The sequence below is a fragment of the Roseateles sp. P2_H4 genome (assembly GCF_056403315.1).
In genome coordinates this window covers 55,061-109,612 of the sequence record NZ_JBFUFR010000007.1, presented here as the reverse complement: position 1 = coordinate 109,612, position 54,552 = coordinate 55,061, and the positions used below count along the sequence as shown (strand labels likewise).

General features: G+C 69.4%; 53 protein-coding genes (2 of these 53 only partly in view). 28 read left to right on the top strand and 25 right to left on the bottom strand.

The features are described 5' to 3' along the window. The 5 genes in view from AC1DW3_RS07590 to pssA are tightly spaced (at most 37 nt apart) and all read left to right on the top strand, a layout consistent with a single transcriptional unit that may run on beyond the window. Window positions 1-131, top strand: partial view of a hypothetical protein gene (locus AC1DW3_RS07590; protein ID WP_477930135.1) — the 3' portion only. 622 nt of this gene lie to the left of the window's left edge; 131 of the gene's 753 nt are visible here — the last part of the coding sequence; its start codon lies off the left edge, out of view; the stop codon is at window positions 129-131. 37 nt (window positions 132-168) lie between these two features. Further along, on the top strand, window positions 169-453 hold the full coding sequence (locus AC1DW3_RS07585; RefSeq protein WP_477930134.1) for an HPr-rel-A system PqqD family peptide chaperone: 285 nt from the start codon (window positions 169-171) through the stop codon (window positions 451-453). Further along, window positions 450-1,406, top strand: coding sequence for an HprK-related kinase A (locus AC1DW3_RS07580; protein ID WP_477930132.1), 957 nt, complete (start codon window positions 450-452; stop codon window positions 1,404-1,406). The genes AC1DW3_RS07585 and AC1DW3_RS07580 overlap by 4 nt, the downstream gene beginning before the upstream one ends. After that, window positions 1,403-2,488, top strand: a complete 1,086-nt coding sequence (locus AC1DW3_RS07575) for a nucleotidyltransferase domain-containing protein (RefSeq protein ID WP_477930130.1) — start codon at window positions 1,403-1,405, stop codon at window positions 2,486-2,488. The genes AC1DW3_RS07580 and AC1DW3_RS07575 overlap by 4 nt, the downstream gene beginning before the upstream one ends. Before the next feature lie 23 nt (window positions 2,489-2,511). After that, complete coding sequence (gene pssA, locus AC1DW3_RS07570; protein ID WP_477930128.1) at window positions 2,512-3,129, top strand: CDP-diacylglycerol--serine O-phosphatidyltransferase; 618 nt, start codon at window positions 2,512-2,514, stop codon at window positions 3,127-3,129. 3 nt (window positions 3,130-3,132) lie between these two features. Here pssA and AC1DW3_RS07565 read toward each other — a convergent pair whose 3' ends face one another. After that, window positions 3,133-3,360: a hypothetical protein gene (locus AC1DW3_RS07565; RefSeq protein ID WP_477930126.1), complete on the bottom strand. Its 228-nt coding sequence runs from the start codon at window positions 3,358-3,360 to the stop codon at window positions 3,133-3,135. A gap of 296 nt (window positions 3,361-3,656) precedes the next feature. Here AC1DW3_RS07565 and AC1DW3_RS07560 point away from each other — a divergent pair, with 296 nt between their 5' ends. Beyond that, on the top strand, window positions 3,657-3,833 hold the full coding sequence (locus AC1DW3_RS07560; RefSeq protein WP_477930125.1) for a hypothetical protein: 177 nt from the start codon (window positions 3,657-3,659) through the stop codon (window positions 3,831-3,833). On the opposite strand, the gene AC1DW3_RS07555 is transcribed toward AC1DW3_RS07560, so the two are convergent. Further along, on the bottom strand, window positions 3,834-4,739 hold the full coding sequence (locus AC1DW3_RS07555; RefSeq protein WP_477930123.1) for a LysR family transcriptional regulator ArgP: 906 nt from the start codon (window positions 4,737-4,739) through the stop codon (window positions 3,834-3,836). A gap of 73 nt (window positions 4,740-4,812) precedes the next feature. Here AC1DW3_RS07555 and AC1DW3_RS07550 point away from each other — a divergent pair, with 73 nt between their 5' ends. Beyond that, the gene (locus tag AC1DW3_RS07550) at window positions 4,813-5,451 is read left to right on the top strand and encodes a LysE/ArgO family amino acid transporter (protein WP_477930121.1); all 639 of its coding nucleotides are present in this window, start codon (window positions 4,813-4,815) and stop codon (window positions 5,449-5,451) included. A gap of 18 nt (window positions 5,452-5,469) precedes the next feature. Continuing rightward, window positions 5,470-6,747 carry a D-amino acid dehydrogenase gene (locus AC1DW3_RS07545; RefSeq protein WP_477930119.1) on the top strand — a complete coding sequence of 426 codons (1,278 nt, stop codon included), beginning with the start codon at window positions 5,470-5,472 and terminating at the stop codon, window positions 6,745-6,747. On the opposite strand, the gene prsT is transcribed toward AC1DW3_RS07545, so the two are convergent. Then, a complete protein-coding gene (prsT, locus tag AC1DW3_RS07540) occupies window positions 6,744-9,530 on the bottom strand; it encodes an XrtA/PEP-CTERM system TPR-repeat protein PrsT (RefSeq protein ID WP_477930117.1) in 2,787 nt (928 codons plus the stop codon). The two genes, AC1DW3_RS07545 and prsT, sit on opposite strands and share 4 nt — an antisense overlap. A gap of 94 nt (window positions 9,531-9,624) precedes the next feature. On the opposite strand from prsT, the gene AC1DW3_RS07535 reads away from it, so the two are divergent. Continuing rightward, window positions 9,625-10,905: an Hsp70 family protein gene (locus tag AC1DW3_RS07535; RefSeq protein WP_477930115.1), complete on the top strand. Its 1,281-nt coding sequence runs from the start codon at window positions 9,625-9,627 to the stop codon at window positions 10,903-10,905. On the opposite strand, the gene AC1DW3_RS07530 is transcribed toward AC1DW3_RS07535, so the two are convergent. Then, window positions 10,826-11,494, bottom strand: a complete 669-nt coding sequence (locus AC1DW3_RS07530; RefSeq protein ID WP_477930114.1) for a YecA/YgfB family protein — start codon at window positions 11,492-11,494, stop codon at window positions 10,826-10,828. The two genes, AC1DW3_RS07535 and AC1DW3_RS07530, sit on opposite strands and share 80 nt — an antisense overlap. Window positions 11,495-11,705: 211 nt before the next feature. Here AC1DW3_RS07530 and AC1DW3_RS07525 point away from each other — a divergent pair, with 211 nt between their 5' ends. Further along, a complete protein-coding gene (locus tag AC1DW3_RS07525; RefSeq protein WP_477930113.1) occupies window positions 11,706-13,862 on the top strand; it encodes a putative bifunctional diguanylate cyclase/phosphodiesterase in 2,157 nt (718 codons plus the stop codon). On the opposite strand, the gene gshA is transcribed toward AC1DW3_RS07525, so the two are convergent. From gshA to AC1DW3_RS07480, 9 genes are all read right to left on the bottom strand, one after another. Then, on the bottom strand, window positions 13,859-15,352 hold the full coding sequence (gshA, locus tag AC1DW3_RS07520) for a glutamate--cysteine ligase (RefSeq protein WP_477930111.1): 1,494 nt from the start codon (window positions 15,350-15,352) through the stop codon (window positions 13,859-13,861). The genes AC1DW3_RS07525 and gshA overlap by 4 nt on opposite strands. Before the next feature lie 46 nt (window positions 15,353-15,398). After that, complete coding sequence (locus AC1DW3_RS07515) at window positions 15,399-17,066, bottom strand: SulP family inorganic anion transporter (protein WP_477930109.1); 1,668 nt, start codon at window positions 17,064-17,066, stop codon at window positions 15,399-15,401. 233 nt (window positions 17,067-17,299) lie between these two features. Beyond that, window positions 17,300-18,286, bottom strand: a complete 987-nt coding sequence (locus AC1DW3_RS07510) for a Bug family tripartite tricarboxylate transporter substrate binding protein (RefSeq protein ID WP_477930107.1) — start codon at window positions 18,284-18,286, stop codon at window positions 17,300-17,302. Between the two features lie 26 nt (window positions 18,287-18,312). Beyond that, window positions 18,313-19,320 carry a Bug family tripartite tricarboxylate transporter substrate binding protein gene (locus AC1DW3_RS07505; RefSeq protein WP_477930105.1) on the bottom strand — a complete coding sequence of 336 codons (1,008 nt, stop codon included), beginning with the start codon at window positions 19,318-19,320 and terminating at the stop codon, window positions 18,313-18,315. Between the two features lie 229 nt (window positions 19,321-19,549). Then, complete coding sequence (locus AC1DW3_RS07500) at window positions 19,550-21,580, bottom strand: GGDEF domain-containing protein (protein WP_477930103.1); 2,031 nt, start codon at window positions 21,578-21,580, stop codon at window positions 19,550-19,552. Between the two features lie 73 nt (window positions 21,581-21,653). Then, window positions 21,654-23,753 carry a GGDEF domain-containing protein gene (locus tag AC1DW3_RS07495; protein ID WP_477930101.1) on the bottom strand — a complete coding sequence of 700 codons (2,100 nt, stop codon included), beginning with the start codon at window positions 23,751-23,753 and terminating at the stop codon, window positions 21,654-21,656. Window positions 23,754-23,875: 122 nt separating this feature from the next. Then, complete coding sequence (locus tag AC1DW3_RS07490) at window positions 23,876-25,567, bottom strand: ABC transporter ATP-binding protein (protein WP_477930100.1); 1,692 nt, start codon at window positions 25,565-25,567, stop codon at window positions 23,876-23,878. Next, window positions 25,564-26,589: an ABC transporter permease gene (locus AC1DW3_RS07485; protein ID WP_477930098.1), complete on the bottom strand. Its 1,026-nt coding sequence runs from the start codon at window positions 26,587-26,589 to the stop codon at window positions 25,564-25,566. The genes AC1DW3_RS07490 and AC1DW3_RS07485 overlap by 4 nt, the downstream gene beginning before the upstream one ends. A 165-nt stretch (window positions 26,590-26,754) precedes the next feature. Then, complete coding sequence (locus AC1DW3_RS07480; protein WP_477930096.1) at window positions 26,755-27,693, bottom strand: ABC transporter permease; 939 nt, start codon at window positions 27,691-27,693, stop codon at window positions 26,755-26,757. 141 nt (window positions 27,694-27,834) lie between these two features. Here AC1DW3_RS07480 and AC1DW3_RS07475 point away from each other — a divergent pair, with 141 nt between their 5' ends. From AC1DW3_RS07475 to AC1DW3_RS07440, 8 genes are all read left to right on the top strand, one after another. Continuing rightward, the gene (locus AC1DW3_RS07475; protein ID WP_477930094.1) at window positions 27,835-29,643 is read left to right on the top strand and encodes an ABC transporter substrate-binding protein; all 1,809 of its coding nucleotides are present in this window, start codon (window positions 27,835-27,837) and stop codon (window positions 29,641-29,643) included. Between the two features lie 7 nt (window positions 29,644-29,650). Continuing rightward, window positions 29,651-31,447 (top strand): ABC transporter substrate-binding protein, encoded by a 1,797-nt coding sequence (locus AC1DW3_RS07470; protein ID WP_477930092.1) that lies wholly within the window; start codon window positions 29,651-29,653, stop codon window positions 31,445-31,447. Between the two features lie 104 nt (window positions 31,448-31,551). Continuing rightward, entirely contained in the window at window positions 31,552-31,881 is a 330-nt protein-coding gene (locus AC1DW3_RS07465) for a PspC domain-containing protein (RefSeq protein WP_477930090.1), read from the top strand. Window positions 31,882-31,972: 91 nt separating this feature from the next. Continuing rightward, a complete protein-coding gene (locus tag AC1DW3_RS07460; RefSeq protein WP_477930088.1) occupies window positions 31,973-33,586 on the top strand; it encodes a wax ester/triacylglycerol synthase family O-acyltransferase in 1,614 nt (537 codons plus the stop codon). A gap of 757 nt (window positions 33,587-34,343) precedes the next feature. Next, window positions 34,344-35,165, top strand: a complete 822-nt coding sequence (locus AC1DW3_RS07455; RefSeq protein ID WP_477930086.1) for an esterase/lipase family protein — start codon at window positions 34,344-34,346, stop codon at window positions 35,163-35,165. 18 nt (window positions 35,166-35,183) lie between these two features. Next, complete coding sequence (locus AC1DW3_RS07450; RefSeq protein WP_477930084.1) at window positions 35,184-35,684, top strand: hypothetical protein; 501 nt, start codon at window positions 35,184-35,186, stop codon at window positions 35,682-35,684. Between the two features lie 99 nt (window positions 35,685-35,783). Further along, complete coding sequence (locus tag AC1DW3_RS07445) at window positions 35,784-36,380, top strand: ATP-dependent Clp protease proteolytic subunit (RefSeq protein ID WP_477930082.1); 597 nt, start codon at window positions 35,784-35,786, stop codon at window positions 36,378-36,380. Beyond that, window positions 36,380-37,276, top strand: coding sequence for an alpha/beta fold hydrolase (locus tag AC1DW3_RS07440; protein ID WP_477930080.1), 897 nt, complete (start codon window positions 36,380-36,382; stop codon window positions 37,274-37,276). The genes AC1DW3_RS07445 and AC1DW3_RS07440 overlap by 1 nt, the downstream gene beginning before the upstream one ends. Before the next feature lie 11 nt (window positions 37,277-37,287). On the opposite strand, the gene AC1DW3_RS07435 is transcribed toward AC1DW3_RS07440, so the two are convergent. From AC1DW3_RS07435 to AC1DW3_RS07420, 4 genes are all read right to left on the bottom strand, one after another. Further along, entirely contained in the window at window positions 37,288-37,878 is a 591-nt protein-coding gene (locus AC1DW3_RS07435) for a hypothetical protein (RefSeq protein WP_477930079.1), read from the bottom strand. Window positions 37,879-37,946: 68 nt separating this feature from the next. After that, window positions 37,947-38,342: a DUF1801 domain-containing protein gene (locus tag AC1DW3_RS07430; RefSeq protein ID WP_477930077.1), complete on the bottom strand. Its 396-nt coding sequence runs from the start codon at window positions 38,340-38,342 to the stop codon at window positions 37,947-37,949. A gap of 3 nt (window positions 38,343-38,345) precedes the next feature. Further along, complete coding sequence (locus AC1DW3_RS07425; protein WP_477930075.1) at window positions 38,346-38,759, bottom strand: copper chaperone PCu(A)C; 414 nt, start codon at window positions 38,757-38,759, stop codon at window positions 38,346-38,348. Between the two features lie 42 nt (window positions 38,760-38,801). Next, on the bottom strand, window positions 38,802-40,892 hold the full coding sequence (locus AC1DW3_RS07420; RefSeq protein ID WP_477930073.1) for a TonB-dependent receptor plug domain-containing protein: 2,091 nt from the start codon (window positions 40,890-40,892) through the stop codon (window positions 38,802-38,804). A gap of 119 nt (window positions 40,893-41,011) precedes the next feature. On the opposite strand from AC1DW3_RS07420, the gene AC1DW3_RS07415 reads away from it, so the two are divergent. The 3 genes from AC1DW3_RS07415 to AC1DW3_RS07405 are packed head-to-tail and all read left to right on the top strand — an operon-like array spanning window position 41,012 to window position 43,742. Then, window positions 41,012-41,407 carry a GntR family transcriptional regulator gene (locus AC1DW3_RS07415; RefSeq protein WP_477930071.1) on the top strand — a complete coding sequence of 132 codons (396 nt, stop codon included), beginning with the start codon at window positions 41,012-41,014 and terminating at the stop codon, window positions 41,405-41,407. Continuing rightward, the gene (locus AC1DW3_RS07410; RefSeq protein WP_477930069.1) at window positions 41,404-42,291 is read left to right on the top strand and encodes an ABC transporter ATP-binding protein; all 888 of its coding nucleotides are present in this window, start codon (window positions 41,404-41,406) and stop codon (window positions 42,289-42,291) included. Before AC1DW3_RS07415 ends, AC1DW3_RS07410 begins: the two co-directional genes overlap by 4 nt. Beyond that, window positions 42,291-43,742 carry a hypothetical protein gene (locus AC1DW3_RS07405; protein WP_477930067.1) on the top strand — a complete coding sequence of 484 codons (1,452 nt, stop codon included), beginning with the start codon at window positions 42,291-42,293 and terminating at the stop codon, window positions 43,740-43,742. Before AC1DW3_RS07410 ends, AC1DW3_RS07405 begins: the two co-directional genes overlap by 1 nt. Before the next feature lie 219 nt (window positions 43,743-43,961). Here the strand turns inward: AC1DW3_RS07405 and AC1DW3_RS07400 are convergent, their stop codons facing one another. Both AC1DW3_RS07400 and AC1DW3_RS07395 read right to left on the bottom strand, forming a co-directional pair. Beyond that, a complete protein-coding gene (locus AC1DW3_RS07400) occupies window positions 43,962-44,405 on the bottom strand; it encodes an SRPBCC family protein (RefSeq protein ID WP_477930065.1) in 444 nt (147 codons plus the stop codon). 95 nt (window positions 44,406-44,500) lie between these two features. Next, window positions 44,501-44,977, bottom strand: a complete 477-nt coding sequence (locus AC1DW3_RS07395; protein ID WP_477930064.1) for a flavin reductase family protein — start codon at window positions 44,975-44,977, stop codon at window positions 44,501-44,503. A gap of 71 nt (window positions 44,978-45,048) precedes the next feature. Here AC1DW3_RS07395 and AC1DW3_RS07390 point away from each other — a divergent pair, with 71 nt between their 5' ends. Beyond that, window positions 45,049-46,026, top strand: a complete 978-nt coding sequence (locus tag AC1DW3_RS07390; RefSeq protein ID WP_477930063.1) for a M48 family metallopeptidase — start codon at window positions 45,049-45,051, stop codon at window positions 46,024-46,026. Window positions 46,027-46,029: 3 nt separating this feature from the next. Here AC1DW3_RS07390 and AC1DW3_RS07385 read toward each other — a convergent pair whose 3' ends face one another. The 4 genes from AC1DW3_RS07385 to AC1DW3_RS07370 all read right to left on the bottom strand — a co-directional run bounded on the left by AC1DW3_RS07385 (window position 46,030) and on the right by AC1DW3_RS07370 (window position 49,145). Beyond that, window positions 46,030-46,662: a Crp/Fnr family transcriptional regulator gene (locus tag AC1DW3_RS07385; protein WP_477930062.1), complete on the bottom strand. Its 633-nt coding sequence runs from the start codon at window positions 46,660-46,662 to the stop codon at window positions 46,030-46,032. A 107-nt stretch (window positions 46,663-46,769) separates the two neighbouring features. Beyond that, window positions 46,770-47,441, bottom strand: coding sequence for a helix-turn-helix transcriptional regulator (locus AC1DW3_RS07380; protein ID WP_477930060.1), 672 nt, complete (start codon window positions 47,439-47,441; stop codon window positions 46,770-46,772). A gap of 123 nt (window positions 47,442-47,564) precedes the next feature. Further along, on the bottom strand, window positions 47,565-48,209 hold the full coding sequence (locus tag AC1DW3_RS07375) for an MBL fold metallo-hydrolase (protein WP_477930058.1): 645 nt from the start codon (window positions 48,207-48,209) through the stop codon (window positions 47,565-47,567). Between the two features lie 81 nt (window positions 48,210-48,290). Next, window positions 48,291-49,145, bottom strand: coding sequence for a LysR family transcriptional regulator (locus AC1DW3_RS07370; RefSeq protein ID WP_477930056.1), 855 nt, complete (start codon window positions 49,143-49,145; stop codon window positions 48,291-48,293). A gap of 66 nt (window positions 49,146-49,211) precedes the next feature. On the opposite strand from AC1DW3_RS07370, the gene AC1DW3_RS07365 reads away from it, so the two are divergent. From AC1DW3_RS07365 to AC1DW3_RS07350, 4 genes are all read left to right on the top strand, one after another. Further along, on the top strand, window positions 49,212-50,420 hold the full coding sequence (locus AC1DW3_RS07365; protein ID WP_477930054.1) for a YbfB/YjiJ family MFS transporter: 1,209 nt from the start codon (window positions 49,212-49,214) through the stop codon (window positions 50,418-50,420). Further along, complete coding sequence (locus AC1DW3_RS07360; RefSeq protein ID WP_477930052.1) at window positions 50,410-51,006, top strand: carboxymuconolactone decarboxylase family protein; 597 nt, start codon at window positions 50,410-50,412, stop codon at window positions 51,004-51,006. The genes AC1DW3_RS07365 and AC1DW3_RS07360 overlap by 11 nt, the downstream gene beginning before the upstream one ends. A 36-nt stretch (window positions 51,007-51,042) precedes the next feature. Then, on the top strand, window positions 51,043-51,960 hold the full coding sequence (locus AC1DW3_RS07355) for an AraC family transcriptional regulator (protein WP_477930050.1): 918 nt from the start codon (window positions 51,043-51,045) through the stop codon (window positions 51,958-51,960). 80 nt (window positions 51,961-52,040) lie between these two features. Further along, entirely contained in the window at window positions 52,041-52,484 is a 444-nt protein-coding gene (locus tag AC1DW3_RS07350; RefSeq protein ID WP_477930048.1) for a VOC family protein, read from the top strand. A gap of 25 nt (window positions 52,485-52,509) precedes the next feature. On the opposite strand, the gene AC1DW3_RS07345 is transcribed toward AC1DW3_RS07350, so the two are convergent. Beyond that, window positions 52,510-52,719, bottom strand: a complete 210-nt coding sequence (locus AC1DW3_RS07345) for a hypothetical protein (protein WP_477930046.1) — start codon at window positions 52,717-52,719, stop codon at window positions 52,510-52,512. Between the two features lie 262 nt (window positions 52,720-52,981). On the opposite strand from AC1DW3_RS07345, the gene AC1DW3_RS07340 reads away from it, so the two are divergent. After that, a complete protein-coding gene (locus AC1DW3_RS07340; RefSeq protein WP_477930045.1) occupies window positions 52,982-53,317 on the top strand; it encodes a hypothetical protein in 336 nt (111 codons plus the stop codon). Window positions 53,318-53,338: 21 nt separating this feature from the next. Here the strand turns inward: AC1DW3_RS07340 and AC1DW3_RS07335 are convergent, their stop codons facing one another. After that, window positions 53,339-54,031, bottom strand: a complete 693-nt coding sequence (locus AC1DW3_RS07335; RefSeq protein ID WP_477930043.1) for a hypothetical protein — start codon at window positions 54,029-54,031, stop codon at window positions 53,339-53,341. A 116-nt stretch (window positions 54,032-54,147) separates the two neighbouring features. Between AC1DW3_RS07335 and AC1DW3_RS07330 the strand changes: the two genes are divergently transcribed. After that, window positions 54,148-54,552, top strand: partial view of an MOSC domain-containing protein gene (locus AC1DW3_RS07330; RefSeq protein ID WP_477930276.1) — the 5' portion only. The gene runs 96 nt beyond the window's last position; 405 of the gene's 501 nt are visible here — the first part of the coding sequence; its start codon is at window positions 54,148-54,150; its stop codon lies off the right edge, out of view.

The window sequence follows — 54,552 nt, the reverse complement described above, 5'->3', positions numbered from 1 at the left end:
CGACGAATGTGCTCGTCAAGCTCGGCAACACGACCTACATCGGCCCGACCGGTGCCCAGTGGGACCAGGCCGCCGTCATCAAGTACCTGAAGAAGAACTTCGTCGCCTGCGCCGACGACAACTGCGTCTGACCGGGGCGGCTCGCCCCCTCGCCTCCCTCCCGCCGCCGTGCCCGCGCGCTGGCAACTGATCCGCGCCGAGGCCCTGCGCGTGCGGGAATGGGATGATGCCGGCGTGATCTACGACGCCGTCAGCGGCAACACCCACCTCATCGACGCCCTCGGCCTGGAGCTGCTGGATCTGTTGCGCCAGCAGCCCTGGGGCCTGGACGAGCTGGCGGCCGAGCTGCGCGACTCCCTGCCCGATGACCTCGACGCCGACGCCGTGCCGAGACTGCTGAGCGCCAAGCTGGAGCAGCTCAGCCGGCTGGGCCTGGTCACGGCCGTCGCATGACCCTGGCGCCAGCGGGCCAGCGCCTGGCCACCCTGGCGACGCTTGGCGTAGGCGAACTGCGGCGGCGCCTGCGCGGGCCCGGCCTGACGGTGCATCTGCCGCCCTTCGTCGCCCGGCTGCAATCCGACGTGCCGCGCGTGGCCAGCGACCTGCTGCGCCTGTACGGCGAATTCCCGCTGGGCCGGCACGACGAGTTCGCCGACTTCCATCTGGCCGTCAACTTCGACCGCGGCTGGCATGCCTGGTGGCGCCGCCTTGCCGGCAAGCGCCAGGCGCGTTTCTCGACCGATGGCCTGGCTTCGTTCACGACGCTGCCGGCCACCCAGGCCTTCCACATGATCGAGTGGGGGCTGAACTGGGCGGTCACGGCCCATGCCCACCATTTCGTAGTCTATCACGCCGCCGTGCTGGAGCGCGACGGCCGCGCCCTGGTGCTGCCGGCACCGCCGGGCTCGGGCAAGAGCACCTTGACGGCGGCCCTGGCCCAACGCGGCTGGCGGCTGCTGTCCGACGAGCTGGCGCTGCTGGACCCGCGCGACGGCCGGATCTACGGCCTGGCGCGCCCGGTCAACCTGAAGAACCAGGCCATCGCGCTGATGCGGGCCTTTGCACCCGATGCGGTGCTGACCGAGCCCGTCCCCGACACGCTCAAGGGCACGCTGTCGCTGATGAAGGCGCCCGGCGATGCGATCGCGCGCATCCACGAAGGCGCGCGGCCGACCTGGGTCGTCGTGCCCAGCTTCGAACCCGGCGCCGCGGCCTGCCTGGAACCGCTGCCCAAGGCCCAGGCTCATCTGCTGCTGGCCGAGCAGGCCTTCAACTACGACATCCACGGTGTCGATGGTTTCGAGGCCACCGCCGACATGGTGGACGGCGCCGCTTGCTGGGCCTTCACCTATTCGCGGCTGGACGATGCCGTGGACGTTTTCGACCGCCTGGCGGGCGAGCCATGACGCGCCCCCTGCTTGTCGAGGTGCTGCTGGCGCCCGCCCAGGCCGCGCGGCTGAGCCCGGCCGACTGGGATCTGCTGATCCGCCAGGCCCGCCGCGCCAACCTGATCGCCCGCCTGGCCATGGGGCTGGAGCCCCAGCTGGACGCCCTGCCCGCCGGCCCGGTCCGGCACCTGCGCGCGGCCCTGCTGATCGCGCGCCGCCAGCGCCTGGCCACGCAATGGGAAGCCGAGTGCATCCGCGCCGCCCTGCTGCCGCTGGGCATCCAGCCCATCCTGCTGAAAGGCGCGGCCTATCTGCTGGCCGGCCTGCCGGCGGCGCGCGGCCGGCTGTTCGGCGACATCGACCTGCTCGTGCCCAAGGCGCAGATCGAGGCCGCCGAGGCTGGCCTGGTGGCGGCCGGCTGGGCCTTCGACGCAGAACTCAGCGACTACGACAGCCGCTACTACCGCCAGTGGATGCACGAGATCCCGCCGCTGCGCCACGCGCAGCGCGACACGGCCCTGGACCTGCACCACAGCATCCTGCCGCCGACGGCACGCGTGAAGGTCAACACGGCCGCGCTGTTCGAGGGCAGCCGCGAACTGCCCGAGCTGCCGGGCCTGCATGTGCTGGCGCCCGTGACCATGTTCCTGCACAGCGCCGCCCACCTCTTCCATGAAGGCGAACTGGACAACGGCCTGCGCGACCTCTTCGACCTGGACACCCTGCTGCGCGACTTCGGCGCCCAGGCCGGCTTCTGGGCCGAGTTGCTGCCGCGGGCCCAGGTGCTGGGCCTGACCGGCCCGCTGTTTCATGCCTTGCGCTACACCACCCGCCTGCTCGGCACGCCGGTGCCGGCCGAGGTGATGCGCCAGGTCGCCGAGGCTGCCAGCCCGCGTCGCCAGGCCCTGCTGGACGCCTGCTACGAGCGCGCGCTGATGCCGGTGCATGCGAGTTGCGACGGCCCGCTGACCGCCGCCGCCCGGCTGGCCCTGTACGTGCGGTCGCATTGGGTGCGCATGCCCGCCGGCCTGCTGGCGCGCCATCTCGCCCGCAAAGCCTGGTTGCGCCTGCAACCTCCCAGTGAGGCGCAGTCCGCGTGACAGCGCCGACAATACGGCCAGCCATGGACAAGCCCAAGCCCTTTTCGATGATCCGCGAGTTCCATCTCGCCGATTGGTTCACCCTCGGCAATGCCTGCGCCGGCATGGGCGCCCTGTTCGCCGTGATGAGCTTTCTGCAGAGCGGAGAGTCCCGCCATCTGCAATACGCCTGTGCGCTGATTCCGCTGGCCCTGGCCTTCGACGTGCTGGACGGCCGCATCGCGCGTTGGCGCCAGAAGAGCTCGGCCCTGGGCCGCGAACTGGATTCCCTGGCCGACATCATTTCCTTCGGCGTCGCGCCGGCGGCCATCGCCTATGGCTGCGGCATGCAGGGGCTGTACGACCGCGTCGTGCTGGTGTTCTTCGTCGCCTGCGGCGTCAGCCGGCTGGCGCGCTACAACGTGACGGCGGAGAAGCTCAGCGCCGGCTCGGACAAGGTCGCGTATTTCGAGGGGACGCCGATCCCGACATCCATGCTGCTCGTCGCCGTGCTGTGGGTGGCAGCGGCTCAGGGTGCCGTCGGTGACGCACTCTGGGGCGGTGTCTGGTGGGTGGCGGGCTTCAGGCTGCACCCGCTGGTGCTGCTGTTCGCGCTGTCCGGCTCGTTGATGGTGAGCCGGATCAGGATTCCCAAGCTTTAGGCTTTAGGCGGCCGTCCGGCGCGTCAGCCAGCTCAACGGCGATTCCTGGTGGCCGCGAGGCGACGACTGGGATTCGAGGAAATCGCTGGGCGCCTGGCTGCGGTATTCGCTGACGCCGACGCCATCGAGGCAGGCGTCCAGTCCGAAAGCGGTGCCGAGGTCAGCGGGATCCGGTTCGCTGCGCGCAGCGACGTCACGGCGGAAGAAACGCAGCGCTGGAACGAATCGCATGGCAGACCTCACTCGCTTGACGGGCCGACAACAACATCAGCACCGTGAACCCAGTGTGCGGGATTCGTGTGACAACCGAACCCCTCATCTGTGAGTAAATATTGCCTCTACTGGCATTACCGCACGGCCGCAACAGCTGTTTTTCCCAGTAGCGATGGGCCTTTTGGGCCGGCGCCCCCAATCCGAGGGGGTCGTTGCGCTTTTGCAATTCTTTTCTGCGCCTCCCTAGAGCTCAGGATAGGTTCGCAAGGTTCGGCGCTTAAGCTGCCCCACCTCCAAGCCCCCCGGCTTCTTGCATGAGTTCAGAACTGTTGAAATGGGTCGCCAGCGCCCTGATTGCGGCTGTGCTTTTCAGCACGCTCTGGATGGCGCATGCCGTCCACCCCGAGCAGGGAGGTGCCAGCCTGATGCTGGCGCAGGCCGCGGCACCGGCCGCAGCGGCCGCCTCCGCACCGGTCACGGCCACCCGCTGATCAGCCCAGGGCGAGCCTGGCGCCATCGGCCAGGGCCTGGCCGATCTGGTCGAGCAGCGCGCCCCGCCCCTGCAACTGCCACTGGTGCCAGTACAGCGCCACGTCGACGCCGATCTCCGGCCTCAGCACCACCAACTGCCCCGCCTCGACGAGGGGCCGCACCTGGATCTCGGGCGCCACGCCCACGCCCCAGCCCATGACGGCGGCACGTACATAGGCCTCGCTGGACGGCACAAAGCGCTCCCGAAGCCGCGGTGAGCGCACGCCGAAGGCCTGCGACACCCATTGCACCTGGGTGTCGTCCTTGCGGTTGAAGACCAGGAAGGGCGTGTCGGCGAAATTGCCGGCGTGCAGGCCTTCCGGCAATTGCGCGGACAGGAACCCCGGGCTGGCCACCGCCACATAGCGCATGACCCCCAGGGCCTGCACGCGGCAGCCCTGCAGCGCTTCCGCCACCGTGGACATGCAGCCCAGCACGGCGCCCTGGCGCAGGCTGTCATGGGTGAAGTCCTGGTCATCGACCACCAACTCCAGCCCATAGCCCTCGCGCAGACCCCGCTGCACCAGCGCGTCCAGCGCCGGCGGCACCCAGGTCGCCAGGCTGTCGGCGTTGACGGCGATGGCCAGGCGCGATTGCGGTGCCACGCGCTCGCCCAGTTCCCGCGCCACATCGACGCGCAAGGCCTGCAACTGGCGGGCAAAGCGCAGCAGCACCTTGCCGGCCTCGGTCAGGCGCAGCGGGCGCGAACGCACCACCAGAGGCTGGCCGACCTGGGCCTCCAGCGAGCGCAGCCGCTGCGACACGGCGCTCTGCGTGATCGACAGGCGCTGGGCGGCGCGCTCGAAACCCTGCTCGTCCGCGAGGGCGGCCAGGCAGTCCAGCGCGGCGGGATCGAACTCATTCATAAGAACTTCTAATGTATGGCGAAGAATATGAATGACGCTTCTTGAATTGCGCGGCGATGCAGAGAATCCGCCGATGCCCGCTTCCGCCCTGGCCTCTGCAACCGCGCCCGCCGTCTTCGTGCAGGGCTGGGCCATGGGCGCCGGCCTCATCCTGGCCATAGGCGCGCAGAATGCGCTGGTGCTGCGCCAAGGGCTCAAGCGGGAACATGTCGGCGCCGTCGTCGCGGTCTGCACGCTGTCGGACTGGCTGCTGATCGCCCTCGGCGTCTTCGGCCTCGGCGCGCTGATCCAGGGCCAGCCCCTGCTGCTGGAAATCTTCCGCTTCGGCGGCGCGGCCTTCCTGCTCGGCTATGCGGTGCTGGCGGCGCGGCGCGCCTGGCGGCCGGCAGCGGCACTGGACGCCGCGACCTCCGCCTCCAGCCTGGGCGCGACTTTGTCGGCCGCCTTCGCCTTCACCTATCTGAACCCCCACGTCTACCTGGACACCGTCGTGCTGCTCGGCGGCCTGGGCGCGCGCCAGCCGGCCGAGTTGCGCGCGGCCTTCGCCGCAGGCGCCGGGCTCGCCTCGGCGATGTGGTTCGGCCTGTTGGGCTTTGGGGCCGCCGCCGCCGCGCCGCGGTTGCGCAGCGCCCACACCTGGCGCGTCATCGATGCCCTCGTCGCTGTGCTGATGGCGGCCCTGGGTTTACAACTCCTCCTGCAACCCCTCTAAGAACTCCAAAGGACAGCCATGAAGATCGTCGTTCTCGGCGCCGGCATCATCGGCATCGCCACCGCCTGGTACCTGCTCGACGAGGGGCATGAGGTCATCGTCGTCGACCGCCAGCCGGACGCCGCGCTGGAGACCAGCTTCGCCAACGGCGCGCAGATCTCGGTCAGCTTCTGCGAGCCCTGGGCCAATGCCGGCGCACCCTTCAAGGTCGCCAAATGGCTGCTGCGCGACGACTCGCCGCTGCTGTTCCGCCCCAGCCTGGATCCCAACCAGTGGCGCTGGGGCCTGGCCTTCCTGATGCAGTGCACGACTGCGGCCTTCGAGCGCAATGTCGAGGAGCTGGTGCAGCTGGGCCGCTACTCGCACGCCTCGCTGAAGGAGCTCGTCGCGCGCACCGGCATCGAGTACTGCCGCCTGGAGCGCGGCATCCTGCACTTCTTCTCCAGCCAGGCCGACTTCGACAACGGCGCCGCGGGCGCCGAGATCATGCGCCGCCATGGCGTGGACCGCCGTGTGCTCGGTCGCGAGGAGGTGCTGAAGGTCGAACCCGCGCTTGCATCGTTCGGCAGCCGCATCTTCGGCGGCACCTTCACGCCCAGCGACGAGAGCGGCGACGCCATGGTCTTCACGCAGAAGCTGGCCCGGCTGTGTGCCGAGCGCGGTGCGCAGTTCCTGTACGAGCACGACATCCTCGGCCTGCAGCGCGCTGGCGACGGCATCGAGGCCGTGCAGATCGCCCACACACGCAGCGGCGAGCGCAGGGAGTTGCGCGCCGACGCCTTCGTCGCGGCCATGGGCTCCTACACGCCCGCGCTGGTGAAGCCGCTCGGCGAGCACCTCAACATCTACCCGGCCAAGGGCTATTCGGCCACGCTGCGCCTGAAGAAGCCCGAGGCGGCCAGCGTCGTCAGCCTGCTGGACGACACCCGCAAGATCGCCATCTCGCGGCTGGGCGACCACATCCGCATCGCCGGCACCGCCGAGCTGTCGGGCTTCGACCTCAACCTCGATTCACCGACGGCCAAGGTGCGCTGCGCGGCCCTGGTCCGGCGCTACGAGGAGCTCTTCCCCGGCGTGGCCGACCTCAGCGAGCCCAACTACTGGACCGGCCTGCGCCCCAGCACGCCGACCAACATCCCCTACATCGGCCGCAGCAGGAAGGCGCGCAATCTGTGGATCAACGCCGGTCACGGCACCCTGGGCTGGACGCATGGTGCCGGCTCGGGCCATGCGATGGCCGAACTGATCGCCGGCCGCCGGCCGGACATGCAGTTCGGCTTCTACGGCGCCGTTTAAAGCGACTTCAGCAGCGCTTCGACCTGAGGCTGCTGCGGGAACTTCTTGCCCATCTTGGCCAGGCCCTCGAGTTCGGCGCGGGCGCCGGTCTTGTCGCCGGACTGGATCAGGATCTGCGCCAGATTGAGTTTGTAGCTCGGCTGATCCGGCAGGTCGCTGATGAGCTGGCGCTGCGTGCTGATCGCCTTGCTGAAGTCCTTCTCGTTGGCCAGCACGGTGGCATAGGTGTCGCGCAGGGCCGCGTAGTCGGGGTTGAGCTTGAGGCCGCGCTCGGCCAGCGCGCGCGCCTCCGGCTTGCCGATCTTGCTGCGCAGCCAGGCCACGTTGTTGATGACGGGCAGCGCATCCGGGTTGCGCTTGAGCAGGGCCTCGTAGCGCGTCAGCGCCGGCTCCAGCTCGCCACGGGCCAGCAGCACGTCGGCCGTGGCGGCGGGGAAGCTCTGGTCCAGCGGATGGGCGGCAATCCACTGGGTTTCGAAGGCGATGGCCTCGTCGCGCTTCTTGGCCACCATCAGCACGGCGAACAGGCGCGGCGCGGCGTCGCCCGGGTCGCGCAGGGCGACGGCCTTGCGCAGCGCGGCGATGGCGACGTCGAAATGCTGGCGACTGGTCTCGATGTCGGCATCGGCGATCAGCGAATAGGCCTCCTGCGGGTACTTCTTCTGGCGCTCGCGCAAGGCCGCCAAGGCCTCGTCGGTGCGGCCCTGGCGGGCGGCGAGCTGGATCATCAGGCGCTGCGCCGGCACGGAACCCGGCTCGGCTTCCAGGGCGCGCTTCACCTCACGCTCGGCGCCGGCGAGGTCCTGCTCCATGTAGCGCAACTGGGCCTGACCCAGCCAGCCCTGGGCACGCGTCGGCGCCATCACGCTCAGGCGCGCATAGGTCTTGGCGGCCTGGGCCTTGTCGCCCGAGGCGAGCTGGGTGCGCGCCAGGCGTTCCAGCAGATCGGGGTTGAGCGGCAGGGCTGCCGACGCCTCCTGGGCGGCCTGGGCGGCCTTGGCGACGTCGTTCAGGCGCAGGTACTGGTCGATCAAGGCCGTGCGCAGGCCGGCCTCGGTCGGCTCCTCGCGCACGCCGGCGGCCAGCACCTCGGTGACCTTGTCGGCCGGCGCACGCGTCTGCACCAGCAGGTCGGCCAGCGCCAGGCGGGCCTGGGGCGATCGGGGCTGGGTCGTGACAAAGCCCTCCAGGCGCTTGACCGCGGCCTCGCCCCGGCTGGCCTGCATGTCCAGCGCGACCAGGCCCAGCACGGCCGGCAGATAGCTGGCGTCGGCCTTCAGGGCCGCTTCGAAGGAGGCCTGGGCCGCCGGCAGGTCCTTGCGGACGAGGTGGATGCGGCCGCGCAGGCCGTCCGGCACGGGGCTGCCCTTCATCTTGGGCGCGAGCTTGTCGATGGCCGCCAGGGCCGCCGGCAGTTCATTGCGCCGCAGCAGCGCGTTGACCAGCATCAGGTCATAGCTGCTGCCGCTGTCCTTGGCGGCGATGTCACGCAGCTGGGAGATGGCCGCATCGGCCTTGGCACGGCTGGCGCCACCGGGGGCCGCGCTGTCGCGCACGATGGCCGACAGGGCCAGCGCCGCGCCGGTCTTGGCGTCATCGGGGCGCAACTTGGCGGCCGCGGCGAAGGCCTGGTCGGCGGCTTCGAAATTGCCCTGCATCAGCTGGGCCTTGCCGGCCAGCAACAGCGTGTCGGCATCGGCCTTGGCGGCTTCCAGCACCGGCCTCAGCGTTTCCAGCGTCTTGGCCGGCGCACGCCGCTGCAATTGCAGGCCGGCGAACTGGCGGCGCAAGGCGAGGTCTTCCGGCGCCAGCTTGAGGGCCTGGTTGAGCAGGTTCTCCGCCTCGGCCAACTCGCCCAGCTGCTGGTGGGCGCCCGAGGCCAGGCGCAGCAGCGGCAGGTAGTTGGGCATCAGCTTGAGCAGGGGCACGGCCAGCTCTTTGGCCTTGGCGGCGTCGCCCTTGGCCAGGGCGAGCTGGCCCTGCATGAAGCGCCCCTGGGGCTTCTTGGCGAGAGCCGGCGGCATCTCCTCGACGAGCTTGGTCGCCGCGTCGATCTGCTGGCGGCCGAAGGCCAGGCGCAGCAGCAGGGAGCGCACATCGTAGGAATTCGGGTCCAGCACCAGCACTTCGCGCAGCAGCGGCTCGGCGTCGTCCACCTTGCCGCGCGACAGCAGCACCTCGGCCTTGAGCTGCAGGGCCTTGACGGCCTTGGGGTTCTTCAGGATCAGCTGGTCGAGGGCGGCAATCGCCTCGTCCGGGAAACCCGATGCCAGCTTGGTGCGCGCACCGACGACGACGGCGTCCTCGGACTCGGGCTGCAGCGCCAGCGCCCGCCCGGCCGCCGCCTTCGCCTCGGGCACATTGCCCTGGGCCAGGAAGGCCAGCGCCAGGCTCTGCTGCACCGTCGACATGGCCGCCGGGTCGGAAAAGCTCTGGTCTGAGAATTCGCCGATCAACTTGCGCGACTGGCCCGACTGCAGCAGGGTCTGGGCCAGCAGCGGCGCCAGTTCGTCGCGCGGCGCGCCCAGCTCCCAGGCACGGCGCAACTCGATCTCGGCGCCCGCCACGTCGCCCGCTTCCAGCAGCGCCTTGCCCAGCAGATGCCGGCCGGTGGCGTTGTCCGGGTTCTGCTGCAGCAGATTCTTCAGCTCGATGACGGCGCCACCCGCATCCTTCTGCTCCATGCGCTTTTGCGCGGCAGCGAGCAGGTCCTGCTCCGAACGTTGGCCGCAGGCGGCCAGCGCGGCGACCAGCAGCAGGGGTGCGAAATGACGCGTCTTCATCGAATCTCCCAAATCAGGCGCGCGATTGTGTTCCTAGAATCCGCCCCCCTTGTCAGTGATGCCCCCAGGGCCAGATCCGCTCCGGCGTGACGTCATGAACATCTCTTCCAGTTTCTGTGCCATCGACTTCGGCACGTCCAACTCGGCCGTCGCCGTGCCCAACGCCGTCTCCGGCATGCGCCTCATCGAGCTGGAGCCCGGCCAGCGCACCATGCCGACGGCCGTCTTCTACTACGCCGAAGGGCCGCACGACATCGACGGCCCGCCGCGCGCCTTCGGCCGCGCCGCCGTGGCCGCCTATGTCGAGGGTCACGACGGCCGCCTGATGCGCTCGATGAAGAGCATCCTGGGCTCGCCGCTGATCGACCAGACCACCGATGTCGGGGGGGGTCGGGGTGCCAAATATGCGGACATCGTGTCCGGCTACCTGAAGCGCCTGCGCCGCCTGGCCGGCGAACCCGAGCGCGCCGTGCTGGGCCGGCCGGTGTTCTTCGTCGACGGCGAGCCCGCGCGCGACGCGGCCGCCCAGGCCCAGCTGGAGGCCTGCGCCCGCGCCGTCGGCTTTCGCGAGGTGCAGTTCCAGTACGAGCCCATCGCCGCGGCCTTCGACTTCGAGCAGCAGGCCACGCGCGAGCAGATCGTGCTGGTCGCCGACATCGGCGGCGGCACCAGCGACTTCTCCGTCGTGCGCGTCGGCCCCGAGCGCATGCAGCGCATCGCGCGCCGCGACGACATCCTCGCCAGCCACGGCGTGCACATCGCCGGCACCGATTTCGACCGCCACATCGAGCTGGCCGGCCTGCTGCAGGAATTCGGCTATCGCGCCACCGGGCCCAGCGGTCGCGAGATCCCCAGCGGCATCTATTTCGACCTCGCCACCTGGCATCTGATCAACACCTGCTATTCGCCGCTGCGCGTGGCCGAATGGCGCGGCATGAAGAGCTGGTTCACCGACGTGCGCCAGCATGCGCGCTTGATGACGGTGCTGGAGGAGCGCCTCGGCCATGAGCTGGCCGCGCGCGCCGAGGGCGCCAAGATCGCCGTATCCGGCGGCGCCGACACGACGGTCGACCTCGGCCACATCGAAGCCGGCCTGGTGCTGCCGCTGAGCGAGAAGACCGCCGTGGACGCGCTGCGCGCCGACCTCGACCGCATCATCGCGACGGCCCACGAGACCGTCGCCCTGGCCGGCCTCAAGGGCGACCAGATCGACGCTCTCTACTTCACGGGCGGATCGACGGGCCTGCGCCTGCTGGTGGATGGCATGGCCGCCGGTTTCCCGCAGGCGGCGCGCGTCAGCGGCGACCGGTTTGCTTCGGTCGCGACCGGCCTGGGCCTGCACGCCCAGCGGGTCTTTGCTGCGGCTGCGGCTTGAGCGGCCGCGACACGTCGGCCAGCATCAGCACCGCGCTGACCAGGCCTTCGACCGCCTCCTCCAGGTCGGCCGGCGGTTCCAGCGACTCGATCTCCTCGAGCAGCGCGTCGGCATCCTCGAGGTCATCCGGGTCCAGGTGCAGATAGAGGGCGGCCAGCGGTTCCAGCAGCGCTTCCTCGGGCAGCTTCATCAGGCCTGGATGGGCATCCAGCGCATGCGCAAAGCCGGCTACCCAGGGCAGCACGGTTTCGCTCGGGCTGGCGTCCTCGTCGAGCTCGAACACCCAGGGGTCGAACCACTGGCGGCCGATGATGGCCATGTTCAGCGCTTTGTGACGGCGGCGCAGCAGGCCGATCAGCTCGTCGTCGATCCGCTGGGGCAGCGGACGGCCCTCGCTGTCCAGCAGCGGCGGCAGCCATTGCTCCAGCGGCACGGCTGCAGGCTGCAGCAGCACGCCGCAGAGATAGCCGTCGGCCATGCTGACGTCCAGCGGCTCCAGCGACGCGGGCAAGGCGTCAAGCAGGGCCTGCAGGCGCTCCAGGTCGGCTTCGGTCAGGGCTTCGGGGGCGGGGTGCTGGGCAGAGGACATGGCGGGATTATCGGCAGGGCGGCCGTAAATATTGCCCACCGCGGCGCCGACCGGCCGCCTACAGTGGCTCATCCCAACGACGCCCTCACCCGAGGGCTTCACGACCCGGCAGCCCGCTGACCGGGTCTTTTTTTCGTCTGGCGGCAGCCCTTCACGCCTTGGCCGAGGTGGCACGAGCTCAATCTTGCGTTGAGCTTTCATACTGGCAGCCATGACCGCCGCCGTACTCGCGCTGCGCTTCGACCCGGCGGTCGTCGTGCTGTCCTATCTGACCGCTGCCTTCGCCTCCTATGTGGCGCTGGACCTCGCCCAACGCGTGCGCACGCCCGACGCGCTGGTGGCGCGGACCTGGTGGATCGCCGGCTCCCTGTCCATGGGCACGGGCATCTGGGCCATGCATTTCGTCGGCATGCTGGCGCTGAAGCTGCCCTTTCTCGTCGGCTATGACACCGCCATCACGCTGCTGAGCTGGCTCGCCGCCGTGGGCGTGTCGGCCATCGCGCTGCGCGTCGCGGCCCAGGAGTCGCTGACGCCGACCCGCCTGGCCGTGGGCGCCGTCAGCATGGGAGCGGGCATCTGCGCCATGCACTACACCGGCATGGCCGCCCTGGTGCTGGCCCCCGGCATCCAATGGAACTGGCCGCTGGTGGCCGCCTCGGCGGCCGTGGCCACCGGCGCGGCCGCCGCAGCCCTCGTCATCTTCTTCGGCCTGCGCCGGCTGCCGCGGGCCTGGGCCCGCTGGGGCCAGCTCGCCGCCGCCCTCGTCATGGGCGCCGCCGTGGCCGGCATGCACTACACCGGCATGGCCGCCGCCGGCATTGCCGAAGGCACGGTCTGCCTCAGCGCCGATGCGCTGCGCGGCGACAACCTCGGCAACCTCGTCGCCGGCGCCACCTTCGCGCTGCTGCTGCTGACGCTGATCACCTCGGCCCTGGACGCCCGCGGCCAGCGCCGCACCAACCGGTTGCAGCAGTCGCTGCACGCCGCTACCACCGAGCTGCAGGAAATCGCGCTGCGCGACCCTTTGACCGGCCTGGCCAACCGCCAGCTGCTGGACGACCGCCTGCAGCATGCCGCCGCGCGCGGCCAGCGCGAGGGCGCCCGCCTGGCCCTGCTGGCCGTCAACCTGGACGGCTTCAAGCCCATCAACGACAGCTTCGGCCTGGCCGCCGGTGACCAGGTGCTGCGCGAAACCGCCCGGCGGCTCGAGGGCCTGGCGCGCGGCCATGACACGCTGGCCCGTCTGGCCGCCGATGAATTCGTGCTGATGGTCGAAGGCGAGGTCGACGAGACCACGCTGGCGCAGATCGCCCAGCGCCTGCTGAACGCGCTGGCCGAGCCCATGACAGGCGTGCCCGGTGCCGGCACCCAGCCGCTGCGGCTGTCGGCTTCGGTCGGCATCGCCCTGTATGAAGGCCAGGGGCCGGGAGAGGCGCTGGTGGCCCAGGCCGATTCGGCCGCCCAGTCGGTCAAGCGCGCCGGCGGCAACGGCTTTGCCTTCTTCGAGGCGCATATGCAGGCCGGCGTGCGCGAGCAGGTCGAGCTGGCCCGCGACCTGCGCGCCACCTTGGCCGGCGAGGCCGGCAGCGGCCGCCTGGCCCTGCACTACCAACCCAAGATCGCCACCGCCCAGGGCGAGGTCACTGGCGTCGAGGCCCTGCTGCGCTGGCAGCACCCGCAGCGCGGCGCCATCAGCCCGGTCGTCTTCATCCCGGTGGCCGAGCGCTTCGGCCTCATCATGCCGCTGGGCGACTGGGTCATCAAAGAGTCCTGCCGCCAGATCGCCGTCTGGCGCGAGGCCGGCCTGCAGATGCGCGTGGCCATCAACCTGTCGGTGCAGCAGCTGCGCCAGCCCGATGCGCTGGTGCGCCGCTTCGAGGAGGCGCTGGCCCAGCATGGCGTCGATGCCCGCCACCTGACTTGCGAAATCACCGAGTCCGTCGCCATGGACGACGCCAGCGCCACCGAGCTCACGCTGCAGCGCCTGGCCGGACTGGGCCTGTCGCTGTCCATCGACGACTTCGGCACCGGCTATTCCAGCCTGGCCTATCTGCGCCGCCTGCCGGTGTCGCAGCTCAAGATCGACCGCAGCTTCATCCAGGACCTGGAGAGCAGCGCCGACGCCCGCGCCATCGTCAAGGCCGTCATCGAGCTGGCCCATGCCCTGGGCCTGCAGGTCGTGGCCGAGGGCGTCGAGACCGAAGGCCAGGCGGACGTGCTGCGCGGCAAGCACTGCGACAAGCTGCAGGGCTTCTTGTTCGCGCGGCCCATGCCGGCCGAAGAACTCACACGCTGGGCGACCAGCGAGCCCGATGACCGCCTGCGCTTCAGCGCGTCGGTCTATGCGACGCTGGACACGACGATCTAGACGGCCATGCGTTCCGGCGCGACGTAGAAGCGCCGGAACTCCTCGAAGTCCAGCGTGTCGGCCGCCTCGATGCGGGCCTGTTCGGCCAGCGATTCAGCGGCCATCTTCTCGAAGCGACGCTGCAGCTCGTCAGAAAAAGGCATGGCCAGCAGGGCCGCACGCGTGGCATCGCTCTGGCGGCGCGTGAAGCCGACATAGCTGTCGTCGAAGTCCTGGGCCATGACGGTCAGCACGCGGGCCGAGGGGCAGAGCTCGGGGCGCCGCAGCCGTTCACCCACGCGGCGCAGCGCGGCACGGTAGGCATCGCCGCCATGCGCGGCATCCAGCGCTTCGGCATGGACCGCACAGGCGGCCAGGATCTCGCCCGCCCAGTCGGCCAGGCTGCGTTCACCACCGCGCCAGTGCTCCAGCATCAGGCCGGGCTCGCGGCCGCGGGCGGCCACGCGGTGCTGGTTGCGGCTGTTGGCGGCGATCTCGTCCGGCGTGTCGTCGGGGCTGTCGCTGTTCAGGCAGTGCAGCAGGAAGGAGTCCAGCACGCGGATGGCGTCGGCACCGATGCCGACCGGCTCGAAGGGGTCGAGGTCCATCAGCCGCACCTCGATGTATTCGACGCCACGCTCGCGCAGCGCATGCAGCGGCCGCTCGCCCGAGCGGATCACGCGCTTGGCGCGGATGGTGCTGTAGAACTCGTTCTCGATCTGCAGCAGGCTGGTGGAGAGCTGGTTGTAGTCACCGCCGGGCGTCTGCACGCCGATGGCCTCGTAAGGCGCATAGGGCCGGCTCAGCGCCTCCTGCAGGGAGGCTGCATAGCTCTCCAGGCAGTTGTAGGTGACGGCGATGCTGGATTGCGCGTCGCTCTGGTAGCCCAGGCGCCCCATGCGCAGCGAGGTCGCATGCGGCAGGTAGAGGGTGTGGCCGGACAGGCGCTGCAGGCCGTGCTCGCGGCCGGCGACAAAGCTGTCGCACAGCGCCGGGCTGGCGCCGAACAGATACAGCAGCAGCCAGCCTTCGCGGCGGAAATTGCGGATGGCGCCGAAATAGCCGTCGGTCGACACACCGGGCAGCGACCAGTTGTAGTGGATGCCCGAAATGGTCTGCATGCGCCGGCCGTAGCGCTGGCCCAGGCCCATGCGGTAGACGCTCTTGGCACGGCCGACATTGCTGCCGCCATAGCGGCCGATGGGGATGGTCTCGTCGGTCGGCAGGCCGCAGGGCATGGAGCCGACCCAGAGGCGCTCGTCGGCCAGCGCGCGGTAGACGGCCTGGTGGATCTCGGTCAACTCCAGCAGGCAGTCATCGACGCCGGCATGCACGCCGGTGATCAGCTCCAGCTGCGACTCGCTGTAGTCCGTCGTGATGTGCGGGTGGGTCAGGGCCGAGCCCAGGGCGTGCGGATGCGGCGTCAACGCGAGCCCGCCACCGGGCAGGGCGCGCAGGCTTTCCTTCTCGATGCCACGGCGGATGCCGAGCAATGTCTCTTTGTCGTTCATGGCGTCCGGGGACCGCTAGCTGGGCCGAGACGGTAGCAGAGAAGGGCTAAAGCTGTCCCGGCGCGTCCATGTCAGCCAGACTCGGCCTCAGGGCATGTTCGCCGGCCTGGATGCCTTCGTGGTGGCTGAGGTAGAGGGAGACGTCGTAGCGCTCCAGCCAGTCCACCGCCTTGAGCTTGTCCAGCACCGGGCCCTTGACCTCGGAGAACTCCAGCCTCAGCCCCTCGGCCCGCAGTGCCGCGTGCAGCTCCTGCAGGGCCGTCAGCCCGGACACGTCGATGTGGTTGACCGGCGCCATCAGCATCAGCACGCGCTGCGGCTTGCCGACCTTTTCGCGGTGCTCGCGCACATGGGCCAGCACGGCGTCGACCAGGCCGCGGGCATTGGTGAACACCAGGCTCTCGTCGACGCGCAGCCCGACGACCTCGGGCCGGCACTCGACCGCATAGCGCTCGAGGTTGCGGTAATGCTGGGTGCCCGGCACGCGGCCGATGCGGGCGACATGGGGCTGGGCGGTGCGCTGGATGAGCAGCGCGACGGAGCCGACGACGCCGATGGCCAGCGCCGCCGCGATGCTCCAGCACAGCACGGCCACCGTCACCGCCACCATCAGCAGGCCTTCCGCCCGCGCATAGCGCCAGGCCTCACGATAGGGCTGCAACGAAAAGCCGCCGAGCACGGCCACGACGATGGTCGCGGCCAGCACGGGCTTGGGCAGATGCGCCAGCGGCTCGGCCAGCACCAGCATCGCGATGAACATGAAGCCGGCCACGCAGACCAGGCTCCAGCGGCTGGCCGAACCCGCCTCGTGCAACAGGATGCTGCGCGAGAAGCTGCCCGCCACCGGCATGCCGCCGCTGACCGACGCGACCAGGTTGGCCGCCGCCAGGCCGCGCATCTCAGCCGCCGGCAGCAGCTTCTCGCCGCGCCGCTGCGCCAGGGACTCGGAGACCGCCAGGCTGGACACGAAACCCATCAAGGCCACCAGGGCGGCGGACGGCAGCAGCTGCAGCCACAGCGCGGCCTCCAGGCGCGGCAGGCCGATGGGCAAAGCCAGCGATGGCAAGGCGCCCACCTGGGCAACGCCGACGGCGGCCGGCGTGAAGGCCGACAGCGCCATCGCCGCCACCAGCAGCAGCAGCGGCGCCAGCCGGGCCAGCAGGCGCGGGCCGGCGCGGCGGGACAGCAGCAGCAGCGCGATGCCCACGCCGCCCCAGGCCGCACTGGCGACGCCGAAGCCACCCTGCGGGGCCGATGCGATCAAGTCCGGCAGCGTGAAGCCCGCCGCCGCGCTGCCGAGCAGCACCGGCAGCTGGCCGGCCGCGATCATCAGCGTCGCGCCGGTCTCGAAACCGCGCAGCGCCGGCACCGACAGCAGGCTGGACAACGCATCCAGGCGCAGCAGCGCGGCCACGGCCAGCAGCCCACCCACCTCGGCGGCGAGCACGAGGGCCCCTTCCGTCGGGCTGACGCCGGCCGGCAATGCGCCCAGGGCCTGGGCGATCATCAACGCGAGCACTGCCACCGGCCCCAGGCCCAGCACCGGGCTGGAGCCCAGCGCCGCATAGGCCAGCAGCGGCAACAGGCTGGCGTACAGGCCCACTTGCGGCGGCAGGCCGGCCAGCATCGCGTAGGCCAGGCTCTGCGGGATCAGCAGCACGGCGACAACAGCACCGGCGACCAAGTCGGCGCGCCAGGTGGGCATGAATCTCATCGGTGATCGATGCCGTGAATGAGTCTTGCGGGCTGAGCGACGGGCCGCTCCCTAGCCGGCCCGCACTGGCGATGTGCTTGCGGCTCGATGCCGCAAGCATCGCCGTCCCCGCGGGGGCTGAGGCCGGACACATTGCGCCCAGTGGGCGCGATGTGCCTGCCGAAGGGCTGCGGCACATGCCGCAGCGCGGCCTGCAAGGCCGGCCAAGGTAAGCCTTGGACGAGGGGCTTCATCTAGTCGACCTTGGCGCCCGAGACCTTCACAACCTTGGCCCATTTGAGGGTCTCGCTGGCAATCAGCGCCGCGAACTCCGCTGAGGAGCCTCCACCGGCCACGGCACCCTGGCCCGCCATGCGCTCGCGCAGTGCCGGCGTGTTCAGTGCCGCCGCGGCTTCGCGCTGCAGGCGGGCGACCTGGTCGGCCGGCTGGTGCACCGGCGCCAGCAGGCCGAACCAGGAGCTGGCCTCATAGCCCTTCAGGACCGCGCCACCGGCTTCGGCGACGGTGGGAAGGTCCGGCACCGCCGGGCTGCGCTGGGCGCTGGTGACGGCGATGGCCAGCAGCTTGCCGGCCTTGATCTGCGGCAGGGCCGAGGGCAGGTTGTCGAACATCAGGTCGGTGTTGCCGGCGATCAGGTCCAGCAGGGCCGGGCCCGAGCCGCGGTAGGGGAAGTGCAGCATGAAGCTGCCGGTCATGCTCTTGAACAGTTCACCGGCCAGGTGGATGGACGTGCCATTGCCGCTGGACGCCATATTGAGCTTGCCCGGATTGGCGCGGGCGACGCGGATCAGGTCGGCCACGCTGTGGATGCCGTAACGCGCTGCATTGGCGGGGTTGAGCACCAGCACATTGGGCACGGCCGCGACCAGCGTGATGGGCGCGAAATCCTTCACCGGGTCATAGGGCAGCCTGGGATACAGCGCGCCGTTGATGGCATGGGTGCCGACGGTGCCCATCAGCAACGTGTGGCCATCGGTGGCCTTGGCGACTTCGGCCGAGCCGATGTTGCCGCCGGCGCCGGGCTTGTTGTCGACGACGACGGCCTGGCCCAGGCGCTGCTGCAACTCGGGCGCCATCGCCCGCGCCAGCAGGTCGGTCGTGCCACCGGGCGTGAAGGGCACGACGAGGCGGATGGGCTTGCTCGGCCAGGCGGTTTGGGCAGCAGCGGGCAGCGCAAGGCTGCCGGCCAAGGCGGTGACCTGGCGGCGATTCAGAGTCATTGCAGTCTCCTGTCGTTGTAGTCGGCTCAGCGGTCGACTTTGACACCTGATAGCTTCACGACGCGCGCCCATTTGGCGGTTTCCGCGGCGATCAGGCTGGCGAACTCGGCACCGCCGCTGCCGTGCACGAGCATGCCACGGCTGGTCAGGCGTTCGCGCAAGGCGGCGCCCGCCAGCGCGGTGACGCTGTCGCGCTGCAGCCGCGCGAGCTGCTCGGCCGGCTGGCTGCTGGGCGCGAACAGGCCGATCCAGGCACTCGCCTCGTAGCCCTTGAGGGCCGGGCCGCCTGCCTCCTCGACGGTGGGCAGATCGGGCAGGCTGGGGCTGCGCCGCGCGCTCGACACACCCAGGGCCAGCAGCTTGCCGGCCTTGATCTGCGGCAGCGCCGACGGCAGCGCGTCGAACATCAGGTCCATGTTGCCGGCGATGACGTCCTGCTGGGCCGAGGTCGTGCTGCGGTAGGGGAAGTGCAGCATATAGGTCTGCGTCAGGCGCTTGAAGAGTTCGCCGGCCAGGTGCGAGGGGTTGCCGTTGCCGCCCGAGGCGATGTGCAGGCGACCGGGCTGGGCGGTGATCGCGTTCACCAGGTCGTTGACGTTGCGCACCCCCAGGCTCTGGGCGACGCCGGGGTTGATGACCAGCACCAGCGGCACGGTCGCCACCAGGCAGACGGGCGCGAAGTCCTTCACCGCGTCATAGGGCAGGCGGCGCCACAGCAGCGGGTTGATGACGTGCGTGCCGACGCTGCCCATCAGCAGCGTGTGGCCGTCGCTGGCGCCGGCGACATCGGCCGTGCCGATGTTGCCGTCGGCACCGGGCTTGATGTCGATGGTGACGGGCTGGCCCAGGCTCTTCTGCAGCTCGGGCGCCAGCAGCCGGGACGCGACGTCGGACGCACCACCGGATGGGTAGGGCACGACGATGCGCAGCGGTCGCGACGGCCAGGGGCCGGCGGGCTGGCCGTAGGCCGACGAGGTCGCCGTGGCGGCCAGCCACATCATCAGCTGGCGACGTTGCAGCGGCGGCAATGTCATGCTTGCCACTCCGCATGGGGAACCGCGGGCCGAGCGCCGGGCCGCTCCCTAGCCGGCCCGCCATGGCGATGTGCTTGGGGCTCAATGCCGCAAGCATCGCCGTCCCCGCGGGGGCTGAGCCCGGACACATTGCGCCCGGTGGGCGCGATGTGCCTGGCGAAGAGCTGCGGCTCATGCCGCAGCGCGGCCTGCAAGGCCGGCCAAGGTACTCCTTGGACGAGGGGCCTACTCATTGCGGGCCTGGCAACTGCCTGAGCTTGACCTGGCCGTTCATGCAAGCGGCATCGAAGTCCTGCAGCACGGCGGTCAGCGCATGGCTGTCGGGGGTCTCGACGGCGCTGATGCCGACGCCACGGTTGCGGCCCTCGGCCTTGGCCTTGTAGAGCACCATGTCGGCCCAGTTGACGGCCTGCTCCCAGTGCAGGCGCAGGGCCGCGCCGGCCGCGCCGCCGAGGGGGAAGCTCGCGAATCCCATGGAAGCGGTGACGCGCAGCGGGCCCTCGGGCGTCTCGACCGGCTGGCCGCCGATGCCGCGCAGGATGCGCTCGGCCATCAGCGCGAGGTCGTCGCCCGGCAGCTCCGGCGCGAAGACGAGGAACTCCTCCCCGCCCCAGCGCACGACCAGGTCGGTATCGCGCACGGCCGCCTTGATGCGGCGCGCCACTTCGACGATGACGGCATCGCCGGCCGCATGGCCGTGCCAGTCGTTGACGTTCTTGAAGTGGTCGATGTCGATCATCATCAGCGCGCCGACGAAGCCCTCGCCCTTGGCGTCGCGGGCGCCCTGGTCCATGACGGCCAGGAAGTGGCGGCGGTTGGACAAATCGGTCAAGGGATCGCGCTCGCTCTGGGCCCGCAGCAGGCTCTGGTTGGCCGTCAAGCGGGTCTGGGCGCGGCGCATGCGCACCAGCGTCACGCCGACCAGGGCGACGGACAGCAGCAGCAGCGCGCCGACGGCGAGGCCGACCTGCTGCGCGAGCTGCTGGTTGGAGATCTGCTGGTCCTTGAGCTGGCCGTCACGCGCCAGCAGGTCGAGGTCGCGCTGCTTGGCGGCGCTGTCGTATTTGCGGCCCAGCTCCTCCAGCGCGGCGGCGCGGTTGCGCTCGTTGGCGCGGGTGTTGAGGTCGCGCTCGGCATGCAGGGCTGCCAGCGCCTCCTTGTACTGGCCGGCCTCGGTCCAGGTCTCGGCGAGCTCGCGCAGCTCGCGGGCGCGCGGCACGAGGTCGGCGGGGTCGGTGCCGAACTCGCCGACCTTGGCGAGTTCCACGCGGGCCTGGTCGAACTGGCGCAGCTTGATGTGGGCCACGGCCAGGTTGTGGTGCAGGCTGCGTTCGTAGAAGCGATCGCCGAAGCGCTGCAGCACCGGCATGGCGCGCTGCCCGGCGGCCAGCGCCTCCTTGGGCAGGCCCAGGTGCATATAGGAATCGACGAGGTTGGAGCGCAGCTGGGCGGCGAGGTGGGGCGCATCGGCCTGCTCGGCCAGCAGCAGTGCGGCCTCGACGGCGCTGCGCGACGCCGCCATGTCGCGGGCGCGGCGCTCGACGGCGGCTTCGTAGTTGCGCACGCGGGCCCCGGCCACGAGGTCGCCAGCGGCCTCAACGGCGGCGGCGCGCAGCTCGACACGGGCCGCGTCCAGGCGGTCCTGGGCCTGCAGCGACACGGCCAGCATGCCCAGGCTGAGGGCGGTCAGGTGCTTGTCTTCGCCGGCGCGGGCCAGGGCCAGGCCCCGCTTGACGCTGGCCTCGGAGACCGCGAAGGCGCCCTGGGCGTATTGCTCGCGTTGCAGGATGCGCAGGGCCTCCCAGGCGCTGCGGAAATCGCAGCCCAGCTCGCGCACGGCACGCGCCTCGTCACCGGCCGGGCAGCGTTTTTCCAGGCCGGCCAGGGCCCGTGCGGCCAGGGCGGTGGCGGACTTGCCGGTGCGCTCCTGCGCCAGCGCGCGCAGCAGCCAGCCGCGGTCGGCACCGTCCTCGCGGCCCATCAGCTGCGCGGCCACGGCGTCGGCCGCCTCGGCCTGGCCGCCGGCCAGCAGCACGCGGCCGCGCGCCATCAGCCAGGCGGCCTCGCGCGGCTGGCCCGGCTCGGCATGGGTGGGCCAGCGCTGGTTCAGCTCGGCCAGCATGGCTTCGGGCGCATCGAAGGCGCGGCGGGTGATGTTGGCCAGCAGCGTGTCCTCGGCCACCGGGTCGGGGGCGACGACCGGTGCGGCGCCCGCGAGGCCCGCGGCCAGCGTCAGACACAGGGCGGCGATCGTCCTCATTGGTGGACCCTTCGCGCTGCGCGCTGTCCCGCCCAGCGGGAGCGAGCTTGCTTGGGACGGCCCGGCGCGGCGCTCATGCGTTGGCCGGCCGGCTCACGGCGTCGGGATGGAAGCTGCTGTCGCCCGCACGGGCCGGGCCGCTGAGGGCCTGCAGGCCCACCTGGCCTTCAGCCCAGGCGGCCTCCAGCCGGGCCGTCAGCTGCGCCGCCGCCAGCGCGTCTTCGGCGTGGATGCGCTCGACGCCATAGGCCTTGTTGCGGCCATGGGACTTGGCCAGATACATGACGGTGTCGACGAGGTCGATGGCACGCTCCCAGGTCAGGCGCAGGCCGTGCGGCGGCACCGGCAGGCTGACGAAGCCGATGGAGGCCGTGACGGGCACTTCGCGGCCTTCGTAATGCACCGGCTTGCCGCCGACGAGGTCCAACAGGCGCTGGGCCAGCTGGGCCGCGAACACGCCCTCGCGGCCACGCGCGACGATGAGGAATTCCTCGCCGCCCCAGCGCACGATGAGGTCATCGTCACGCACGGCCTGGCGCAGCCGCTGGGCGATCTCGATGAGGACGACGTCGCCGGCGGCGTGGCCGAAGCTGTCGTTGATGCGCTTGAAATGGTCGATGTCGATCAGGAAGACGCTGGCCGACAGGCCCTCGGCACTGGACAAATTCTTGATCGCGGCCTGGAAGTGGCGGCGGTTGGCCAGGCCGGTCAGCGGGTCGGTCTCGCTCTGGCGCTTCAGCGAGGCGTTGCTGTGGGCCAGGGCCTCGTTGGTGCGGCGCACGCGCCGGAAGGCCTGGTAGAGCAGGCCGAGCGAGACGAGCACGCAGCCGCCCATGGCCGACCACAGCGTCAGCCCCAGATTGCGCTGGTGGACCTGCTCGGCCTTGAGGGCGTTGTCGCGGTTGAGCAGCTCGATGTCGCGGGCGCGCTGCTCGGCGTCCTGGCGCTCCTGGGCTTCGAGCAGCAGCTTGCGGGTCTCGTCGCGCAGCACGCGCTCGTCCATGCGGCGGTGCTCGCGGTAGGCGGCGATGGCGCCCGCCAGGTCGCCGGCCTTTTCCAGATAGCCCGCCAGCTCCTGCCAGCCGGCCGACGCATAGGCGAGGGCGCCCTGCTGCTCGTCCAGCGTGATGCCGGCGCGCACATCGTCGCGGCCCTCGGCGATGCGGCCCATCGAGATCTTGGCCAGGCCGATGTTGGAGCGGGCGACGCTCTCGGCACTGATGTTGCGCGTCGCACGCGCGAGCGGCAGGGCCTGCTCGGCGAGTTCCAGCGCCCGCGCCGGATGGCCCTGGCGCAGGTGGTAGTCGGCGAAATTGGCCAGGCCCAGGGCGCGCACCGAGTCGGCGCCGGCGCGCGTGGCCTGTTCCAGCGCATCGGAATTGGCCTGCAGCGTGATGCTGGAGTCGCTGTCCTCGGCATAGACGATGCCGCGCATCGTGTAGACCTGGTTCAGCGTCATCGGGTCAGGGTCCTTCTGGGCCTCGGTCAGCGCCTGGCCGATGAGCTGGCGGGCGCGCGCCGGCGTGTCGGCCCGGTTGGACGTGAAGGCCAGGTCCACCAGCGTCAGCGCGACGCGCCAGGGCTGGCCCATCTGTTCGGCCAGGCGCTGGGCCGCGTGGCCCTGGTTCAGCGACAGGTCGAGCTCGCCCGAGTCGCTGGCGATGGCCGTGAGCTGGTGGTGGTAGCGCCAGCGGAACACCGGTGCGGCGGCATTGAGCTGGGCGGCGTCCACGGCCATCAGCAGCTTGCGGGCCTCGCGCAGGTCGCCGTGGGAGCGCAGGTATTCGGCGCTGACGCTGGCCGCGGCGACGGCGGCGGCGGCGCGCAGCTCGCCGGCGGGCCAGTCGCGCAGGCGTTGGGAAATCTGGTCGGTCAGCGCCCGGTCGCGTGCGTAGGCAGCGAGCAGGCCGCGCAGGGCCAGCACCTCGAGCTCGGCGGCGCTGCCGGTGGCGAGCTTCTCGCCGCGGGCCCGCAGCTCCTGCTCCAGCGGCGCAGGCTTGGCGCGGGCGGCGCGCTCGATGCGTTCGAGGTCGCGGGCCAGGCCTTCGTCGCGCACGGCCGAAGCGGTGGACGCGGGCGTGCCGGCGCCATCGCCGGGCGAGCAGGCGCACAGCAATGCCAATGCGGCCAGCGCCGCGCACAGCGTCGATCGGGAAGCCAGAGTTCGATACATCGGGGCGTTGGACGGCCGAGCATGCCGAGCCGCACCGCGGATTTCAGCGCGGTTCAGGCGGGATGTTGAGGATCCCACGTCCGAGACCGTTGAAATTACACGCAACCGTAAGAATCGGCCGCCTAGGCCGGCCGGGCGACGGCCCCCTGGTAGCCCCGCGGCACGGCGCCGAGCAGGCGGCGCGTGTATTCCTCACGCGGCGCCTGGATGATGTCGCGCGTGGTGGCCTGCTCGACCACGTCCCCGTTCTGCATGACCAGCACCTCGTCGGAGATGAACTTGACGACCGCCAGGTCGTGGCTGATGAAGATGTAACTCAGGCCGAACTCGTCCTGCAGGTCCTTCAGCAGATTGAGCACCTGGGCCTGCACCGACACGTCCAGGGCGGACACCGCCTCGTCCAGCACCAGCACCTCGGGCTGCAGCGTCAGGCAGCGCGCGATGGCGATGCGCTGGCGCTGGCCGCCGCTGAACTCATGCGGGTACTTGCCCATCGCGCTTTCGTCCAGGCCCACCTTCTGCAGCAGGGCCACGGCACGCGCCTCGCGCTCGGTCGTGTTCGCGCCGATGCCGTGGATCTCCATCGGCTCGCGCAGCGTCTGGCCGATCGTGAAGCGCGGGTTCAGCGAGGCATAGGGGTTCTGGAACACGACCTGGATGCGGCGGCGCATCTGCTGCCAGTCGGCGCCGCTCATCTTGAGCAGGTCCCGGCCTTCAAACAGCACCTGGCCGCCCGTGGGTTCATGCAGGCGCAACAGCGTCAGGCCCATGGTCGTCTTGCCCGAGCCGGACTCGCCGACGACGCCGAGCGTGTGGCCCTTGCGCAGCTTGAAGTTCACGCCCTTGACGGCCTTGAACTCGCGCTTGCCGAACAGGCCGTCCTTCAGCCAGAAGCTCTTCTGCAGGCCGGTCGCTTCCAGCACGACGGGTGCGTTGGCGTCCTTGGCCTTGATGTCGGTGGAAGCCGCGCGGCCGGCGATGTGATCGTCGATGACCATCAGCCGCGCCGGGTTCTCGGTCAGCGACGGCCGGCAGGCCAGCAGGGCCTTGGTGTAGGCGTCCTGGGGGTCGCTGAAGATGTTCGCCACCGGCGCGTTCTCGCGCACCTGGCCGTGGCGCATGACGACGACCTGGTCCGAGATCTCGCCGACGACGCCGAGGTCGTGCGAGATGAACAGCAGGCTCATCCGATGCGATTCCTTGAGCTTGGCCAGCAGCTCCATGACCTGGCGCTGGATGGTCACGTCCAGCGCCGTCGTCGGCTCGTCGGCGATCAGCAGCTTCGGGCTGCAGGCCAGCGCCACGGCGATCATCACGCGCTGCTGCTGGCCGCCCGACATCTCGTGCGGGTAGGCCGACAGGCGCCGCCTGGGCTCGGGGATGCCGACCTCATTGAGCAATTCCTCGGCGCGGACGAGCGCTTGGCGGCGGCTCATGCCCATGTGCTTCATCAGCGGCTCGCAGACCTGCGTGGCCACGTTGAAGACCGGGTTCAGCGAGCTCATCGGGTCCTGGAAGACGCAGGCGATCTCCTTGCCGCGGATGGCCTGCAGTTCGCGCAGGCCGGTCTGCAGCAGGTCGCGGCCCTGGAACAGGATGCGGCCCTCACGCTCGGCATTGCTGGGCAGCAGGTTGAGGATGGACATGGCCGTCACGCTCTTGCCCGAGCCCGATTCGCCGACGAGGGCGACCGTGCTGTTCTCCGGCACGTCGAAGCTGATGCCCTTGACGGCCAGCTGGCGCTGCATGACGCCGTCGACCTTGCCCATGCGGAAGGCGACCTTGAGGTCTTGGATGCTGAGGAGCATGCTCATTCGAGACCTCGCAGCTTGGGGTCCAGGGCGTCGCGCAGCGCATCCGTGAAGAGCGCGAACGCGGTGACGAAGACGGCCATGGCCGTGGTCACGGCGGCGAGCTGCCACCAGTAGCCCAGGATCATCTCGTTCTGCGCCTCGCCCAGCATCGTGCCCCAGGAAACCTGGTCGACACCCACGCCCAGGCCGAGGTAGCTCAGGATGACTTCGCTCTTGATGAAGCTGACGACGTGAAGGGACAGCTGCACCAGCGCCACGTGGGACACATTGGGCAGGATGTGCTTGAACATGCGCGACCACTGCGAGGCACCGATGGCCTCGGCCGAGCGCACGTATTCGCGCCCGCGGTGCTTGATGAACTCGGCGCGGATCAGGCGGTAGATGCCGGTCCAGCCCGTCAGCGCGAGGATGATGACGACCGCCCCGACGCCACGCGGGAAGATGGCCGCGAAGGCGAAGATCAGCAGGATGCTGGGGATGGCGGTGAAGACGTTGTAGACCCACTCCAGGAAGTCGCCGATCCTGCCGCCGAAGAAGCCGGAGATGGCGCCCAGCACGGTGCCGATCAGCGTCGCCACGACGGCCGCCGCCAGGCCCACGAAGATGGACACCTCGGCGCCCTTGATGACCTTGGCCAGCACGTCGCGGCCAAGGCGGTCGCCACCCAGCGGCAGCGTCTCGGCCTTGACGACCTCTTCGGTCTTGAAGGCCTTGGCCCGCTCGGCCCATTCGCCATAGCGGGGTGCCAGCGGGTCGATGTCGGACAGGTCGACATTCGGGCCCTTGGGCGCGCTAATGGTGCCGGTGTCTTCGGCGGGCTGGGGCCCGAGCAGCGTCGGCGGCGCGTTGGGCACGGCGACCTCCCGCTGCCAGCCCGACGCCAGCAGTTGGGTGGCCGCCAGCAGCACCAGGACGAGGAAGGCGCCGACGATGCCCATCGACACGACGCCGACGCGGTCGGTCTTGAGGCGCCGCCAGGAAGCGGCCCAGACGCCGCCGGAGGAGTTGGAGATCGCGGTCATGTCAGTTGTTCGTGATGCATGAAATCCGCGGGCCGAGCGCCGGGCCGCTCCCTAGCCGGCCCGCACTGGCGATGTGCTTGCCGGTTGATCCGGCAAGCATCGGCGTCCCCTCGGGGGACCGACCGGGCTGCCCGCGTTCAGCTGGGCAAGACTGGGCGAGGGGTCTCATTTCAGCACCACGCGGGGGTCGACCAGCTTGTAGAGCAGGTCCACCACAAGGTTGACCGTCATCGTCAGCGCCGCCAAGTAGATGGCGAAGGCCTGGATGACGGGATAGTCGCCGCGGTTGACGGCAAGCAGCAGCTCACGGCCGAGGCCGGGGATGGAGAAGAACACCTCGATCAGGAAGCTGCCCACCAGCACGCCGGGCAGCAGCACCGACACATTGGTCAGGATGGGGATCATCGCGTTGCGCAGCACATGCTTGAGCAGCACGGTGGTGTCGGTCAGGCCCTTGGCGCGCGCGGTGCGCACATAGTCGTGGCCGATCTCGTCGAGGAAGAAGCTGCGGTACAGCCGGATCTGCGGCGCCATCGACACCGCCACGGCCACCAGCACGGGCAGCGGGGCGTAGGTGGTGAGGTTGGTCCAGGTGCTGGCCGTCCAACCCTGCACCGGGAACCAGCCGAGGCGGAAGGCAAACAGGTACTGGGCCAGGATGACGTAGACCAGCAGCGAGATGGACACGGCGATCGTCGAGCAGACCATGACGGTGCGGTCCGTCAAGCTGCCGCGCACGGCGGCCACGGCCATCGCGAAGGGGATGGCCAGCAGCACCTCGAGGATGAGGATGGGCAGGGTCACCGTCAGCGTGGCGGGCAGGCGCGTCGCGAACAGGTTGGCGACTGCCTCGTTGGTCGCCCAGCTGCGCCCCCAGTCGAAGGTGACGATCTGCTTGACGAAGATCCACAGCTGCTCCCAGACCGGCTTGTTCAGGCCGAGCTGCTCGCGGATCGATTCAATCATCTCCGGGCTGGCGTTCATGCCGCCGAGGATGACGGTCGGGTCGTTGCCGAAGTACTTGAACAGGAAGAACACCAGCAGCACGACGCCGAGCAGGGTCGGGATCATCTGCCACAGGCGTCGGATCAGATAGGCCGCCATCGGGGCTCCCAAAAACCACAAACCCCGCCAGGCAAGCGGGGTTACACCAGAAAACGGGCCGGAGTCTATGCGAGCAAAGCGCGGCCCCGGCCTGACGGTTTCACTAGACTCCGCGACTTCTCCGCCTTGCGCGCCCCCGCGATGAAGCTTTCCTCCCTGCTGACCACCCTCTTGCTGGCCTGTGCGATGACCGGCGCCCAAGCCCAGAGTCCGCCCCAGGAGAAGGTGCTGCGCTATGCCTTCAAGGTGGCCGAAACCGGTTTCGACCCGGTCCAGGTGACCGACAAATACTCCAAGGACATCCTCGGCGGCATCCTGGACGCGCCGCTGGAATACGACTTCGGCACCCGCCCCTTCAAGCTGCGCCCGGCCACTCTTTCCGAGATGCCCGAGATCAGCGCCGACTTCAAGACCATCACGATGCGGGTCAAGCCCGGCATCTATTTCTCCGACGACCCGGCCTTCAAGGGTGCCAGGCGCGAGCTGACGGCGGCCGACTATGTCTACAGCATCAAGCGCCACTACGACCCCGCGCTGAAGAGCGGCAATCTCTACATCCTGGAGAACGTCAAGATCCTCGGCCTGTCGGAGCTGCGCAGGGAGCTCATGAAGGTCAAGAAGCCCTTCGACTACGACCGCGAGGTCGAAGGCCTCAAGACCCTGGACCGCTACACGCTGCAGCTCAAGCTCGGCGTCGGCGACCCGCGCTTCGTGCAGCAGTTCGCTGACGCCGGCTTCCTGGGCGCCGTCGCGCGCGAGGTCGTCGAGTTCTATGGCGACAAGATCATGGAACACCCGGTCGGCACCAATGCCTTCCGCCTGACCGAGTGGCGGCGCAGCTCGCGCGTCGTCCTCGAGAAGAACCCCAACTTCCGCGACCTGCGCTACGCCGAGGTCGCGCCGCCCGACGCCAGCGACAAGCTCAAGGCCGAGGTCGCGGCCCTGCAGGGCCGGAAGCTGCCGCTGGTGGACCGTGTCGTCATCGACATCATCGAAGAGGCCCAGCCGCGCTGGCTGTCCTTCCTGCGCGGCGAGGCGGACGTCATCGAGGAGGTGCCCATCGACTTTGCCTCGGTCGCCATGCCGGGCAACCACCTGGCGCCCAACCTAGCCAAGCTGGGGCTGACGATGACGCGCTATCCGCGCGCCGACGTCTCGGTCAGCTACTTCAACATGGAGGACGCGGTCGTCGGCGGCTACACGCCCGAGCGCATAGCGCTGCGCCGCGCCATCAACCTGGCCGTCGACCTGGACAAGGAGATCCGCCTCGTGCGCCGCGGCCAGGCGCTGAAGAGCCAGGGGCCGATGCCGACGACGGTGTTCGGCTATGACCCGGCCTTCAAGTCGGAGATGAGCGAGTTCAGCCTCGCCAAGGCCAAGGCCCTGCTCGACCTCTATGGCTATGTCGATCGCGACGGCGACGGCTGGCGCGAGCAGCCCGACGGCAAGCCGCTGGCCATCGAGTACTCGACGCTGGCCGATGGCGAGCGCCGCCAGCTCGCCGAGCAGTGGCAGAAGAACATGGCCGCCCTGGGCATCCGCATGAGCTTCAAGATCGGCAAGTTCCCGGAGCAGCTCAAGGCCGCCAACGCCGGCAAGCTGCAGATGTGGGGCGTGGGCTGGGTCGGCACGACACCCGACGGCGACACCTTCCTGGCACTGGGCTCCAGCAAGGCCAAGGGCAATGCCAACAAGCCGCGCTTCGACCTGCCGGCCTTCGAGGTGCTGTTCGACAAGCAGAAGGCCCTGCCCGACGGTCCCGAGCGCCAGGCGCTGATGAACGAAGCGCAGCGCCTGCTGATTGCCTACGCCCCCTACAAATTCCACGTCCACCGCATCTGGACCGACATGGCCCAGCCCTGGGTCAGGGGCTACAGCCGCAATCTCTTCGTGCGCGACTTCTGGAAATACGTCGACATCGACGCCGCCGCGCTGCCCAAAGCCAAGTAAGACCCCCATGAAACACCTGCTCGCCGCATGCGCTGCCTGCTTGTCCCTGCTCGCTCCGGCCCGGGCGGCCGAGCCGGTGAAGACACTGCACTACGCCTTCCTGATCGCCGAGACCGGCTTCGACCCGGTGCGGCTGTCGGACATCTACTCGCGCACGCTGACCGCCCACATCTTCGAGAGCCTCTACACGTACGACCCGCTGGCGCGGCCGACGCGCATCGTGCCGCAGATCGCCGCCGGCGAGCCCGACATCAGTGCCGACTTCAAGACCTTCACCTTCAAGCTCAGGCCCGGCATCTACTTCGCCGACGACCCGGCCTTCAAGGGCAGGAAGCGCGAGGTCACGGCGCAGGACTTCGTCTACAGCATCAAGCGCTATGCCGACCCCGCCAACAACGCCCAGGGCTGGTCCAGCTATGAGGACGCCGCCATCGTCGGCCTGGAGGAGCTGCGCGAGCGCGTCATCCGGTCCAAGAAGCCCTTCCCCTACGACACCGAGGTCGAGGGCCTGAAGGCGCTGGACCGCTACACGCTGCAGGTCAGGACGCGTGAGCCGCGCCCGCGCCTGGTCGAATCCATCTTCGCGAACAACGACCTGTACGGCGCCGTCGCCCGCGAGGTCGTCGAGTTCTATGGCGACACCATCATGGAGCACCCGGTCGGCACCGGCCCCTTCGTGCTGAAGGAATGGCGGCGCAGCTCGCAGATCGTCTTCGAGCGCAACCCAGGCTATCGGGAGCGCCATTACGAGGCCGTGCCCACGCCCGGCGACAGGGAAGCTGAGGCCATCTACGCCAAGCTGAAGGGCCGGCGCATCCCGATGATCGACCGCGTCGTCGTCGACGTCATCGTCGAGAGCCAGCCGCGCTGGCTGGCCTTCCTGAACAACGAGCACGACTTCATCGAGCGTGTGCCCGAGGACTTCATCACCCAGGCCGCGCCGGGCGGCAAGCTGGCGCCCAACCTCGCCAAGCGCGGCATGCATGCGGTGTTCACGCTGACGCCGGACATGACGATGACCTGCTTCAACCTCGACGACCCGGTCGTCGGCGGCGTGACGCCCGACAAGGTCGCGCTGCGCCGCGCGCTGTCGCTGGCCTACGACGTGAACAAGGAGATCCTCATCGCCCGCCGCGGCCAGGCCGTGCCGGCCCAGTCGCCCATCGTGCCCCACACCACCGGCTATGAACCAGGCTTCAAGAGCGAGATGGGCGACTACGACCCGGCCCGCGCCCGCGCCCTGCTCGACATGTACGGCTATGTCGACAAGGATGGTGACGGCTGGCGCGACCTGCCCGACGGCAGCCCCCTCGTCATCACGCGCAACACCGAGCCCAAGTCGGTGAACCGCGCCATCGACGAGCTGTGGGAGAAGGCGCTGCGCGCCGTCGGCATCCGCATGAAGATCAAGATCCAGCAGTGGCCCGAGAACCTGAAGGCGGCCCAGGCCGGCAACTACCAGATGTGGCCGGTCGGCTCGACGGCGGCCCAGCCCGACGGCCAGGGTGCGCTGCAACGCTATTACGGCCCCGCTGCGGGCACGCAGAACCTGCCACGTTTCAGGAACGCGCGCTTCGACGCCATCTACGACCGCATGCAGGCCCTGCCCGATGGCCCCGAACGCGAGGCCCTGTTCAAGGAGGCCAAACGCATGGCCGTGGCCTACATGCCCTACAAGGTCAATGTGCACCGCATCCTCACGGACATCGAGCAGCCCTCGATGACGGGCTTCTACCGCCCGCTGTTCTGGCTGGACTTCTGGCAGTTCATCGACATCGACCCGAGCAAACAGCCTGTCCATTGAATTCCGCGGCGGCATCCCACGAAATCGACGGCCTGTCGCATGCCTCTGGCCTGCACGCACAGGACCGCTAGGCTTCGTTCCATCAACCCCGCAAGGAGCCCCAAATGAACGACGCTGACGAACTCAACAAGCTGGCCGACCTGCATGCGCGTGGCGTGCTCAACGACGAGGAATTCGCCAAGGCCAAGGCCCGCGTGCTCGGCGGCCACACCGCGGCGGCTTCGAGCAGCGCGCAGAGCCCCAACATCGGTGCCGTCAACGGCCTGCGCCGGGCCCGCGTCGACCGCTGGATCGGCGGCGTCTGTGGCGGCATCGCCCGCGTGACCGGCCTCGATTCCTGGGTCTGGCGCCTCATCTTCACGGTGCTCTTCCTGGCCTTCGGCAGCGGCATCCTGCTCTACATCCTGCTGTGGATCTTCGTCCCCGAGGAATGAACTGACGGCGGCCCGGGAAGGGTCGCCCCCGAGACGCCGGCGGCGGGCAGCGCGGGTATGCTGGGCTGAAACAAGCCCAGGAGACGCCCCGATGAAACAGCTCGCCGGCCTCGACGCCAGCTTCCTCTACCTGGAAACGCCGCAGATGCCGATGCATGTCGGCGCCCTGCATCTGCTGGAGCTGCCCGTCGGTTACGACGGCGACTACATCGAAGACCTGCGCGAGCACATGCGGGCCCGCATGCCGCTGCTGCCGGCCCTGCGCCGCCGCCTCGTCGCGATGCCGCTGGGCCTGTCCAACCCGGGCTGGGTGGACGCCGAGCCCGACCTCGAGGAGCACATCGTCGAGATCGCCCTGCCCGAGGGCAGCGGCATGGCCGAGCTGGAAGCCCAGGTGGGCGCCCTGCACCCCGTGCTGCTGGACCGCGGCCTGCCGCTGTGGAAGTTCCACGTCTTCACCGGGCTGGATTCGGGCCCCGAGGGCCAGCCGCGCATCGCGCTGTACACCCAGCTCCACCATGCCGCCGTGGACGGCCAGGCCGCCGTGGCGCTGGCCCAGGTCATCCTCGACCTCAGCCCCGAGCCGCGCCCCATCGACGCCATCGCCGCGCGCGGCAAGAAGCGCGGCCAGCTCGGCACCGTCGGCATGCTGCGCGCGGCCGTGTCCCAGCAGTGGAAGCAGACCGTCAAGCTGGCCCGCTCCCTGCCCAGCGCCGCCAACATCCTCGGCAACATGGCCATGGGCTATGCCGGCGGCGCCGCGGCCGGCGCCTCCATCGACAAGCTGCGCAACCTGCTGGGCGACGTGGCCGCGCAGACCACGGCCGTGGTGCGCGGCAAGAAAGCAGTCTCCAGCCTGGGCCCGGCGCCGCGCACACGCTTCAACGTCAGCCTGTCCGACACGCGCTCCTTTGCGGGCGTGACCCTGGCCCTGGCCGAGCTGCACCGCACCCGCAAGCGCCACCACGCCAGCGTCAACGACGCCGTCCTCTTCGTCATCGGCGGCGCACTGCGGCGCTTCCTGACCAAGCACGGCCCGCTGCCGCGCAAGAGCCTGATCGCCGCCGTGCCCGTGTCCACGCGCGCCGCCGGCGACACCACGTCCAACAACCAGGCCACCATGACCTTCATGAGCCTGGGCACGCACCTGAGCAACCCGGGCGAGCGCCTGGCCCATGTGATGGCCTCCAGCAAGGCCATGAAGGCGCAGATGAGCCAGCTCAAGAGCCTGATGCCGACCGACTTCCCCAGCCTGGGCATCCCCTGGCTGATGCAGGCCGGCGCCATGCTCTACGGCCGCGCCAAGGTGGCCGAGAAGCTGCCTGTCGTCGCCAACGTCGTCATCTCCAACGTGCCCGGGCCGCAGCTGCCGCTGTATCTGGCCGGCGCCAAGATGCTGACCAACTACCCCACGTCGATTGCCGTGCACGGCCTGGCGCTGAACGTGACGGTGCAGACCTACAACCAGTCCCTGGACATCGGCCTGATGGCCTGCGGCGAGGCCATGCCCGAGACCGCCGAGTTCGCGGCCTATGTCGAGGCGGCCTTCATGGAGTTCCAGGCGCTGCCGGTGGCGGAGGTCGTGGAGCCTGAGCCGACGCCGGTGGTGAAGAAGAAGGCGCCGGTGAAGAAGGTGGCGGCGAAGAAGACGGTGGTGAAGAAGGCCGCGGCACCGGCGAAGCGAAGGACAGCCAACGCGGCTTGAGCGCGCATGCAGGCCTCGTACTGGGATTGGCTGCTCTGGGGCTCTGTGCTCCTGGGCGGTGTCGCCTTTGCCCGTCACGTCGCCAACGACGATGGCCACCTGAAGGCCCATCGCGAGCAGGCCTTGCAAAGGCGGCTGGCGCGCTATCCCGCCAGCGCCCGCGCAGTCATCATCCGAGCTCAGCCGGTCCCATGGACGCGGACTGTTTTAGCACTTGGCTCAATCATCGTCATCGCCGCCGGGATTCCATATTTCCTCAGGGGCGGCATCCCACTCCTGTGTAACCGCATTGGCCCTGCCAGCACCTTGGAGTGGCTCCGCTTTGCACTATTTCCTGGAGTGCCGGCGTTGCTAATGTGGCCCGTCGCGATCGGCCTTCGACAGGCTGTCCGGATACTGCGAGGCGGTTACGCGCCACCGCTGGACTCCAGGCTGGCCCGCGACACCGTCGCCGTGTCGGGCTGGCGGGCTAGGCTGCAAGGCGTGACTAACCTCGCAATCGCAATTGCGGTCATTTGCGTCATAGGCTATTGGATGTACGACCTGCGACGGCCTCTTGACGCCAACGATGCGGGAGCGAGGTTCGTGGCGAGCTGTGTAGTCGGCACGCATTCTCCTCAAGAAGGGCCGGCGCATCGCTGAGGGCGCGCATGCACCAGTCACCAACGCGACACCTCAGCCCCCGGGCAAGCACGCCCCGGAAACAGGCGACAGCTGGCTAACATGGCCGGGCTTTGCCCGCTCTCGCTTTTGCCGCATGCCCGCCATCCGCTCGCCGCGCTTCTCGCGCTGGCAACAGACCCCCACCTCCCCTCACCCCGACTGGTCCGACTTGCGCGCACCCAACGCCTGGCTGCTGATGCTGGAGGGCCGCGCGCCCTGGGAATACGCGGCCCTGCTGGCCACCATGCCGTGGATGAAGAAACTGCCGCACGGCGACGGCCATCCCGTGCTGGTCTTCCCCGGCCTGGGCGCGCATGACTTCACCACCGCACCGCTGCGCGCGATGCTCGACTCGCTGGGCTACGCGACCCAGGGCTGGGGCCAGGGCTTCAACTTCGGTCCGCGCGCCGGCGTGCTGGAAAAGACCAAGGCCGACCTGATCGAGCTGCACCGTCGCCACGGCCGCAAGGTCAGCCTGCTGGGCTGGAGCCTGGGCGGCATCTATGCCCGCGAGCTGGCCAAGGAATGCCCGGAGCTGGCGCGCTGCGTCGTCACGCTGGGCACGCCCTTCACCGGCCACCCGCGCGCGACCAACGCCTGGCGCTTCTTCGAGATGGTCAGCGGCCACGCGTCCAACGACCCCGAGCTGATGGAGCAGATCCGCCAGGCGCCGCCGGTGCCGACGACGTCCATCTACTCCAAGAGCGACGGCGTCGTCGCCTGGCGCTGCAGCGTCAACGAGCCCTCGCCGCTGGCCGAGAACATCGAGGTGCAGGCCAGCCACATCGGCCTGGGCGTGAACCCGATCGCGCTGTATGCGCTGGCGGACCGGCTGGCGCAGCCGGATGGCGAATGGAAGCCTTTCGAGCCCAAGGGTGCGCGGCGGTGGTTCTACAGGACGCCCGCTTCGGCCTGAGTTGCCCCTTCATCCGCGATGAGCGACTCACATATTCGCAAGCAGGTCTACGACCTGAACGTCGAAGACTTCAATGAGCATCCCGTCTGGGAATTCGCTCATGACGAGGAAGGCGAGGAGGGCCAGGACGAAGTCACCGTGCGACCGTTCGAGCAGCAGGGCCTGCTCGACCCTGCGCGCAGCATGTTCGTCATTCGCGCCCAATTGACGCTGGCAGATAGAACGCGCCTCTGGGGCTATCTGACGCCCCCAGCACAACACGGCTCCGACCTCGGCACCATTCAGCCAGTGGCCATGGCGCCCCAGGGACAGGTGTCGTTCTGGTGCGGCGTTGTCGCGCCGGGCGCCAACAGTGTCACGGCGATGTACGCCCTGATGGGCAAATCATCTGCGACTGAAGTATTCCCGGTCGCCTTTAGATCCGACATCGCATTGGTAGGCGGCCCCGTTCACGGACAAGTGTCAGGGTTCCTGGTCATCGAGGATTTCAACGCCAAGCGCACGAGAGTCGTTACCTGATGCGCGAGAACACGCCCGGAGGCCTGCGCGCAAATCCTCTCGGCCTGAGTGGAACGCCGTTCTCGCGGTAAGGTATCGCCCTTAACCCGGACTCCGACCATGCAACATCACACCCTCGCCGCCGAAGACAAGGCCGCCAAGAAAGACGCCCCCGAGAAGATGGAAGAGCAGCTGCTGTTCAAGGGCCGCTTCGTCATGGTCTTCGGTGAGATCGACGACAAGATGGCCCTGGCCACCTGCCGCCGCCTGCTGGCCCTCGCGCAGGAATCCGACGCGCCCATCACGCTGCTGATCTCCTCGCCCGGCGGCCATGTGGAGAGCGGTGACGCCATCCACGACATGATCCGCTTCGTGCGCGCGCCGGTGAACGTGGTCGGCACGGGCTGGGTCGCCAGCGCCGGCACCCACATCTATCTCGCGGTGCCCAAGGAGCGTCGTTTCTCCCTGCCCAACACGCGTTTCATGATCCACCAGCCCGCGGGCGGCGCCGGTGGCCAGGCCAGCGACATCGCCATCCAGGCCAAGGAGATCCTGCGTGTTCGCGAGCGCCTGGCCGCCACCATCTCTCAGGCGACCGGCCAGCCGCTGGAGCGCGTGCGCCTCGACATCGAACGCGACTTCTGGATGAGCACCGACGAGGCCATCGCCTACGGGCTGGTGTCGCGCGTCATCGAGCGCCAGGTGGACCTCGGCTGATGCAGGTCAGCGCCAACGGCGTCCGCATCGAGGTCGACATCCAGGGGCCGGCCGACGGCGAGCCCCTGCTGATGATCATGGGCCTGGGCATGCAGCTCATCGCCTGGCCCGAGGGCCTCGTCGAGCAGTTGGTGGCCAAGGGCTTTCGCGTCATCCGCTTCGACAACCGCGACGTCGGCCTGTCGCAGTCCTTCGACGAGCTCGGCGCCCCCAACATCCCGCTGGCGGCGCTGCTGCACACGCTGCGCCTGCCGGTCAAGGCGCCGTACCAGCTGGCCGACCTGGCGCGCGACGCCGTCGGCGTGCTGGACGCGCTGGGCGTGGCCAAGGCCCATGTCTGCGGCGCGTCGATGGGCGGCATGGTGGCCCAGCACATGGGCTTCGCCCACGCCCAGCGCGTGAAGAGCCTGACGCTGATGATGACGACCAGCGGCGATCGCGGCGTGCCCAAAGAAAGCCTGAAGGTGCGTCGCGCGCTGATCTCGCGCCCCAAGCCCGGCAGCACGCCCGAGCAAAAGTTTCAGAACGTGCTGGACCACTACGTCGGCCTCTACGGCGTCATCGGCAGCCCAGGCTACCCGCCCGAAACCAAGCAGTTGCGCGAGCGCCTCGCACGCGGCATCAAGCGGGCCTTCCGCCCCCAGGCCGTCGCACGCCAGATGGTGGCCATCGCCGCCGACACGCACCGCGCCGAGCGCCTGCCGCGCATCAGCGCGCCCACCCTGGTCATCCATGGCGAGGGCGATGCACTGATCCCGGTGGCCGCGGCGCATGACCTCGCCAAACGCATTCCCGGCGCGAAGCTTGAAATCATTCCTGGCTGGGGGCACGACCTCCCGGAGGCGCTGTGGCCGCAGCTGGCCGCTGAAATCGCGGTCAATGCGGCAAGGGCCTGAGGGCCCAGCCTTCAGCCCTGGTCCGCGGCGCCCAGCTGCTCGATCGCTTCGTAGGCCTTGACCGCGGCGGCGGCCTCGGCCGTGCGTTCACTGCCTGCCGCCTCAGCGGCCTTGGCCGCCTTTTCGGCCGCCAGCTTGACCTCGTAGGCCTGCTGCTCCAGGGGCGACACGGTGCCGTCCTCGTCGGTGTCGGCTGGCTCGTAGGTCTGGCTGCTGCTGGGGGTGGTGCTGACGCTGGCGGCGGCGACGCCACCAGCCGCTCCGCCCGCAGGCGCTTGGCCGCCGGCAGGCGCTGCAGCACGCGCGCCACCGGCGGGGGGCGCCTTGGGCTCGCTGGCCTTGAATTCCTGCACGCTCACCTGGCCGCTGCCGCCGCCATCCAGGCGCACTGGCAAGTCCTCGGCGTTGGGTGCCGCTTGGGTAGCCGCCTGGGTAACCGCCTGGGTGACCGCTTCAGCCCGCTGCGCGCCTTCGGCTGAAATCTTGACGACCACGGCCTGCGGGTCTTCGGCGGTCGACGGGCTCTTGTTGCCGGGGTCCAGCCATTCGGCAGGACGAAGCAGGGTGCCGACCAAAGCTGGGGTATTGACGGCAGTGACCATGAGCAACTCCGGTGTAATCCCGGGCTATCGGCAGGCCAGGCCAGAACTGAAGCGGTTTTACGCCGGCTTCACACGTTTGTCCGCTGGGGGTTGCCCAGTTCGGCGTTCAGCGCCACCGCCGCGCGCACAAGGGCCAGCGCGGTGTCACGCTCCAACGGCGTGTCCTCGTGCAGCTCCAGCGTGCGCAGCTCGAACTTGCCGCCGCCCCGCATGCGCGGCTCGAGGTGCAGCAAGCGCTTGCCACGCCAGAAGCCGAACAGCACGCGGCTCGGCTCGGCGCGGATCAGCAGCACCGGGCCGTTGCTGAAATAGACGAGGTGGCCCCACTTGAGCTTTTCCTCCAGGCCAGGCTCAGCCTCCAACACCGCCTCGCGCAATGCCAACACTTGCGCCTGCTGCCAGCCACTGAGCGCGGCGACATAGCCAGCGGGGTCGGTGGCGTCAACGATGTACATCTTCGCCATGAATCAACGCGCCTGCGCCTTGATCTCGACTGCCGTGCGCTGCTTGTCCTCGCCTTCGACGGTCAGCGTCAGCGGCACGGTCTCGCCGGCCTTGATCGGGTTCTTGAGCCCCATCAGCATGACGTGATAGCTGCCGGGCTTCAGCGCCACGGCCTGGCCGGCGGGCAGCGGCAGCGCGTCGACGGCGCGCATCTTCATGACGCCGTCGTCCATCTTCATCTCGTGGATCTCGACCACGGCCGCCACCGGCGAGCTGGCCGCGACCACCTTGACCGGCTTGGCCGACGTCAGCTGCATGAAGGCGCCGGTGGCCTTCTGCGGCGCGACGGTGGCGCGCACCCAGGGGTCGTCGACCTTGACTTGAGCCTGGGCGACGAAAGAGGCGAGCAGGGCGGAGGCGATCAGCAGGCGGCGCATGGTGGAAGGCGGGAACGTGAAAGCCTGCATTGTGCGCAGTCCTCAGAAACGGTGCAGCGCCTGCAGCCAGAACCAACGCCCCGCCAAGGGCAGATCGTTGGGCAGCACGCCGCCGGGCAGGGTGGGCTCGCGGGCGTCGGCGTTGAACGCATTGCGCAGCGAGGCCGCGACTTCCCAGCCGAGGGTCGCGGCCAGGCGCCGCACGGTCAGGTCGATGGTCGTGTAGTCGGCCACCGGCGGCCGGGCGTCGCCCGCCGCGCGCCGGCGGTCGGCGACATGGTTGGCCTGGCCGCTGACCAGCCATGCGGCAGGCAGGCGCCAGTCGGCGCGCAGGTAGTGATGCTGGTGCGGCGCATAGCCGGCATCGGCCTGGGTCGCGCGGTCGGTGGCGCGCTGGAAGGCCAGATGGCCCGTCACGCTCAGCTGCCGCAGCGCGTCCCACCGAAGCTCGAGCTCGCCGCCGTGGCCCTTGAGCTGGCCGACGTTGCGGTAGGTCGCGCCGGTGGCCGGCGCCGGATTCGCGACGACGCGCACGATGTCGACCGCGTCGAGCCGGTACAGGCTCAGATTGACCTGCAGCTCGGCGCGCGGCGCCCAGGCGAGCACGAACTCGGTCGTCTTGATGCGCTCGGGCCGGAGGTCCGGGTTGCCGGTGCTGACCGGGTTGATGGTGTACTGCTCGCTGAAGCCCGGCGCGCGAAACGCCCGCCCGTGCATCAGCTTGGCCGTCACGTCGTAGGCAGCCTCCCAGACCAATGCCAGGCGCGGATTGGTCGTGCCGCCGAAATCGGAATAGCGGTCATGGCGCACGCCGGCGGTGAAGGTCCAGTCGGGCGCGACACGCCATTCGTCCTGGCCATAGACATAGTTGCTGTGTCGCTGCGCCGGCCGGATGTGGGGCTGGATGGCGTTGTAGTCGATGACGGGCCCGGTCGGCACCGGCACGCCGGTCGGCGTCAGGATGAAGTTCTTGTGCGTCTCGGCGCGGTAGAGGTTGGTGTCGTCATGGCCGACGCCGACGCGCAGGCTGTGGCCCCGGAACCCGCCGTAGACCGCATGCGCATCCAGGCGCCACATGCGCTCCCAACGCGCCGGGCCGCCGATCATGCCGTCGGGAAAGAGGTTGGCCCCGACGCGGATGCCGGCCGGAAACAGGACCAGGCCGCGCGGCGTTTGCTCGTGATAGTTGTGCAGCGCCGCGCTGAAGCCGGCGGCCCAGCCGGGCGCGAGCTGCGCGTCGGCCCAGCCCAGGTCGGCCATCAGTCGGTCCATGTCGATCACGCTGTCGGGATCGAGGGCCGAGTTGACGCCGCCGCCGGTGCCGGCATTGCGACGCACGACCTTGTTGACGTGCAGCCGCCACTTGTCCCAGCCGAGGTCCAGGCCCGCATCCAGCGCATCGTGGCCGACATGGGCCGGCCCGGGCGCGCGGCTCGCATGGGTGCCGAACAGCTTGTCCAGGCGCGTCGCGCCGTCGGCCGTGATCGTCGCGCCATGGCCGTCGGCCGCGCCGATGCGCAAGTAGGCGGCGAGCGCCAGCGGCCCGAGCTGGCCGCCATGCTGCAGCCAGGCATCGCGCCCGCGGAAGGAGCCGCCGCGCAGGCCAGCCTCGGTGCCGCGCAGATCGGCCGGGCCCTTGGTCACGATATTGATCACGCCGGCGAAGGCGTCGGCGCCGTACAGCGCCGAGCCGGGGCCGCGGAGGACCTCGATGCGCGCGACGTTCTCCAGCGGCAGGCCGGCCCAGGTATTGCCCTTGTCGCCCGTGTACGCGGTCTTCATCGGCTGGCCGTTGATCATCAGCAGCACCTGCACATTGAGCGGCTGGCTCAGCAGGCCGCGCACGCCGTAGAGCGGCGTGTACATGATCGGGCCGTAGCTGACATGCAGGCCCGGCACGGTGGCCAGGGCTTCGTCGAGATCGGTCGCGCCAATCGTGGCGATGTCCTGGGCCGTGATGACGGTCGCCACGGCCGGGGCGCGGCGCAGCGGCTGGGCGCTGCCGGTCGCGATGCTGATGGTGGCCTTGTCGCCATAGGCCAGAGCCAGGTCTTCATCGATGGGTTCGGCCCCCGCGCCCGCTCCCGCGAGCATCGCGATGACCGGCCAGCGCCGACGGTGGGTCTGCATCATGAGGGCCTCCGCGGGCCGAGACTGCGAAGCATCCTACGCCCGCAAGGCCCGCGTGCAACAAGCGCTTGACGGCAACTGTCCACGTGTACTATAGTACTAGTACACATTGGCAGTCCAAGATGGATCCCACCCACTTCGTCCACATCAACACCGGCTCGCCCGAGCCCATCTACCGCCAGCTCATCGAGCAGGTGAAGCGGCGCGTCGCGGCCGGGCAGCTGAAGGCAGGCGACGAGATCCCGTCGGTGCGCGAGCTGGCGCAGGCGCTGGCCGTGCACCCGATGACCATCTCCAAGGCCTATTCCCAACTGGAGGCGGACGGCGTGCTGGAGCGCCGCCGCGGCCTGTCCATGGTGGTCGCGGCCCAGCACCAGCGCGCCCAGCCCACCGCCGACCGCGTCGAGCTGCTGCGCCCGACGCTTGAGAAAGCCGCCGCCGAAGCGCGGCAACTGGAACTGTCCAAGGCCCAGACCCTGCAGCTGTTCAAGACCATCCTCGACGAGACGCAAGCATGACCGCCTCCTCCGCCCACTTTCCCCATTCCAACACCGCCACCGCCGAACTCGCCGGCGTCAGCCTCGCCTATCCCAAGGGCGGCGCCGTGCTGAAGGCGCTGGACTGGGCGCTGCAGCCCGGCCAGGTCGTCGGCCTGCTGGGCCGCAACGGCTGTGGCAAGACGACGCTGCTGGAGACGCTGCTGGGCCTGCGGGAACCGCAGCAGGGGCGCGTGCAGCTGTTCGGCCAGGATGTGGCTCACCTGGACGACACAGCGCGCGCCCGCATCGGCTACGTGCCCCAGCAGAGCGACCTCTTCGATACCTTCACCGCCACCCAGCTGCTGGCCTATTTCAGGAGCTTCTACCCACGCTGGAACGAGGCCAAGGTGGAAGGCCTGCTGTCGCGCTGGGACATCGCCCGCGACAAGCCCATCCGCAAGCTCTCGGGCGGCCAGCAGCAGCGCCTGTCCATCATCCGCGCGCTGGCCCACGAGCCCGACCTGCTGGTGCTGGACGAGCCCGTCGCCAGCCTGGACCCCGTCGGCCGACGCGACTTCCTGCGCGAGCTGGTCGACCAGGTGCTGGACCGTGGCACGACGGTGGTGTTCTCCACCCACATCCTGTCCGACCTGGAGCGCGTCGCCTTCAACCTCGCCTTCCTCAGCGACGGCCGCATCGCGCTGCAGGCGCCGCTGGACGAGCTGCTGGAGCAGGTGCGCGCCTTCACCGGCAGCGTCACCGAGCTGACCACCCTGTTCGCGCGGCTGGGGGCCCAGCCGCTGAAGCGCACGCCCCTGGAGGCCGGCCGCGAGCGCGTGCTGGCGCGGCTGCCCGCGGGCGTGCTCGCGCCGCAGGACGCGCAGGCGGTGAACCTGGAAGACCTGTTCGCGGAGCTGACCTGATGAACGCCACCACCTCCAGCCAGATGCTGCTGGCCTTCTGGCGTCAGCGTGACCTCGAGGCACCCTGGGGCCGGCGCCTGCTGATCGGCCTGACCCTCGCCGGCATCTGCACCAGCCTGTATTTCTCGCCACTGTGGTGGCAGGCGGTGCTGGGCACCAGCGCCGTGTTGATCCTTGCCACGCTGTGGATGACGGTGATGGGCAGCCTGCTGGAGCAGAACCATCCGCATGCCGCGCGCTTCGTGCCCGGCCATCGCCGCCAGCTGCGCGAGGCCGCGCTGGGCAGTTGGGCGCTGGTGACCGGGGTCTGTGCGGCCCTGCTGTGGCTGACCTTGCCGAAGACGCCCTCCTTCATGGCCATGTTGCTCTTCACGGCCGTCACCCTGGCCTTCGCCGCCTGGGCGGTGCGCAACTGGACGCTGTGGCTGGTGCTGAGCCTTGGGCCGGTGCTGTTCTTCGGCGCCGGGCTGAACAGGCGCCTCGCACCGCTGTGGTCGGCCCTGGGCGAGCTGTGGAACGCGCAGCCCGCATCGGTGCTGGCCTTGAGCCTGCTGATCCTGGGCTGGTCCATCGCGCGCTTGTTCGGCGCCGGCGACGCGGCTCACCGCGAGGCCTACGCGGCCCGCGCTCGCATGCGCCGCGCCGGCCTGGACGGCATGAACAACAAGCGTGGCGCCGAGGACGTGCTGGGTCGGCCGGGCGCATGGATCAGCCGCCCCTTCGATCTCGTGGCGGCAGCCTGGCTGCGCCATGTGCTGGCACGGGCCCGGGCCAGTGAACGCAGCGTGATGAGCCGCGTCGAGATCGTGCTGCATGGCCAGCAGCACTGGCTGCGCCAGGGCATGGGCGTGGGGATCGGCCTGGTCATCGCGGTGCTGAGCTTTGGCATCGCCTTCGCGCTGTCCGGCGCAGCCTTGGAAGAGAACTGGAAGCGCGGCGCCTTCGGCATGGCCATCGGCCTGGCCAGCATGGGCTTCAACCCGGCCTTCGCGCTGCCCAACATGCTTTGGCAAAGCCGCCGTGAACAGGCCCTGCTGCGCCTGCTGCCCGGCGTGCCGCAGGGGCAAGCCCAGAACCGCGCCGTGGCCTGGCTGCAGCTGCGCCACATGATGGTCGACTGGGTACTGACGACGGCGGCCCTGGCCTGGCTGGCCTGGGCCGCCGACGACCTGGCCCTGCTTTGCCTGGCCTTCTGCGCCCTGCCGCTGTGCACCCTCAGCCTGATGCGCACGCCAGCCCGCATGCGCGGCCCTTCGGCCTGGTCGGCGGCGCTGCCGGTGCTGGCCTTCATCCTGTCGGCCTGGGGCCTGTATGCGATGAACCAGAAGCTGGGCACATCGCTGGTGCTGATCGCCGGCGTCTGCCTGAGCCTGAGCCTCGTCCTGGGCCTGTGGCGCTGGCAGGCCATCCAGCGCGCGCCGCAGGCCTTGCCAGCCGGCCGCGCAGCCTGAAAACGCTGTCGCAAGTCGACCGCTGGAACGCACTTGATGGCCGATGCCGGCTTCAAGGCCGCGATGGCGGCCATCGTCCCCACACCAGGCCAGAAATCAAGCCCTTCGTCCAAGGAATACCTTGGCCGGTCCCCCAAGACGGCGATGCTTGCCGGATTGACCGGCAAGCACATCGCCAACGGCGGGCCGGCTAGGGAACGGCCCGCAGGAGCCACTGGGTTATTGCGGGATTTCCGGTTCGGCAAGTTGGGCCAGCAGAGTCAGCGACTCCTGCCAGCCCAGGTAGCAGGCCTCGGCCGGGATGACGGCCGGGATGCCTTCCTGCTTGATGTGGACCTCGGTGCCGCAGAACACGGCGCGCAGCTCGACGGTCGTCGTCATCTCGCCGGGCAGGTTGGGGTCGTCGAAGGCCGCCGTGTAGCGCAGCTTCTGGCCCGGCACCAGCTCCAGGTAGCGGCCGCCAAAGCTGTGACCGCCGCCGGTCGTGAAGTTGGTGAACGACATCTTGTAGCTGCCGCCCACCTGGGCATCCATCTCGTGCACCGTGCCGGTGAAGCCATGCGGCGGCAGCCACTTGGCCATGGCAGCCGGTGTCGTGAAGGCGCGGTAGACGCGGTCGGGCGGGCAGCGCAGCACGCGGTGCAGGGTGACGGTATTGGTCATGGTGGGTTCCGGGGTTGGACAGAGGATGGCCCTCTGACATGACGACGATCAGAGCGCGTCGGAATCGACAACGCAAGCACCGAAAAAAACCCGGGTCAGATCGGCAGCTCGGTGAAGTAGCGGCCGCCGTGGAAGATCAGTGGCTGCGCGCCGACGCGGGCCGTGCAGCGTTCCACCTCGCCGACGAAGATGACGTGGTCGCCCTCCTCGTAGCGGCTGCGGTTGGCGCATTCGAAGGTGGCCACGGCGCCGTCCAGCACCGGCGCGCCGCCCGCGCCCTCGCGCCAGGCCACGCCGGCGAAGCGGTCGATGTCGCGCATGGCAAAGCGCTGCGCCAGCTCCTTCTGGTCGGCCGCGAGGATGTTGATCGCGTAATGCGAGCCATGCGAGAACACCGGCATGGAGCCGGCGCGTCGCGCCAGGCTCCACAGCACCAGGGGCGGGTCGAGCGACACGGAATTGAAGGAATTGGCGGTGAGGCCGACCAGGCCGCCGTCGGCAGCCCGAACGGTGACGATGGTCACGCCCGTGGCGAACATGCCGAGGGCGGCGCGAAATTGCTGGCTGTCCATGGGGTGATTGTCGCCAGTCCCGCGCGCTCGTCCTACGACAGCGGGCTTGGGCACCGAAGCACAATGCCGGCATGGATGCCAACGACTTCCAGGTCCGCGACGGCCTGCAGTTCACCCACCCGCCGACGCGCAGCTTCGGCGACTGTGCCGATTGCGCCGCGGGCCGCTGCTCGCCACCCACCCAGCGCAGCCGCCGCCTGTTCACCGGGCTGCTCGCCGCCACCGGCGCCGCGGCCTTCATGCCGGCCTGGGCCCGCGAGGGCGTGGAGGTCGGCCCCAAGAGCAAGTTCACCGGCTTCGTGTCGGCCGAGCAACTGGAGCGGGACGGCGGCCAGCAATACGCGCTGATGATGCGCCAGGCCAGCCAGCAGCGCGGCCTGGCGCCGATGGAGCATCCGCAGGCCCAGCGGCTGCGCTATATCGCCCAGCGCATCATTCCCTTCAGCTACGAGTGGAATGAGCGCGCCCGCCAGTGGAAATGGGAGGTCAACCTGCTCGGCGACCCGCAGCTGAACGCCTTCTGCATCCCGGGCGGCAAGATCGCCTTCTTCTACGGCATCCTCGAGAAGCTCAAGCTGGAGGACGACGAGGTCGCCGCCATCATGGGCCACGAGGTGGCGCACGCGCTGCGGGAACACGCACGCGAGCGGGTCGGCAAGTCGGCGACGACCAGCCTGGTTGTCGAGGGCGTATCGGCCCTCTTCGGCCTCGGCAATATCGGCCGCAGCGTTGCCGGCATGGGCGGGCAGTTGTTCAACCTGAAGTTCAGCCGTGACGACGAGACCGAGGCCGACCTCGTCGGCATTGAACTGGCGGCCCGCTCCGGTTACGACCCGGCGGCGGCCGTGCGCCTGTGGGAAAAGATGATGAACGCCAACAAGGGCGCGCCGCCGCAGTGGCTGTCCACCCACCCGGCCAGCGTCACGCGCATCCGCGACATCCAGGCCAACCTGCCCAAGGTCGCAGGCCTGTACAAGCGCGCACCCAAGCCCGATCAGCGCTTTCCGGTGGCGCTGCCGCTGCCGGCACGCCCGCGCCAGGGCCAGTGAGCCCTACCAGCGCGCCGGCAGATTCTTCAGCCGCTGGTATTCGCCCGCCGCCACGCGCCTCAGATAGCCGCCCAGCTCCAGGTCCTTGACGAGCTTGGACACCATCTCGCGCGAGCAGCCCAGGCGCTGGGCCATGCCCTGGTGGGTCAGCTCCAGGTGGCGGCCGTCGCCGGTGGATTCGTCGACGAGGTTCTTCAGCCGGCCGTAGACGTCGTTGAGTGCCAGCTGCTTGGTCGACAGCGTCGCCGCGCGGGCACGGCGGATGACCTTGGTCAACAGCTCGAAGGCGAACTCGGGGTGCTCGCTGATGTGGGTCAGCAGGCTGGCCCGCGTGACCATGACGAGGCGGCAGGCCTCCTCGGTGATGACGCTGGCCGAGCGCGGCCCGCCGTCCAGGCTCATCTCGCCGACGTATTCGCCCGGTCCGTAGACGCCATAGGTGATCTCGCGGCCGCGCGCGTCGCTGCTGTAGGCGCGCAGCGAGCCGGCCAGGATCAGGTAGAGGTTGTCGCCGACCGAGCTCTCCTCGATCAGCACGACGCCCTTGCGATAGCTGCGGGCAATGCCACGCGCAGCCAGCAGCCGCAGCGGCGGCGGCAGGGCCAGGAGTTCGGTGTCGAGGGTGTCGTCAGGCATCCGGCGGCGCCGTGGGCATGAGGCCCGCGGTGCGCCAGGATGTTAGCCCGTCGTACAAGGCGGGCCGGCCAGGAAGCAGCCCGCCCGCTCGGCCCGCAGGGGCGCCATCAATTGACGAGCTTGGCGGGGCGCAGCGAAGAAACGAGAGGCGGCAGCAACGCCAATTGGCGCATCAGCTCGCCGATGCTGTCGGCGCCGCTCTTGGCGCGGATGCTCTGGATCTGGCTGCGCACCGTCGAGATGGCCACGCCCTGGCGCTGCGCGACCTCGGTCGGCTTGACGCCGTTGGACAAGGCCTTCAGCACCTCGGTCTCGGCCGGCGTCAGCTGGTAGCGCAGCGCGAACCATTGCGCGGCCAGGTCGCCGCAGAGCTGCCGGCGCTCCAGGATCAGCAGCACCGCGGCCTGGTTGACGTCACGGTTGAGCGGCACGACGACGACATTGGCGCGGCCACATTCGGCACGGTCGTCGCCCAGGCGCAGCAGACAGCGCCGGCCGCTCGCCTCGGCACCTTCCAGCGCCTCGGCCAGCGGCACCGCGTCGGTCAGCAGGCGGGCCCGCAGATGCTGGCCGACGAGCTCCAGCGGATGGTTGTCATCCAGCGACGCACGCGCCGCCAGATTGCTGTGCAGCACGCGGCCGGCGCCGTTGAGCAGCACGACGCCGTGGTCGAGTTCCTCCAGCACAAGGCCCATCCACTGGTTGGAAAGCGAGGCCGCCGCACGGCGCTCGCGAGGACGTGAACCGGGGACTTGGCCCGGCTGAGCAAACTCGGACATCCACATCGAAGCACTCCTCAGCCCACCCCATGCGAGCCATCATCAAAGCGTAGGAGAGCACGTTTCGCTTCGGGCGTAAATGTTGCTGGATGTGTTTGTGAACGAATTACCCCTCGCCGCCGTTCAAACGACATCAGCAACATAGGGATTGCTGCGGCGCTCTCTTCCGATGCTGCTTTCCGGTCCATGGCCTGGAATGAAGATCGTGTCGTCCCCCATCGGCCACAGGCGCTGGCGGATGGCGGCTATCAATTGCTGGTGGTTGCCGCCGGGAAAGTCGGTGCGGCCGATGCCCCCTGCAAACAGCACATCACCGACGAAGGCGCGCTGCGCCGAAGCCGAGTGGAAGACCACGTGGCCCGGCGTGTGGCCGGGGCAATGGCGCACGGCCAGCGTCTCCTCGCCGATCTGCACCGTGTCGCCATCGTCCAGCCAGCGATCGGGCTTGAAGCCCTCGACCGGCGGGAAGCCAAACATCTTGCTCTGCTGCGCCAGGCCGTCGATCCAGAACTGATCGCCGGGGTGCGGCCCGACGATGGGCAGCCCCTGCTCGCGCGCCAGCTGGCCGGTGCCGCCGGCGTGGTCGATGTGGGCGTGGGTCAGCCAGATGGCCTTCAGCTTCAGACCGCGCTCCTGCACTGCGGCCAGCAGCCGCGGCAGCTCACCGCCGGGGTCGATGACGGCAGCGTCGTTCGTCGCGTCGCACCACACGAGGGAGCAGTTCTGCTGAAAGGGTGTGACGGGAAGGGTGAGGTACTGGAGAGCCATGGCGCCGTTGGAAGCTGATAACAAGGTTTCGAACTGAAGGTCAATGTATCGAACCCGGCTCTCAGCGGGGCCTGCAGCGGGTCACAGCAGCTCCTGCAGCTTGGCCAGCGCCGTCGTCGCCAGCCCGTGCCACACCAGATGCGTGACATTCCTGCGCACCTTCGCCGGCACTTCATGCTGCAGCACCTCCTGTGAGGACCTGAGCGTCGCCAGCAGCGACTTCGGCACGAGCGCGAACCCGGTGCCGGCCGCCACGCAGGCCACCATCGCCTGGTAGGACGAAAACTCCAGCGTGCGCGCAGGCATCACCGACGACGCGCCCAGCCAGTCCTGCATGCGCTTGCGGTAGGAGCAGCCGTCAGCAAAGGCGATCAGCGTCATGCCTGCGAGGTCAGTCGCGCGCTTGACCGGCGGAACACCGCGCGCGGTGATGCACACCAGCTCTTCCTCGAACACCTTCATCGCGTTGAGGCTGGGGGCCGTGAAGGGCTGCGAGACGAACGCCGCGTCCAGCTCGTAGTTGGACACGCGATGCACCAGGGCGCCGGTGGTGCCGGTGGCCAGCTCCACCACCACGTCGGGGTACAGCGTGTGGAAGCGCGACAGGATGGGCGCGAGCCGGCTGCCCGCCGTGCTCTCCAGCGAGCCGACGCGCAGCACGCCTGTGGGCTTGCCGCCGCGCAACTCGCTTTCCGCCTCGTCGGCCAGGCGAAACAGCCGCTGCGCATAGGCCAGCAGCCGCTCGCCCTCGGGCGACAGCACCAGCCCGCGCCCCTGGCGGCGAAACAGCGGGCAGCCCAGGCGCTGCTCGAGCTGCTTCACGCGCGTGGTCACGTTGGACTGCACGCGGTTGAGCTTTTGCGCGGCGCGGATCACGCCGCCCTCCTGCGCAACGGCGCGAAAGATCTCCAGCGAGTCCAGATCGATGCTTCTCATAACGAGAATGATTGCTCAGGATTATTCATTTGTCGGCCGCGTCGATTCTCGGTCTACTGCAAAGCCATGGCAACCACGGCCCGCCCCCCATCGACCTTCGCGTTGTGCATCGCGGGTGCGCTGTCGTTGGCGGTCGCGATGGGCATCGGCCGCTTTGCCTTCACGCCGGTCTTGCCGCTGATGATTCGCGAGGGCCAGCTCGACGTGGCCGCCGGCGGTTGGATAGCGGCCGCCAACTATCTCGGCTACCTCACCGGCGCGCTGACCGCCCGAAAGCTGCCGGGGCGTGCTACCCAGCTCGCGCTGCTGGGCCTGCTGTTGACGGTCGTGCTCACGGCGGCCATGGCGTGGCCGGGCGCATGGCTGTGGGGCGCATGGCGCTTCCTCGCCGGCATGGCTTCTGCCTGGGTGTTCGTCGCGACGGCGGTGTGGTGCCTGGGTGCCTTGGGCCAGGCGGGCCAACCGCAGGCGGCCAGCTGGGTCTATGCCGGGGTCGGCGCGGGCATCGCGCTCGCCGGGTTGCACGCATGGGCGGCCGGCGTCGCCCACGTCAGCGCGTCCGCGCTGTGGCTGCAGCTTGCGCTGCTGGCGCTGGCGCTGGCGCTGCCCGTCGTGTTCGTGCTGCGCCGCATCCAGGCGCCGGCGGCGACGCCTGCGGCCGTCACCGCGCCCGCTGCCGCGAGTGGTGTTTCTTGGGGTCTCACGTGCTGCTACGGCGTCATGGGCTTTGGCTACATCCTGCCGGCCACCTTCCTGCCGGTGCTGGCGCGCAACGTGGTCGACGACCCGGCCGCGTTCGGCCTGGCCTGGCCGGTGTTCGGTGGCATCGCCGCCGTCTCCACCCTCGTCGCCGGCCGCTGGCTGCAGCGGCGGCCGCACATCGAGGTGTGGGCTGTCTGCCAGGCGTTGATGGGTGTCGGGACGCTGCTGCCCAGCCTGTGGACCGATGGCTTTGTCATCCTGCTGTCGGCGCTGCTGGTGGGTGGCACCTTCATGATCGTCACGCTCGCCGGCGTGCAGGTCGCACGCGCCCGCACCCAAGGCGACCCACGCAGTGCGGTCGGCCGCATGACCGCGGCGTTTGCCATCGGGCAGATTGCCGGCCCCGTGGCGTCGGCCCTGCTGCTCAATGTCCCGTCCCTGCGCACCAACGGCCTTGACATCGCATTGCAGGTCGCGGCAGCGTCGCTCTTTGCCACCGCCGTGTGGCTAATGCGGGAGTCTCGCGAGCCGCGCCCTCCTCGCCCATCCACGGAGACTTCCCATGCCCACTGAACAAGGATTTGCCGCGCACGCCCGCGAGCGCCTGCCCCTGCCCGCAGCGGACGCAATGAGCGACGCGCAGCGCGCCGCGGCGCAGGCCCTCATCGACGGGCCGCGCAAGGGCGTCTATGGTCCCTTCCTGCCGCTGCTGCGCAGCCCGGATCTGCTGGAGCGCGTCGCGAAGCTCGGCGAGTTCCTTCGCTTCGGCAGCGCGATCGATGCGCGCCTGCGCGAGCTCGTCATCTGCGCCACCGCGCGCCATGAGGGAAACCAGTTCGAGTGGCTGATGCACGCGCCGCTGGCGGTGCAGGCAGGCGTCAAGGCCGACGCGGTGGAGTCCTTGCGGCTGGGGGCCCGCCCCAAGGGACTGCAAGCCGACGAAGAGCTGGCCCTGGACTTCACCCACGAGCTGCTGCACACGCATGGCGTGAGCGACCCCACCTACGCCGCGGCGCTCGCGACTTTCGGTGAGCAGAGTGTGGTCGAACTCACCACGCTCATCGGCTATTTCACGATGGTCAACTGGGTGATGAACGTGGCGCGCACGCCGGCGATGGCCAGTGCCAAGGGAGAGCCGCTGCAAGCCTTTCCGGCGTAGCAGTGCGCGGGCGCCCTGGCGCTCCGACAAGTTGTCATGAGCTCCCTGTTGCTGGCGACCGTTGGCGAGATGACAAAAGGGATGCCGATGCATCGGTGCTTGCATCCGGCGGGCGTCCGCTCTACAAGGCTGCGCATGTTCGTTCGACAAAGCCCCTCCCCACCGCTGGCCCCTTATGTCGACAGCCTCTGGTACAGCGAGCGCGGCGCGTTGCCGCACACCCGTGAGCGCAGCCTCCCCACTGGCTGCGCCGACATCGTCGTGCCGCTGCTGCAGGACCACCTGATCCGCTACGACAGCGAGCAGGACGCCGACGCGCGCCGGTTGCGTGGTGCCATCGTGCAGGGCCCCTACGACCGATTCGGCGTGCGCGGCACCGAAGGGCCGTCGACCGTGGTCGGTGTGCATTTCACGCCCGGCGGGGCGGCGGCGTTCCTGGGCGGCGCGTTGCCCGAACTGCGCAACCGCACCGAATTGCTCGAGGATGTCTGGGGGGCTGCATCCAGCGAACTGCGCGAGCGGCTGCAAGCCACGGGTTCGCCGCAGCAGGCATTGCGACTCTTGAACAACTTCCTGCTGCGGCGGCTGGACGCCAGCGCGCCGCCAGACCCTCTCGCTGCCTTCGCGATAGAGGCCTTTCGACGCGATCCGGCCGGCGCGCGGGTGCAGCCCGCGCAGCGCGAAAGCGGCTGCTCGCCCGCACAGTTCATCCGTCGCTTCGAGCAGGCGGTGGGGCTCACGCCCAAGCGCTATGCGCGAGTGCTGCGTTTCGGTCTGCTGCTGCCGTCGCTGGCGCGCTGCGGGCCACGCGACTGGGCACAGATCGCCGCAGGCGCCGGCTACTTCGACCAGTCGCACCTGATCCGCGAGTTCCGGCAGATCGCCGGCATGGCGCCCGGCGCCTATGCGCTCGTGCAGGCCGACCAACCGACGCACGTGGCGTTGGCGCGCTGAAAAAATATCCAATACACCGCCCACCCTCGCCACCTAGGCTGCGCTTCTCGCGGCAAGTCGCCGTTCAAAGGAGAGGTTTCATGAGCGAGATCCACGAGGTGTTCCCGTACCTGATGGTGCGCGACGCCAAGGCCGCGATCGCCTTCTATCAACAGGCGTTCGGCGCGACCGAACTCTTCCGGCTTGTCGAGCCGTCGGGCCGGATCGGACACGTCGAACTCCAGCTCGGTCCGGTGGTGTTGATGGTGTGCGACGAGTTCCCGGAGTACGGCATGGTGGGTCCGCAGGACAACCGGTTCACCGGCTGCACGATCCACCTTCACGTCGACAACGCCGACGCGATGGCCGAACGCGCTGTCGCGGCGGGGGCGACGGTGTTGATGCCGCCCACCGATCAGTTCTACGGCGAACGCTCGTGCCGGCTGCGCGATCCTTTCGGCCATGCATGGCTGCTTGGCCATTCGATCGAGAAACTGGCGCCTGAGGAGATGCAGCGGCGCTACACCGCGATGATGACCAGCTGAGGAGCTTGCCCGGCGGCTCGGGCCGTCAATGCCGGCGATCCCGCAGGCCGAACATCAGGAAGCCGCCAAGCAAGGCGGTGATCAGCGACGCCATGCCGGAGCCGAACATCGGATGCTGACCCCACAGGGCCAGGTCATGATGTTTCAGCGCATGGCCGAACGACAGGCCCAGGAATGCCAGGCCGATCAGCGCGGCCACCAGCAGCAGCGATACGAAAGCGTGTTGAGCGTTCATGGACATCTCCGACTGCAATCTCGAGTTGTGGTTTTAGCGGCGGGCCCCGCTGCTGGCGAGGCCCGAATCGGGGGACCCGTCATCAAGCATGAGGACTTCGCCACGCTTCAGGCACTCAAGATACTGTACAAATAAACAGTATCATGCGGTATCGCAGTTGTCAGGGTGCACACCCAGGCGTTTCCGCCCAGCGGCCTGAGGGTCGCTGGGCTTTTTTTGTGCTCAAGACCGCATCGAGGCGCCGCCAGACAATCCGCCCGCCATGCCGCGCCGACCACCCCGCGATCACTACCACGTCTATGTCGTGCTGTTGTCTGAGCGCGTCTGGAACGAGCCAGCCTTCCGCAAGTGCAATCCCGACCACGACATCGTCAAGCCCTGCCTGTACGTCGGCATGACGGGCCTGGACCCCGACCTGCGCTTTGACCGGCACATGGCCGGCGTGCAGGCCAACCGCTTCGTCTTGAAGTACGGCGTGCGCCTGATGCCCGAGCTCTATGAGTTTTACAACCCCATGCCCTACGACGCGGCGCGCGACATGGAGGTGGAACTCGCCATCGGCCTGCGCGAGGCGGGCTACGCCGTATGGCAGGCGTAGCCGGGAAAGCGCAGCGCCGGCTCAGTCCCTGAGGCCGCGCGCCCAGACGCGGTCGGCAGCCTCGAACATCGTGCGGCCGTCCAGCATGGCCGGGTCGCGGACGAGGGCCAACCAGTCCAGCGTGTCGTGGTGGCTGCCGGGAATCAGGTCGGCCGAGCGTTCCGCCACCAGCCAGGCGTGCAGCCTGGCGTACAGCGCGGGATGCCGCGCCTGCGCCCAAGCCAGGCCGACGAGGTCGCCAAAGGCTTCCTCGCGGCGGGTGGAACGCATGGCCAGCCAGGCCTGTTGCAGATCGGGCGACAGCCCCTCCGGCGGCTTGGCGGCGACGAAGCCGGCCGGCATGCCATGCCAGGCACCGTCGAGATAGCGGCGGCAATGGCCGAGCTCATGCGCGGCCATCAGCTCCAGCACGGGGCCGAGCAGCTCGGGCGGGATCGCGTCGACCTGGCGCTGGGCCTGGGGGTTGCCGCGCATGGACAGCACCAGCTTGCAGCGCCCCTCGACAAAGCCCAGGGCCAACGGCGCCATGCCCGGCGCATCCTGGGGTTGGACGACGATGTCCAGCGGCAAGGCCAGGGCTTGGCGCGCATGGCCGATGACGGGTGAAATGACCTGCAGCCAGCGCATCTCTAGCGCGGTGAGGTCGGCGGCATGCGCGGCTGGTGACAGCACGACACACGCCAAGGCGAAGGTGGAAAACAGACGTCTCAGCACGGCAGACACTCCTTGAGAGCATCTTCGGACGGGACCCATCGGGTCTTGACGGCGCCTTGCCTCGCATCCGTGAACTATGCGGACGAAACCTGGGCTAAGGTGTTTCCGTGAAAACCATGCGCGACCTCATGACGCCACCGGCCCATATCCAGGGCCGCATCGAAGCCATCGTCGTGCGCGGCACGCCGCGCGACCCGGCGCGCCGCGTCGAGGCGACCACCGCCCTAGTCGGCATTGGCCTGGCCGACGACCGCCTCGGCCAACGCGGCGAGGCCGAGCTGTCGACGCGCCAGGTCACCCTGATCCAGCTGGAGCACCTGCCGCTGATCGCGACATTTGCACGCAGCGCGCCCATCGACCCGGTGGACCTGCGCCGCAACCTCGTTGTCTCCGGCATCAACCTGCTGACGCTGAAGAACGCCAAGGTGCGCGTCGGCGAGGCGCTGATCGAGATCGTCGGCCCCTGCGCGCCCTGCTCGCGCATGGAGGAGGTCATCGGCCCGGGCGGCTATGCGGCGATG

Excerpts from the sequence above, each read along its gene's own strand:
- AC1DW3_RS07580 (WP_477930132.1), top strand. The coding sequence starts at position 450 with ATGACCCTGGCGCCAGCGGGCCAGCGCCTGGCCACCCTGGCGACGCTT.
- AC1DW3_RS07575 (WP_477930130.1), top strand. The coding sequence starts at position 1,403 with ATGACGCGCCCCCTGCTTGTCGAGGTGCTGCTGGCGCCCGCCCAGGCC.
- pssA (WP_477930128.1), top strand. The coding sequence starts at position 2,512 with ATGGACAAGCCCAAGCCCTTTTCGATGATCCGCGAGTTCCATCTCGCC.
- AC1DW3_RS07565 (WP_477930126.1), bottom strand. The coding sequence starts at position 3,360 with ATGCGATTCGTTCCAGCGCTGCGTTTCTTCCGCCGTGACGTCGCTGCG.
- AC1DW3_RS07560 (WP_477930125.1), top strand. The coding sequence starts at position 3,657 with ATGAGTTCAGAACTGTTGAAATGGGTCGCCAGCGCCCTGATTGCGGCT.
- AC1DW3_RS07555 (WP_477930123.1), bottom strand. The coding sequence starts at position 4,739 with ATGAATGAGTTCGATCCCGCCGCGCTGGACTGCCTGGCCGCCCTCGCG.
- AC1DW3_RS07550 (WP_477930121.1), top strand. The coding sequence starts at position 4,813 with ATGCCCGCTTCCGCCCTGGCCTCTGCAACCGCGCCCGCCGTCTTCGTG.
- AC1DW3_RS07545 (WP_477930119.1), top strand. The coding sequence starts at position 5,470 with ATGAAGATCGTCGTTCTCGGCGCCGGCATCATCGGCATCGCCACCGCC.
- prsT (WP_477930117.1), bottom strand. The coding sequence starts at position 9,530 with ATGAAGACGCGTCATTTCGCACCCCTGCTGCTGGTCGCCGCGCTGGCC.
- AC1DW3_RS07535 (WP_477930115.1), top strand. The coding sequence starts at position 9,625 with ATGAACATCTCTTCCAGTTTCTGTGCCATCGACTTCGGCACGTCCAAC.
- AC1DW3_RS07530 (WP_477930114.1), bottom strand. The coding sequence starts at position 11,494 with ATGTCCTCTGCCCAGCACCCCGCCCCCGAAGCCCTGACCGAAGCCGAC.
- AC1DW3_RS07525 (WP_477930113.1), top strand. The coding sequence starts at position 11,706 with ATGACCGCCGCCGTACTCGCGCTGCGCTTCGACCCGGCGGTCGTCGTG.
- gshA (WP_477930111.1), bottom strand. The coding sequence starts at position 15,352 with ATGAACGACAAAGAGACATTGCTCGGCATCCGCCGTGGCATCGAGAAG.
- AC1DW3_RS07515 (WP_477930109.1), bottom strand. The coding sequence starts at position 17,066 with ATGAGATTCATGCCCACCTGGCGCGCCGACTTGGTCGCCGGTGCTGTT.
- AC1DW3_RS07510 (WP_477930107.1), bottom strand. The coding sequence starts at position 18,286 with ATGACTCTGAATCGCCGCCAGGTCACCGCCTTGGCCGGCAGCCTTGCG.
- AC1DW3_RS07505 (WP_477930105.1), bottom strand. The coding sequence starts at position 19,320 with ATGACATTGCCGCCGCTGCAACGTCGCCAGCTGATGATGTGGCTGGCC.
- AC1DW3_RS07500 (WP_477930103.1), bottom strand. The coding sequence starts at position 21,580 with ATGAGGACGATCGCCGCCCTGTGTCTGACGCTGGCCGCGGGCCTCGCG.
- AC1DW3_RS07495 (WP_477930101.1), bottom strand. The coding sequence starts at position 23,753 with ATGTATCGAACTCTGGCTTCCCGATCGACGCTGTGCGCGGCGCTGGCC.
- AC1DW3_RS07490 (WP_477930100.1), bottom strand. The coding sequence starts at position 25,567 with ATGAGCATGCTCCTCAGCATCCAAGACCTCAAGGTCGCCTTCCGCATG.
- AC1DW3_RS07485 (WP_477930098.1), bottom strand. The coding sequence starts at position 26,589 with ATGACCGCGATCTCCAACTCCTCCGGCGGCGTCTGGGCCGCTTCCTGG.
- AC1DW3_RS07480 (WP_477930096.1), bottom strand. The coding sequence starts at position 27,693 with ATGGCGGCCTATCTGATCCGACGCCTGTGGCAGATGATCCCGACCCTG.
- AC1DW3_RS07475 (WP_477930094.1), top strand. The coding sequence starts at position 27,835 with ATGAAGCTTTCCTCCCTGCTGACCACCCTCTTGCTGGCCTGTGCGATG.
- AC1DW3_RS07470 (WP_477930092.1), top strand. The coding sequence starts at position 29,651 with ATGAAACACCTGCTCGCCGCATGCGCTGCCTGCTTGTCCCTGCTCGCT.
- AC1DW3_RS07465 (WP_477930090.1), top strand. The coding sequence starts at position 31,552 with ATGAACGACGCTGACGAACTCAACAAGCTGGCCGACCTGCATGCGCGT.
- AC1DW3_RS07460 (WP_477930088.1), top strand. The coding sequence starts at position 31,973 with ATGAAACAGCTCGCCGGCCTCGACGCCAGCTTCCTCTACCTGGAAACG.
- AC1DW3_RS07455 (WP_477930086.1), top strand. The coding sequence starts at position 34,344 with ATGCCCGCCATCCGCTCGCCGCGCTTCTCGCGCTGGCAACAGACCCCC.
- AC1DW3_RS07450 (WP_477930084.1), top strand. The coding sequence starts at position 35,184 with ATGAGCGACTCACATATTCGCAAGCAGGTCTACGACCTGAACGTCGAA.
- AC1DW3_RS07445 (WP_477930082.1), top strand. The coding sequence starts at position 35,784 with ATGCAACATCACACCCTCGCCGCCGAAGACAAGGCCGCCAAGAAAGAC.
- AC1DW3_RS07440 (WP_477930080.1), top strand. The coding sequence starts at position 36,380 with ATGCAGGTCAGCGCCAACGGCGTCCGCATCGAGGTCGACATCCAGGGG.
- AC1DW3_RS07435 (WP_477930079.1), bottom strand. The coding sequence starts at position 37,878 with ATGGTCACTGCCGTCAATACCCCAGCTTTGGTCGGCACCCTGCTTCGT.
- AC1DW3_RS07430 (WP_477930077.1), bottom strand. The coding sequence starts at position 38,342 with ATGGCGAAGATGTACATCGTTGACGCCACCGACCCCGCTGGCTATGTC.
- AC1DW3_RS07425 (WP_477930075.1), bottom strand. The coding sequence starts at position 38,759 with ATGCGCCGCCTGCTGATCGCCTCCGCCCTGCTCGCCTCTTTCGTCGCC.
- AC1DW3_RS07420 (WP_477930073.1), bottom strand. The coding sequence starts at position 40,892 with ATGATGCAGACCCACCGTCGGCGCTGGCCGGTCATCGCGATGCTCGCG.
- AC1DW3_RS07415 (WP_477930071.1), top strand. The coding sequence starts at position 41,012 with ATGGATCCCACCCACTTCGTCCACATCAACACCGGCTCGCCCGAGCCC.
- AC1DW3_RS07410 (WP_477930069.1), top strand. The coding sequence starts at position 41,404 with ATGACCGCCTCCTCCGCCCACTTTCCCCATTCCAACACCGCCACCGCC.
- AC1DW3_RS07405 (WP_477930067.1), top strand. The coding sequence starts at position 42,291 with ATGAACGCCACCACCTCCAGCCAGATGCTGCTGGCCTTCTGGCGTCAG.
- AC1DW3_RS07400 (WP_477930065.1), bottom strand. The coding sequence starts at position 44,405 with ATGACCAATACCGTCACCCTGCACCGCGTGCTGCGCTGCCCGCCCGAC.
- AC1DW3_RS07395 (WP_477930064.1), bottom strand. The coding sequence starts at position 44,977 with ATGGACAGCCAGCAATTTCGCGCCGCCCTCGGCATGTTCGCCACGGGC.
- AC1DW3_RS07390 (WP_477930063.1), top strand. The coding sequence starts at position 45,049 with ATGGATGCCAACGACTTCCAGGTCCGCGACGGCCTGCAGTTCACCCAC.
- AC1DW3_RS07385 (WP_477930062.1), bottom strand. The coding sequence starts at position 46,662 with ATGCCTGACGACACCCTCGACACCGAACTCCTGGCCCTGCCGCCGCCG.
- AC1DW3_RS07380 (WP_477930060.1), bottom strand. The coding sequence starts at position 47,441 with ATGTCCGAGTTTGCTCAGCCGGGCCAAGTCCCCGGTTCACGTCCTCGC.
- AC1DW3_RS07375 (WP_477930058.1), bottom strand. The coding sequence starts at position 48,209 with ATGGCTCTCCAGTACCTCACCCTTCCCGTCACACCCTTTCAGCAGAAC.
- AC1DW3_RS07370 (WP_477930056.1), bottom strand. The coding sequence starts at position 49,145 with ATGAGAAGCATCGATCTGGACTCGCTGGAGATCTTTCGCGCCGTTGCG.
- AC1DW3_RS07365 (WP_477930054.1), top strand. The coding sequence starts at position 49,212 with ATGGCAACCACGGCCCGCCCCCCATCGACCTTCGCGTTGTGCATCGCG.
- AC1DW3_RS07360 (WP_477930052.1), top strand. The coding sequence starts at position 50,410 with ATGCCCACTGAACAAGGATTTGCCGCGCACGCCCGCGAGCGCCTGCCC.
- AC1DW3_RS07355 (WP_477930050.1), top strand. The coding sequence starts at position 51,043 with ATGAGCTCCCTGTTGCTGGCGACCGTTGGCGAGATGACAAAAGGGATG.
- AC1DW3_RS07350 (WP_477930048.1), top strand. The coding sequence starts at position 52,041 with ATGAGCGAGATCCACGAGGTGTTCCCGTACCTGATGGTGCGCGACGCC.
- AC1DW3_RS07345 (WP_477930046.1), bottom strand. The coding sequence starts at position 52,719 with ATGAACGCTCAACACGCTTTCGTATCGCTGCTGCTGGTGGCCGCGCTG.
- AC1DW3_RS07340 (WP_477930045.1), top strand. The coding sequence starts at position 52,982 with ATGCCGCGCCGACCACCCCGCGATCACTACCACGTCTATGTCGTGCTG.